The following is a 57,045-nucleotide window of genomic DNA, read 5'->3' on the forward strand; positions in this document are numbered from 1 at the left end:
AATCTCTCGTTGAGCTTCGAAGCGGAGGTGAATTCTAGCGAGTTAATTTGAAGAGTCAAACACTTTTTCAAATTTTCTTTTTTAGAAGCTTTCCCTCAACCAACACTGCCTGAAGCCTTGCGGCGTCTGCCGTGTCAGTGAGGGCGCATTATAGGGATAAAATTCAGGTTGGCAATAGTAAAAACAAGAAAAAAGCACACAAGTGAATCAAGCGCTCAATAAACCATCAAAAAACTGAATTTACCCGATTTATTGACTGATTTCGACCTTGGACAATAAACAAAGAAGGCTATGCCACGGGCATAGCCTTCATAAAAAAGAGTTACTGATGAGCGACGATATCACCCTCTTTAACATCAAGATAGATTGGTGTACCAGGAATAAATTGCCCTGATAATATCGATTTTGCTAATGGATTCTCTATTGTTTGCTGAATAGCACGTTTTAACGGTCTTGCACCATATACTGGATCAAATCCAATGTGGGCAACAAGATCTAACGCGTCATCGCTAACAATTAATCCATAATCTTTATCGGCTAAACGTTGACGTAAACGCTCTAACTGAATAAAGGCAATAGATTTAATCTGCTCTTGAGCTAATGGGTGGAACACCACACTTTCATCAATCCGGTTTAAAAACTCGGGACGAAAATGTTTGCTCACGACCTCCATAACTTGCTCTTTCATAGTCTGATAATCCAAATGAGCAAAATTTTCTTGGATGCGTGATGACCCTAAATTGGAGGTCATGATCACTACCGTATTACGAAAATCAACGGTTCGACCTTGACCATCGGTTAATCGACCATCATCGAGCACTTGTAATAAAATATTGAACACATCAGGATGCGCTTTCTCAACCTCGTCCAACAACAATACGGAATAGGGTTTACGCCGTACCGCTTCAGTCAAGTATCCGCCCTCTTCATAACCTACATAACCAGGAGGCGCACCAACAAGACGAGCTACTGAATGTTTTTCCATAAATTCAGACATGTCGATACGCACCATGGCATCTTCACTATCGAACATGAAATTAGCCAGCGTTTTACAAAGCTCAGTTTTCCCTACACCCGTTGGACCTAAGAATAAAAAAGAACCTATTGGGCGATTAGGATCCGATAATCCAGCTCGACTACGACGAATAGCATCAGCAACCACCTCAACCGCCTCCGACTGCCCGATGACACGTTGATGTAAAAACGTTTCCATCTGCAACAGCTTCTCTTTTTCGGCTTCCAGCATTTTCGCAACAGGAATCCCCGTCTGTTTTGACAATACTTCAGCAATTTCTTCATCGGTAACTTTATTGCGTAACAAGGTCATCTCTTGCATTTCAGCTTGAGTCGCTAAATCTAGCTGTTTTTCTAGTTCAGGAATCCGTCCATATTGCAACTCAGACATGCGGTTTAAATCACCAGCACGTCTTGCCACTTCTAAATCTAAACGCGCTTGTTCTAATGCTGATTTAATGTGTTGCGTTCCCGATAACGCTGCTTTTTCTGTGTTCCAAATTTCTTCTAATTCTGAATACTCGCGCTCTTTTTCTTTTAACTCATCATTAATAATGCCCAGACGTTTTTCGCTCGCATCATCGTGTTCATTACTTAATGCTTGCTGTTCAATCTTCAATTGGATAATTTTTCGTTCCAATTTATCAAGCACTTCCGGTTTTGAATCCATTTGGATACGAATACTCGAAGCGGCTTCATCGATTAAATCGATCGCTTTATCTGGCAATTGACGATCGGAGATATAACGATGCGATAATGTTGCCGCAGCAACAATCGCAGGATCGGTAATCTCAACATGATGATGCAATTCATAGCGCTCTTTTAACCCTCGTAGGATCGCCACCGTATCTTCAACGCTCGGTTCATCCACTAAAACTTTTTGGAAGCGACGCTCCAATGCAGGATCTTTTTCGATATACTGGCGATATTCATCGAGTGTTGTCGCGCCAACGCAATGCAATTCTCCACGCGCCAAGGCCGGTTTGAGCATATTCCCGGCATCCATAGACCCTTCACCTTTACCGGCGCCGACCATGGTATGTAATTCATCAATAAATAAGATGACATTACCTTCTTCTTTGGCCAGCTCGTTCAGCACCGATTTTAAACGCTCTTCAAATTCACCGCGATATTTAGCTCCTGCGACTAAAGCGCCCATATCGAGAGAAAGTACCCGTCGGCCGCGTAGCCCTTCTGGCACTTCATTATTAATAATTCGCTGTGCTAAACCTTCGACAATGGCGGTTTTACCCACACCAGGTTCACCGATGATCACTGGGTTATTTTTCGTACGCCGTTGCAAGACTTGAATGGTACGGCGAATTTCATCGTCACGGCCTATCACGGGGTCTAATTTGCCTTGCTCAGCTCGTTCAGTCAGATCAATCGTGAATTTTTCTAAAGCTTGACGCAGTTCTTCGGCATTAGGATCATTAACTTTTTGCCCACCACGGATGGTTTCAATCGCTGCAGAGAGCTTTTTCTCACTCAATCCAACCTCTTTTAATAATTGACCAAGAGGTCCTTTATCTTCGATTGCCGCTAGCAAAAATATTTCAGAGGAGATGTACGCATCTTGGCGTTTTTGTGCCACTTTATCACAGAGATTAAATAACGTACCCAACGCACCAGATAGCTGAACATCACCACCAATCCCACTCACTTTAGGGAGCCTGTCGAGCATCTCGCCTAGTTTTGAGCGTAGCTGTGCCACGTCAATATTCAACATGGTTAACAACGGACGAATAGGACTGCCATTTTGATCGAGCAGTGCCACCATTAAATGAACTGGCTCGATATACTGATGATCACGACCTAGAGCCAAAGACTGCGCATCAGAAATGGCTATTTGAAATTTACTGGTAAATCTATCAAGACGCATAACCACCTTCCTAATCTCATTCAAGAGAAACTAATCACATAGAGAACATGGTTACGCAAAGAAGATATTTCAAGTCAAAGGGGATAACTTTATGAGCAGAAAATGCGCTATATAAGGCTATAGAACAAAGGACAAACTTAAAGTGGACTAACAAGCGATAGCTTATTAGGTAACAGAAAAGAAGGTTAGCCATACAGAGTCAGATTTTAATCACGAAACCGTGCTATTTTGTCTGACTATTCTATCCAGATGAAGCAAGCCTGTCGGCCAGTTACGCCATCGCGTCGGTACGAATAAAATTGCTGATCATGTTGATAAGTACATAAATCACTTTTAACCACCTGATCAATACCAATTTTTGCTAAACGTAATTGTGCAAGTTGAGCGATATCGGCCAACCATTTGCCGCAATTGGATGTTGCTGAAAAAGCCCTTTGCGCATGACTATCATAATCGCAAAAAACCTGCCTGACTTCATCACCAACCTCAAAGGCTTGAGGACCAATCGCAGGACCAAGCCAGATTAAAACATCATCAGAAAACTTGTCTAAAGCCTGCTCAATAATCCCTCCGGCTAATCCTCGCCAACCCGCATGAACCGCGGCAACTCGAGTACCTTGCATATTGGTAATCAATATTGGTAAACAATCAGCTGTCATGGCTGAACAGACGACACGCGGAGTTGATGTAACAATACCATCAGCATCCAGCACTTTATAACTAGGCTGGCTGACTTCAATCACTCGAGTGGAATGTGTTTGATTAAGCCAGATAGGCGGGGATGGCATCCGACAGTATTGTTGCAACCAGTCGCGATTTTTTGCCACTATCGACGGATCATCCCCAACATGCATGCCAACATTCAAACCATCGTAAGGCGGAAGAGAAAATCCACCATGACGGGTTGAACAAAACGCTTTCACATTGTTAGGCGCTGGCCAGTTAGGAATGATCACCGACATGGTTTAATACTCTTGCGAATAGTTCAGTTTAGCATCTTCACGTAACGCTTCTGTCATAATAACCATATCATCGGGCACTGGAGCATGAAACTCAAGCTCCTCGCCAGTGATCGGGTGTTCAAACTTTAACATTACGGCATGCAGTGCTTGTCTATCAAAAGCTCTAATCATTTCCGTGAGCTCAGGGGTTGCTCCTTTAGGAATACGCGCCCGACCACCATAAGCACTGTCACCTAACAACGGATGTTGCAGATAAGCCATGTGTACTCGAATTTGGTGAGTTCGCCCGGTTTCTAAACGCAAGCGAATCCGGGTATGTTCACGAAAATGTTCTGCGACACGATAATGCGTAACCGCAGGTTTACCCATTTGATTCACCGCCATTAAAGTACGCTTTGTTGAGTGACGACCGATTGGTTTATCAATCATGCCACCCGCGGTCATTTTACCGATCGCAATCGCTTCATATTCACGGGTAATATTGCGTTTTTGCAAATCTCTTACCAAACGTGTTTGTGCTGGGACTGTCTTCGCGACCACCATTAAACCCGTCGTATCTTTATCAAGACGGTGCACAATCCCTGCACGTGGAACTTCTGCAATTGGTGGATAATGAAAGAGTAAAGCATTTAATACGGTACGATCTGGCGTTCCCGCCCCAGGATGAACGACAAAATCTCTGGGTTTATTGATCACCAGAATATCGTCATCTTCATAAACGATATTAAGTGGAATATCTTGCGCTTCCCAGCGTTGTTCATCTTCTAGCTCGGCCAGAACGGTAATGCTCTCTCCTCCCATCACTTTGGTCCGAGGCTTAGTGACCACCGTTCCATTGACTGTAATTTTGCCATCTAACAACCACTCTTTAAGACGAGAGCGGGAAAAATCGACAAATAATTCTGCTACCGCTTGGTCTAAACGCTGACCAAGCTGGCTTTCTTTTACTGTTTGAGTTAATTCAATCTGCTGAGCCATATCGAACTTTTTTAAAAACCGTGAGACTAATAGCCACGAGTGTGGAAAAATATGTTTTCATTGTATCTGTTACTGATCGGAAAGTAACGAAACGATTTACGGAGCAAGCTCGCTCCAAGTTTAGAAGCTTTATTGCAAGGAACCTAACCCTGACATGAAATACCAAACTTTATCAGGCTTACTCGCATTATCTTTATTAGTTGGCTGTTCAAGTAAAGAAGAGATTGTCCCTGACGTTCCACCCGCAGAGTTGTACAGTGATGCTCAAACTTCATTGCAAAGCGGTAATTGGTTAACCGCCATCGATAAGTTAGAAGCACTAGACTCTCGCTACCCCTTCGGAGCGTATTCAGAGCAGGTTCAGTTGGACTTGATCTACGCTTACTATAAAAATGATGATCTCGCTTTAGGGCTTGCGACCATTGAACGTTTTATTCGTCTCAATCCCACTCATGAAAAAATGGATTGGGTTCTGTACATGCGCGGCTTAACTCATATGGCCCAAGATCGAAACTTTATGCACGATCTATTCAACATTGACCGTAGTGATCGCGACCCAGAACCAGTAAAAGCTGCTTTCGCAGATTTTAAACGTCTACTTGAACGTTACCCAAACAGTTTATACGCTAATGATGCACAACAGCGCATGATTGCTTTGAAAAATCGTTTAGCTGAATATGACTTAGCGACGGCTGATTTTTATTTACGCCGTGAGGCTTGGATCGCCGCGATTAATCGAACTCAAGAGCTACAGAAAACCTATCCGGGTACTGAAGCAGCACGCAAATCCTTATCTATTCAGCTAAAAGCTTATCAGCAACTAGGCTTGACTGATGCGGCCGAGCGAACCAAACAGCTAATGCAACTGAACGCTCGTCCTTAAGCTTAAATTCAGCATCATTATTACCCCTCGTTTCTATAACTAAACGACTGAGTTATGGGTAAGCGAAAAATCAATGCCCCCACTTGCATTAATCAATAATGCAAGTGGGGGAAATCGTTGACTCAAGTGGATAAGCAGAAAAGGGGGGAAATCATAATAAAGCGAAGCATTAAGGAAGGTATATGGCATTTTTTTAGGCCGTAACAAAGCGCTAAAATAGGCATAATATTTAGTGATTCCACTCATCAATCTAGCGCTTTCTTTGATAATAACAAGTCTTTTTATCCACTATTCCTACCACTCTTTGCGAAAGGTCACGTTTGCTTTCAAGCGTATCAACACCCAACAAAAAAGAGATCTTGATCACATTATTTTATCCAGAAACCTGTAATCTGAAGTTAACCCATAAGGGATGCAACAGAGGAAAAACACTATGCAAATGAACATCACTGGCAAAAACATTGAAATCACCTCTGCAATCCGTAGCTACATTGAGAGTAAGTTTAAAAAGCTCGAAAAATGGCAAGTCGATATCACCGGTTGCCAAGCAAGCTTTAGTGAACAACCCAATAAGCAGAAAAAATTTGAAGCGACGGTCACTATCCCGAAAGGTCAACTAGTCGCTTCTGCAATTCACGAGGATCTCTATGCCGCGATTAATGAAGTTGAACAAAAATTAGAGCGACAGCTCAATAAATTGCGCCATAAACCCGATGCTCGTCGTACCGAGAAACCTGAAATTGTAGAAGTCGAAGAATAATCTTCCCCTGTTATCCATTTAGCGCCTTAGGGCGCTATTTTTTTGCTTGACGCTGTTTACTGGCTTGCTTATTGTGTCCATTCAATCGCTAAGGTAGCAATAACCGATGTTAACCTCTCATTTTCTGTTTGTTTTTAACTTCTTTTTTCTCCAATAATCTTGGAGGGTTGCTCGTTTAAAGAAAATAAGTCAAAAACGAACAGACAGAAAGCCTCCCATCGGGAGGCTTTTTTATAAGGATTTAGTTATGACCAGCCCAAAACTGTCACTAGAAGAGATTCGCGACCGATTAAATACCATTGACAATCAATTGCTTAGACTACTTTCCGAACGTCGCCAACTGAGTGTCGAGGTCGCCAAGAGTAAAGTACAAACCTCAAAGCCCGTACGCGATCCCGTTCGCGAGCAGCAACTATTGGTCAAGTTAATTCAAGTCGGTAAACAGGATTATCAATTAGACGCCCAATACATTACCAAACTGTTTCATACGATTATTGAAGACTCCGTATTACTGCAGCAAGCTTATTTACAAAACCTAGCCAATCCACAAAACCGCAAGCCATTGGCTAGAGTTGCTTTTCTCGGTGCGAAAGGCTCTTACTCACATCTTGCGACCCGAGAATATTTCAGCCGTAAAAATACTGAGCTTATCGAACTCAATTGCGAACAATTTAGAGACATTACCAAAACCGTTGAATCTGGCCATGCAGATTATGGTGTTTTACCAATTGAAAACACCAGTTCAGGCTCGATTAATGAAGTGTATGACTTACTTCAACATACCACCCTATATATCGTCGGCGAGATCACTCAACCGATAGAACACTGCTTAGTTGCCACACAAGATATCCGCTTAGAAGCGTTGAAAATTCTCTATTCACACCCACAGCCACACCAACAATGCAGTGAGTTTTTAAGTCGCTTGCAAGGGGTCAAACTGGAAACCTGTGCTAGCACTGCCGATGCGATGAAAAAAGTACAACAACTGCAACGTGATGATGTTGCAGCAATCGGCAATGCAGCAAGTGGCAAATTGTATGGCTTACAATCGATTCAAACCAATATCGCTAACCAAACAGAAAACCATACTCGGTTTATTGTTGTGGCCCGTAAACCAATTGAAGTCTCAACTCAAATTCCAGCAAAAACTACCCTGATCATGTCAACGGCACAAGAAGCTGGCTCATTAGTCGCCACCCTATTAGTGCTCCAACGTTATGGTATTAATATGACCAAACTGGAATCCAGACCTATCATGGGTAATCCGTGGGAAGAAATGTTCTATGTCGACTTGCAAGCTCATCTGGATTCAGAAGAGATGCAAAAAGCACTTAGTGAACTAACTAAACTGACCAAACATTTAAAGGTACTTGGCTGTTATCCTATTGAGAATATTAAACCCACTCAGGTTAAGTTAATCCCAGCGTAAAAAACTGCTGATGGTGCAATATCTAACAATGTTGAGTGATTGCTAAGTGGAAAGCACGTCAGTCACCATTAATATAGATAACCATAGTGATTGGGACAAACGAACGTAGCTATACCCAAACGACTTGGAGTTGCAGGTAGGCGGCAAGTAAGTAAATCCCGATGAGCATAAGCAAACTATGTGATTGGGGAGCCAACACCGCTGCTGCTTCAAGTAGGAAAGGGATAACACCGCAACAATTCAACTAGCAACAACATATTGACTAAGAAATAAAGAGAATCTCAGCATGTCATCAAATCAAGCCATTATCCATATCATCGTCGCTTCACTGAATCCTGCCAAAATTAACGCCGTTAAAAGCGCTTTTGAGCAATTATTTCCTAATCATACATTGCAATTACAGGGCGTGACGGTTGATAGCGGCGTTGCTGCTCAACCAATGAGCGATGAAGAGACCAAACAAGGCGCACTTAATCGAGTACACCATGCCGAACAAGCTTATCCAGGAGCCGATTTTTATGTCGGCTTAGAAGCAGGCATTGAGCAGGGAATGACGTTTGCTTGGATGATCGTTAAATCGGCAGAACAATATGGCGAGTCTCGTTCTGCCAGCCTCATGCTCCCCCCCGCCATTAACCAACGTTTACACGCCAACAATGAACTTGGTGAGATTATGGATGAAGTATTTGGTACCGATAACATCAAACAAAAAGGAGGAGCGATCAGTTTACTTACTCAACTTCATTTAACTCGTAGCTCAGTTTACCATCAGGCTCTTATTTTAGCCTTAGTACCATTTTTGCATCCCGAGCTATTTATGCCTTTAGATTTAGATAAAGCACCGAAAAAATAGTCACCACTTACACGACTCAAGCAAACAGGTGCGAATTTAACCTATCGAAATAAAACGCTTTTTCCTTTTCACTTACCGCAATATCATTCATATCACAGCAAATCATACAATAAGCTATTTGAGTAGCAACGATGCCAAAGCTTCACGCTCAGTTAATGAGCGTGATTTCAACTCATTAGAGCCACGAGTAATGGTTGCGACCCCCACTCCCAGTAATTGACTCATTTGTCGTTGAGATAACTCCCCTTTCAGTAACTCACAGAGAATATTGATTCGTGCAACTAATGCCTCTCGTTCATCAGGCGTCATTAACATGGTCAGTAGCATCTCATGTTGATCGAGTGATGCCGCTTGTTGCACCAAGGTTAATAATTCGCTCCAGTCACTGTAATCCGGTTGTGTTGACATGGTTGTACTCGTTAAGTGATACATGCTCCGTATTGTAGAACAGACTGCGAGGGAATCAATACATAGTCTGCAACTCATTGTCGGTTAAAAATGGGCCATTTACTCCCATCACATCGCGATAGTAAGTTTCAAACATCAACACGTTTTGGATATAGCCTCTGGTTTCGCGAAACGGAATCGCCTCAATAAACGCATAAGCATCTAACTGCCCTTGAGTCTGTTCTCGCCAGCGATCGACTCGGCTTGGGCCAGCATTGTAAGCAGCAAAAGCTAAAATACGATTATTGTTGTATCTCGCCAATAAATCATTCAGATAGTGACTGCCAATTTCAATATTTTTACCGACTTGGAAAAGCTCATCTTCATGTTGATAACTTAAGCGATATTTTTGCGCGGTATAGCGAGCCGTTGTCGGCATGACCTGCATAATGCCCCGAGCACCAACAGGAGAACGCGCTTCGATATCCATCGCACTTTCTTGCCTCGCCAACGACATCAAGGTAATCGGATCAATACCATGTTTCTCTCCATAAAAATTGAACCACCATTGATGGGCGAGAGGAAAACGTAACTGAGTATTATCCCATAAATTGGCCGATATCGTCGCGCGGACCGTTAAATAATACCAATGTTGTGTGGCAGCATAGACCGCGAGCATCTCTTTGCTGGGTTGTTCCACTCGCTGCAATAGCCAATTCCATTCGCTCTTCGCTGCGGCGATTTTATCGCGCTCAATCAACTCACCGATGCGAATGAGCTCTGTTTGATAAGGTTTAATCAACTCGCGATTTAAAGAGAGCGTCGAACTTGGGTATTGAATAGATTGTTGTAATGCTTCTGCTTCTGCTTCTGCTGCAGCAACACTATAAAAATTACGTAACCCGAGCAAGCTACGCATTCTTTTCAGTCCCCGTTCCGCTTGTCCTGCTTGTAATTCACTGCGTGCTAACCAATATTGCCAACGCGTTGAAGCTTTATCTTCTGCGGGTAATTGCTCTATCCACTTAACTATTCCCTGCCAATCCATACTGCGCAACGCTAAACGTATTCGAGTTTCAATTAAGTGGGTATTATCACTGCCCATAATCATACTATCGCGCCATTGTTGAAGCTCAGGTGGTTCGACACTCATCATACGTAAAGCGATATATTGCCCAGTCCGAGCACGCAACGAATCCGACCAATCTAGCTGTTTATCAACTAATATCCATAACCGTTGGGCTTGAATCGCATCGGCTCTCGCTGCTTTTTCTAACGCCAGCTCCACCTGACGATACAACAGGGTTTTATCGCGATACTGGGTAATAAAACTCACCACCGTTTCAGGTTTGTCGTACAAGCCGATCATTGCCAACGCTTCTGCATGTGTCGGTTTGCCATTCAGCTTACTGGCTAAATGACGCATTAATGACCGATTTCGCCCTTCAAAAGCCAATAGCATACGTTGTAAAACTAGACTATCCGTCAAGCCACCTTGCTGCTCCCACACCGTGAAGAGCGGATCGCAAGCCGAAGAAACACTTGCGCCACTTTGCCACAGCGCTTTAGCGCCAACGAAGGCTTCGTTGTAACGCCCAGTTTTTAACTTGGCATGATAATAGTGACAGCGATACGTTTCTCCATTGGGTTCATTCGGTGAAAACTTCAACATCTCCGCCCACTTTCCCTGACTCGCTAAAGCATCAAAATAAGGTGCACTGATCCGATTTGAAAAAGGAAATGTTTTATGACTATCGATAAAATTACGCACCACAATCGGAGACTTGTCACCTAAATCAATCAAAAAGCTCCGATAATCGAGATATGGTGTTAATGGATAATCGGCTATCTGTTTGCGCGCTTTTTTGAAACGTGTGACATCTTTATTATCTAACCATTGCTGCGCTTGTTCATACAATTCACGTTGCGCTTCTAAGTCTAAGGTTTTGCTAACCCCTAAGTGACTAAAACTCATTGCACCGATCAAAACGCAGCCGAGCAGCATTGATGAACTGTGCTTATGCCGTTTCAATAAAGCTCGATACCCCATTGCGATGATCCCTTCTATTTCCCTTTCCCAATTCACATTATTACGCAGATTCTTCAGCGAAATGTAAAGGTGTAAGATGTAAACTTGAAGTCAATAGTAATAAAAAACCTTAATCCACTTGTTGCATTTAAATTTCTTACACATTGTGTGGTTCATTTCCCCAGTCAGAAACCGTCAACCAAGCAAAATAACTGGCTGACGAGTAACAAAAGGATTAGCTTTGATATAGAATAATGGCTTTGTTCTGTTTGAAAGATTAGGAATGATCGGCAATGGCTGAATACGTCTATACCATGTCGCGGGTGAGCAAAATTGTGCCTCCTAAGCGTCAAATCCTCAAAGATATTTCGTTAAGCTTTTTCCCTGGTGCTAAAATCGGCGTGCTTGGCCTCAATGGCTCAGGTAAATCGACACTCCTACGCATTATGGCAGGGATTGATCAAGATTTTGATGGCGAAGCTCGTCCGCAACCCGGCTTAAATGTGGGATACCTTCCCCAAGAGCCTGTCTTGGACGAAAATAAGACGGTGCGTGAAGTGGTTGAAGAAGCGGTTGCCGATGTGGCCCATGCACTCAAGCGACTCGATGAAGTCTACGCCGCTTATGCTGAACCGGACGCAGACTTCGACGCCCTAGCCAAAGAGCAAGGCGAGTTAGAAGCGCTGATCCAAGCCAAAGATGGCCATAATTTAGAAGCCGCTCTTGAGCGCGCCGCCGACGCTTTACGTCTGCCTGAATGGGATGCCAAAATCGCCACTCTATCAGGTGGTGAACGCCGCCGAGTCGCGATTTGTCGTTTACTGCTTGAAAAGCCCGATATGCTACTGCTCGATGAGCCCACCAACCACTTAGATGCTGAATCTGTGGCTTGGCTTGAGCACTTTTTAGTTGATTATAGCGGTACTGTGGTGGCGATTACCCACGACCGTTACTTCCTCGATAATGCTGCAGGTTGGATTTTAGAACTGGACCGTGGTGAAGGTATTCCATGGCAAGGTAACTACACGTCTTGGCTAGAACAAAAAGATGAACGTTTGAAACAAGAAAAAGCCGGGGAAAGTGCCCGTCAAAAAACCATCGAAAAAGAGCTAGAATGGGTTCGTCAAAATCCAAAAGGTCGTCAAGCTAAATCTAAAGCGCGGATGGCTCGCTTTGAAGAGATGACCACCGGCCAATACCAAAAACGTAACGAAACCAATGAATTGTTCATCCCACCTGGTGAGCGTCTTGGTGATAAAGTGCTGGAAGTCAACAACCTAACCAAATCGTTTGGTGATCGCGTACTGATTGATAATCTGTCATTCAGCATGCCGAAAGGCGCGATCGTCGGTATTGTCGGTGCTAACGGCGCCGGTAAATCAACCTTATTTAAAATGCTTAGTGGCGCAGAGCAGCCCGATTCAGGAACTATTGAGTTAGGTGAAACGGTTAAATTGGCTTCGGTCGATCAGTTCCGTGACAGCATGGATGACAAGAAAACGGTCTTCCAAGAGATCTCTGAAGGCGCGGATATCATTAAGATCAATAACTTTGAAATTCCAGCACGAGCCTATTGCTCTCGTTTCAACTTTAAAGGTAATGATCAGCAAAAAATCATTGGTGAGCTATCTGGGGGGGAGCGTAACCGCGTCCATCTAGCCAAGCTGCTTAAAGCGGGAGGCAACGTCCTACTGCTCGATGAACCAACCAACGACTTAGATGTTGAAACCCTACGCGCACTCGAAGAAGCCTTATTGGAATTCCCAGGCTGTGCGATGGTGATTTCGCACGACCGTTGGTTCCTTGACCGTATTGCCACTCATATCCTTGATTATCGGGATGAGGGACAAGTCAACTTCTATGAAGGTAACTATACCGAATATATGGAATGGCTAAAGCGCACGCTTGGCGCTCAAGCGGCTGAGCCACACCGTATTAAGTACAAACGGATCAGCAAATAATCCGTTACTCAGATTAAGCTACCTTCGGGTAGCTTTTTTTACTCTTCACAAAACCTTATTTCGTGCGCCAAATTCGAGTTAAGGTACCTGCACTCTGCTATGCTTAATGCGTACTCATTACGCAATTGTAGGACTTATGATCGAACGTCGACAGTTTTCACGCATCCTTTACCAAGCGCCAGCAATGTTGCAGCAAGGCGATATACAGCTCACGACTTGTATCCACGACCTTTCTTTACGTGGTTTGCTACTGTGGGCCGTCGATGAACCCAATTTAGATAGCGAGCAGTTACTAGACGTGGCGTTTACCCTGCCGGAAAGCGAGATCACAATTCGCTTAACTGGACAATTGGTGCGGAAAAATGAGCGCATTCTGCATATCAAGATAGTTCATATTGATTTAGAGAGTATCGCCCATTTAAAACGCCTAGTAGAACTCAATATCGGTGATGACGAGCTTTTACACCGCGATTTAGAACATTTAGTGACTGAGGCTCCATAACGTTTCTCAACGTTGCCAGGCATCGCTGGCGTGTTTAAGCAAGTGCTGACTCTCTTGCATAAACTGCTGAGAATAATCACCAAACCAATCACTCACTTGGCGAAACTGGCTGACAAAACCGGGTTTATCCCCTTGTTTAAGCAAGCCGACCGCTTGTTCTAGACTATCCTGAAAACGGCCAATCATCTCAATATTCTCTTGCGAAGATAAAATAATATCCGCGTATAAATTTGGGTCTTGCCCAAACAAACGCCCGACCATCGCCAATTCGAGACGGTAAATCGGTGAGCTTAATTTAAGCAACTGTTCAATATTGGGATTGACTTTACTTAAATGCAGGCCGTAAACAAATGAAGTGAAATGGCGTAATGCTTGAATTAAGGTCATGCCTTGGTCGTGCTCTTGGGCATCAATGGCACATAAACTCGCTCCCCAAATCGCAAATTGGTCCAGCAGCCATTGATACTGCTCCACTCCTCGGCCATCACAATACACGATGACTTGCTTTGCTAAGCTTGGGACATCAGGTCCGAACATCGGGTGTAAACCAACCACAGGGCCAGAATGAACCTTCAACATGGCCGCCAACGGCTTCGATTTAATTGACGTTAAATCACATAAAATACAATCGGAAGGGAGTTGATTGAGTTTCTCAATCACACCGACAGTCAAATCTATCGGTACCGTTACCACGACTAAGCCTGCATCATGTAAGAGTTCATCGGCGCGATGCCAATCTTGGCTACCCAGCACTTTGACCTGATAACCGGATAACTCAAACATACGAGCGAACAGGCGGCCAAGTTGGCCATGACCACCGATGATCACCACTGAGCGTAATTCAGGCTTTAAACATTTAAAACCTGAGTCTTTCTCACTGGCGTAAGACTCGCGCATGGTTCGGCGTAAAATATCTTCGATTAATTGTGGTGGCACACCTTGTGCTTCAGCTTCAGTACGGCGCGACGCCAGCATACTCGCTTCTCGTTCTGGAACATAAATCGGCAATCCGTAACGGCTTTTGACCTCTCCGACTTGCTCAACTAATGCTAAACGGCGAGCCAGTAAATCAATCATCTGTTTATCCAATGCGTCGATTTGTTCCCGTAATGCATTCAACTCTTCAGCCATCGTTGTTCCTTTATCTACGATTTACAGCGGTCTGCTAAAAAAGGCACCAGCGCCTGGTGAGCATGACGCAATAATTGTTCTGTCGTTTGCCAATCAATACACGCATCCGTGATTGAAACGCCGTATTGCATTTGCGATTTAGGTAGCTCCGCCGATTGATTTCCTTCGTTTAAGTGACTTTCAATCATCACACCGATGATCGAGCGATTTCCTTCGCGAATTTGATGAATCACATCTTCGGCCACCAATGGCTGGCGACGATAATCTTTACGTGAGTTGGCATGACTGCAATCGACCATCAATGCCGCGTCCAATCCAAAACCAGTTAATTGTTGTTCACACTCAGCGACCGAAACGGAATCGTAATTGGTTTGTTTGCCGCCACGTAAAATCACATGGCCATTCATATTACCTTGTGTAGTTAAAAGAGCCACTTGCCCTTCACGATTAATGCCCATAAAACGGTGGCTTGATGACGCGGCTTGCATCGCGTTAATCGCCGTCGATAAGCTACCATCGGTACCATTTTTAAAGCCAATCGGCATAGAAAGACCACTGGCCATCTCACGGTGAGTTTGTGATTCCGTCGTTCGAGCGCCAATCGCTGCCCAGCTGAAAGTATCGGCTAAATATTGCGGACTGATCGGATCAAGCGCCTCTGTCGCAAGTGGCATGCCCATCTCCGCTAAATCTACCAATAATTGACGGCCAACATGTAAACCATGCTCAATATCAAACGATCCATCAAGATGCGGGTCATTAATCAGGCCTTTCCAGCCAACCGTGGTACGTGGTTTCTCAAAGTAAACTCGCATCACAATATACAGTTGATCGCTCAGCTCAGCCGCCAATGCCTGCAGACGTTTAGCATACTCTTTTGCGGCTTGAATATCATGAATAGAACAAGGGCCACAAACCACCAATAAACGGTGATCACGTTTATGGATAATATCCGCGATGGTTTGCCGAGATTGTCGAATCGACAGTCTGGCTTTTTCACTTAATGGCAGTTTAGCTTTTAATGCATCAGGGGTAATCAATACCTGTTCATCAACAATATTAATGTCACTTAAATCACTTTTCTTCATTATCACACCTGTAATCTTTAATTTACACCAAAATGTATTTGGCGACTAAAACTCAACTAAACACAAAATAACAGGCTAAAAAAACATTTCAAGTGTAAATTTAAAAAAACAATTAATGTAAACTAAAAATTACACACCAGGTTCAACATAGCATTGGAAAAGTAATTCATTCAACCAATGTATTTTATTGCCTTCAAGTTACTTAAAATAGCGGCTTTGACTCTTTATGACTAGGCGCAAACATCGATGGAACTGATCCTCTCCCTACTACAGCAAATGTGTGTCTACTTAGTCTTGGCTTATATGCTGAGTAAAACCCCAATCTTTCTGCCATTACTCAACATTTCAGGTCATTTTAGTCATAAAATGACCGTTTATGTGCTGTTTTCATTGTTTTGTATTATGGGCACCTACTTCGGATTGCACATTGATGATGCGATAGCCAACACGCGAGCGATTGGCGCGGTTATGGGCGGGTTATTTGGTGGTCCTTTGGTCGGTTTTGCTGTCGGGTTAACAGGAGGTCTGCACCGTTATTCTCTTGGTGGGTTTACCGATCTTGCCTGTGCTATCTCGACCACCGCCGAAGGAGTCATTGGCGGCGTGTTTCATGCTTATTTACTTAAACGAGGCAAACGCCATTTACTGTTTAGCCCTAGTGTGGTGTTTGGCATTACCTTCGTCGCTGAAATTGTGCAGATGGTTTTGATCTTACTGATTGCTAAGCCGTTTAGTGAGGCTTATCACCTCGTGTCTGCGATTGCGGCGCCGATGATCATCGCCAACTCAGTAGGGGCGGCATTGTTTATGAGTATTTTACAAGATAGGAAAACCATTTTTGATGAGTATTCGGCGACTTTTTCACGCCGAGCGTTAAACATCGCCGAACGTTCGGTTGGCATTTTAGCGGCAGGTTTCACTCCAGAAAATGCCCATAAAATTGCTCGTATTGTTTATGAACAAACCAATGTGGGTGCCGTTTCAATTACCGATTGCGACAAAATCCTCGCTTTTGTCGGCGTTGGCGATGATCACCATCGACCGAATACCGCGATATCTTCACAAAGCACTTTAGACGCCATAAATCGTAATGCGATCATTTATCTTGATGGTAAAGAGCATCCCTATCAATGCTCATTATCGGCAAACTGTAAATTGGGTTCCGCATTGATTATTCCACTACGAGCAGGAGATCGAGTGATCGGGACCATCAAGTTGTACGAGCCGAAACGGAAATTATTTTCAACCATTAATGTCTCAATGGGCCAAGGTATTGCTCAACTACTCTCAAGCCAAATTCTGTATGGTGAATATCAAGCGAAACAAATTCTTCTCTCACGAGCTGAAATCAAATTACTGCAAGCTCAAGTCAACCCACATTTTTTATTCAATGCACTCAATACGATTAGCGCCGTGATCCGACGTGATCCAGCTAAAGCCCGCGATCTTATTCAGCATCTTTCGCAATTTTTCCGCAGTAATCTCAAGCAAAATGTTGAAACGGTCACCTTGCAAGATGAGCTCGCACACGTGAATGCCTATTTAACCATTGAAAAAGCACGTTTTAGCGATCGTTTAGAAGTTGAGATTACGATCGATGAGCCACTATTAACTCGTCAATTACCGAGCTTTACTTTGCAGCCCTTAGTGGAGAATGCGATTAAACATGGAGTATCTAATCTGCTCGAAGGCGGTAAAATACGCATCTATAATCTCGCCGAGCCTGCCGGTCAGCGCATAGTGGTTGAAGATAATGCGGGGAGTTATCAAACGCCACAACACGATCACGATGGTTTAGGAATGCACATTGTCGATAAACGTTTAATCCATCAGTTTGGTCACTCAGCAACGCTTAAAATTGACGTTGAGCCAAACCATTGCACGCGAATGAGTTTTCTCATTCCTGAACAACAACGAGGAGCTTAAGGGATGGTAACGTTATCAGCTTTAGTAATTGATGATGAGTGTTTGGCCCGAGAGGAACTCATTGAATTACTCAATGAAAATGGCAACATGCAGGTAATTGGTGAAGCGAATAATGCAATTGAGGGACTGAAAAAAATCAATCAGTTTAAGCCGGATGTGGTGTTTTTGGATATTCAAATGCCACAAATTACTGGGATTGAACTGCTCGCGATGCTCGATCCTGACACCATGCCCAAGGTGGTGTTTGTGACTGCCTATGACCAATACGCACTGCAAGCCTTTGAAGATAACGCCTTTGATTATTTACTCAAACCGGTCGATCCGACGCGACTTGAAAAAACCATCCAACGTTTACAACGTAGCGTAGCGAAAACGCCGGATTACTCGATTCTCGCCCCCAGTCAGCTTGATCAAGTACCGTGTATTGGCCTCAATCGGATCATGATCATCCCAACGGGAGAGGTCGAATTTGCTTGTAGTGATATCGCTGGAGTGCACGTGCAAACCGCGCAGCAGCGAGCAAGCAGTCAACTGACGTTAAAAGTCCTAGAAGAAAAAACGCCTCTGCTACGTTGTCATCGTCAATATCTGATCAATCTTAAAGCCATCAAAGAGATCAAATTATTAGACAACGGTCTTGCAGAGATCATCACCCGTTCAGGCTACATCGTCCCAGTAAGCCGCCGTTTTTTAAAAGAACTCAAAGAGAAATTGGGGTTTTATTAGCCCCAATTTATTGATGAGAGAATCCTATTGCCACGCTAGAGTTAAGCGGAAGCCTCAACCAAACGGCGCATTGCCAAAGACGCTTGCTGCCATTCTGATGAGGACTGTAGTTGACGATAAGTAAAACTCTGCTTTTTCAATAAGGATAACGCTTGTGGTACTTCACTGATCGGCAGATTATCCAGCACCTCAACCGCCGACTCGCGTCGATTACACATCAAAATCATGTCGCATCCCGCCGCTAAAGACTGCTGTGCACGTTGTGCTGGGTCGCCCATTACTGCCGCCCCTTCCATACTCAAATCATCAGAAAAGACAATCCCTTGAAAACCGAGCTGTTGACGCAGTACTTGTTTTAACCAATAAGCCGAGCCACTGGCCGGTTGTGGATCATAATGAGGATAAATCACATGGGCAGGCATCATCGCATCCAAAAGACCTTGATCGATATGAGCGTTGAAAATGGCCATATCATCAGCAATCGAGTCACGTTCATCAAATGGCGTTTCGAGATGTGAGTCTGCCAGCACCGCTCCATGCCCAGGAAAATGCTTCCCTGTGGTAGCCATACCCGCAGCTTTCATACCGCGCAGGTAAGCTCCGCTATAGGTCAGAACACTCTGTACATCATCACCAAAAGCTCGGTTACCAATTGCCCGACAATCAAAACCTTTATCCAATACTGGGGCGAAACTGAGATCAATATCATGAGCAATCAGTTCAGCAGCCATTAACCAACCACCACGATACGCCAACGCTTCACCATCAGTCGATTGCGCGTAACGCTGCGCAGCAGGAATAGGACTAAAACCGTCACGAAAACGCTGTACTCGTCCCCCTTCTTGATCAACGCCAATCAATATTGGCCGTTTAGCCGCTTGACGAATAGCGTGATTGAGGGCAACTAACTGTTGGCTATCATGGTAATTACGAGCAAACAGTATCACGCCTCCCACGGTAGGATGAGCGAGAATTTCACGATCTTCCGCCGTCAATTCATAACCGGCGACATCAAGCCATAACGGTCCCATGTTGGCTCCTTATTCAATGAGAAAGTTGAGAGTATTATCGACGTCATGCTCGTGTCGTTAGCGTGATACGAGCAATAAAAATGCAAATTAGCATAGCGAGTAAAGTTATTCAGGTAGTTTTTCAATTACAATGTCGTTTATCTTATCAATCACTTGGCAAATCGTATAACGATCGGAGTCGCTTGTGGACAATCCTGAACTGTATATTGGCATCATGTCTGGCACCAGTATGGATGGCGTCGACAGTGCATTAGTCTCCCTCACTGGCAATACCATCAAACTATTAGCACACGATAGTTTACCGATGCCAGAATCTATCAAGCAGCGCTTGTTAAATATTTGCTTAGGTCAGCCCACCAACTTACACGAGATTGGTCAGTTGGATCATCAACTGGGTCACCTATACGCACACGCAGTAGAACAATTACTGGCGCGCAGTGGTTATCGCCCTGAGCAAATCACAGCGATTGGTAATCATGGGCAAACCGTCTTTCATCAACCTACGGGGGAAACACCATTTACCACTCAGTTGGGCGATGCGAACATTCTTGCCACCCGTACTGGGATCACCACTGTAGCCGATTTTCGACGTAAAGATATCGCATTGGGTGGTCAAGGAGCTCCGCTGGTCCCGGCTTTTCACCAAACCATTTTTAATGCCACCGATTCAACTCTCATCGTTCTTAACATTGGTGGCATTGCCAATATCTCAGTACTCACCACTGATAAGCGTGTCATCGGCTACGATACAGGGCCAGGCAATGTGCTGATGGATTATTGGTGCGCGCAGCACACTGGTCGAGCTTATGACGAAAATGGTCAATGGGCTCGACAAGGCAAACTTGATTTACCCCTCTTGCAGCGATTAAAAAAAGATACTTACTTTTCGCAACCTGCGCCCAAAAGTACCGGTAGGGAATGGTTTAATCTCGCTTGGCTTGAAAGCAAATTGGCAGGATTAAGCGTAAACCAGCAAGATGTTCAACGTACGTTATGCGAACTCACCGCACAAACCATTAGTGAACAAGTTAATCAGTATGCTCAAGGAGCCGCACCGCAGTTATTAGTCTGCGGTGGAGGGGCACAAAACGCCTTGTTAATGGAGCGCTTACAAGCCAACTTACCCACTTGGTTGGTTGCTCCCACTCAAGCGAAAGGCGTCGATGGTGATTATATGGAAGCCATGGCTTTTGCTTGGTTAGCCCAGCGAAGGATCCATGGTTTACCAAGCAACTTACCGAAGGTCACCGGCGCTAAACGAAGCACTTCGTTGGGCGTTATTTACTTACCTTAAACAAACGAACATGGCAGAACATCAGCGGTTGTATTCTCGCCAACCGCGCTGCCATTCCATGCGAAACTTATGGGCTTGTTCAGTCCCCTCGCAAACGCCTTCGTAATACTGTCCACTGAGCCCCATCTGATAGGCAAAGTTAGGATTGCAATATTCTTGAACACCGTCTAGATAACCACGTTCATAATCAGCATGCTTGGCACTACCTAATTGAGATAGCGTTTGATAAGAGCGTTGTAAATTTCCAGCAATGCCATCGTTATAACCGATTTGATACCAATCTCCTTTCGCGGCGAGTTGATCATCGCTAGCGGCACAACCGAGCATTGCTAATAACCATAAAGCCATTACCCATCTTTTCATAAGTCACCTATCCACTGTTGTTAACCATTGTAACCTTTTATTAAAAACCACTTACCAAGCTTAAATGCCGCTTAATAAATTATACGACCACTGATAACAAAACGCCGTGCTAGTTACGAATTGTTCATTTAGTCTTCTACCGATTTTACCCCTACACATCCTACACCTAAGCCACTCAACGAAAAGTGAGCTAGGTATAATACAACCTGATAAAGGATACTGACTATGTTGTGGTTTCTCACCTGTGTTGCCGCGCTGATTGGTGGTTATTTTCTCTACGGTTTAGCCGTTGAAAAAATCTTTGGCATCAATGAACAACGCAAAACCCCCGCGCACACCAAAACCGATGGTGTCGATTATGTACCGATGTCGACACCTAAAGTCTACTTAGTCCAGTTGCTTAATATTGCTGGTGTGGGCCCTATTTTTGGTCCAATTATGGGAGCACTTTATGGTCCAGCAGCGATGCTATGGATTGTCTTCGGCTGTATTTTTGCTGGTGCGGTTCACGATTACTTCTCCGGCATGCTATCGATTCGTAACGGTGGCGCATCGGTACCGACGATCACCGGACGTTACTTAGGCAATGGCGCCAAACATTTTATGAACATTTTTGCCATTGTTCTACTACTGCTGGTCGGTGTCGTCTTCGTCTCAGCGCCAGCTGGTATGATAACCAACCTTATCAACTCACAAACCCATTTCACCGTCACCATGACCAGCATGGTGGTGATCATTTTTGCTTACTACATTATCGCCACCATTGTCCCAGTGGATAAAATCATTGGCCGTTTTTACCCGCTGTTTGGCGCGCTGCTGATTTTTATGTCAGTGGGGCTAATGAGCGCTATCGCTTGGTCGAGCGATCATCAAGTGCTTGGTGGCTTTGAGATGCGAGATATGTTCAGTAATCTCAACCCTAATGATATGCCACTTTGGCCTGCATTATTTATTACTATCGCTTGCGGTGCTATCTCAGGTTTTCATGCCACGCAATCGCCGCTCATGGCACGCTGTATGGAAAATGAAAAAAATGGCCGCTTCGTGTTCTTTGGCGCGATGATCGGGGAAGGGATCATTGCTCTGATTTGGTGTACGATTGCCCTGTCTTTCTTCGGTTCACTCGATTCACTTTCAGCGGCGGTAGCAAATGGGGGACCAGGCAATGTCGTTTATAGTGCTTCCTTTGGTTTGCTTGGCGTATTTGGTGGAATACTGGCTTTTCTCGGCGTGGTAATTTTACCGATCACCTCTGGTGATACGGCTTTCCGTTCCAGCCGTTTGATTCTTGCCGAATATTTTAATATGGAGCAAAAAACGCTGCGCAATCGACTCATGATGGCGCTACCACTGTTTATTCTGGGTGGGATTTTAACCCAAGTCGATTTTGCAATTATCTGGCGCTACTTTGGTTTCGCTAACCAATTGACCGCGGTAATGATGTTATGGACCGCATCCGCTTATCTACTGCGTCACAATAAGTTGCATTGGATCACAACCGTCCCAGCCCTGTTTATGACCACGGTTTGTGTGACCTTTATCCTCAGTAATAGTGCGCTGGGCTTTGGCTTAGCCATGACACTCTCGACCATTATTGGAATAAGCACATCATTAATCGCGATGGTCTATGTGATGCGTATTTCCAAAGGCAAAGGCGATATCGATTTGGCTGAACAGCAAGAGATTGAGAAGAACTCGGTCGAAACCGCTTAGCAAAATACACCATCGTTAAGCTGTTCGTATTAAGACCAGCGTAAAAAAGGGGCTAAATACATTAGCCCCTTTTTAGCCTGTGACGGTTAAGCCAACAGGCTCATTAAATCGGTTATCAATTAATCTGCTTAATTTGGAGCTCTTTAGGTACCTCAAAGAACATATTTTCTTCTCGGCCTAACACTTCTTCAACGTCCGTGGCTCCAAAATCTTTAATTTGCTGCAAAATTTGATTAACCAGCGCTTCAGGAGCAGAAGCACCCGCCGTTACCCCGATCATAGTGACATCATTGAACCAATCTGGTGAGATATCTTCAATACAATCAATCAAATAACTAGGCGTACCTAATTTTTCTGCCAGTTCTTTTAACCGAGTTGAGTTGGACGAGTTTTTCGATCCGACAACGACCATCACGTCCACTTGCTCGGCCAAAATACGCACCGCGTCTTGACGATTTTGTGTCGCGTAGCAGATATCATCTTTACGCGGCCCTTGGATCTCAGGGAAAACCTCACGCAGCTTTTCAATCACATCAGCCGTTTCGTCCACGGATAGGGTGGTTTGACTGACATAATGTAAATGAGTTGGATCTTTTACTTGAGTTTTTAAAGCATCGACATCTTCCGGCTTTTCCACCAAATACATCTTGCCTTTTTGACTGGCGTATTGCCCCATGGTGCCTTCCACTTCAGGGTGCCCCGCATGACCAATCAAAACCACTTCCATATGGCGACGACTCGCACGTGCCACTTCCATATGAACTTTAGTGACCAAAGGACAAGTGGCATCAAATACCGTCAAAGCTCGAGCTTTGGCTTCTTGACGAACCGCTTGAGACACGCCATGAGCAGAGAAAATGACGATACTATCGTCAGGGACTTCACTGAGCTCTTCAACAAAAACAGCACCACGCTGTTTTAGTCCTTCAACCACAAAACGGTTATGGACCACTTCATGGCGTACATAGATCGGCGGCTGATACAGCTCTAATGCACGTTCAACAATGCTGATCGCGCGATCAACGCCAGCGCAAAAACCGCGTGGGTTAGCTAACAATATTTTCATGTTATGGCTCATGGATTCAAATCGGGCTAGTGTAAAGTAAATTAATCAACGGAGACAATTTCGACATCGAAAATAACCTCTTGGCCAGCAAGAGGGTGATTAAAATCAACGGTCACTGAGTCGCCAGCGATTGCGGTAATAATACCAGGAATTTCCATCCCATCAGGACCACTAAATGCCATAATAGTCCCAACATCGACGTCACTGTCACCGACAAATTTACCACGATCCATATAATGGATATGATCAGGATTTGGCAATCCAAAAGCATCTTCAGCAGCCAGCTCAATCACTTTCTTTTCTCCCGCTTGCATACCATGCAAGTGACGTTCAAAATTATCACTGAGACTACCATCCCCCATGATCAATTTGGCAGGTTTTCCCATATTATGGGTACTATCCGCTACCGAACCATCCTTGAGTTTAATAGTAAAATGTAACGTCACAGCAGAATTATCAGTAATGATACTCACGTTATTAGGCTTCCTTAAAATGGTCAATCGCCTCTCTGGAGCGACTTATTATGAACAATGACAGAGATGACGGCCTTCATGCTCATCGCTGTACATCTCCACGCTGAGTGATAAACACGTTAGCGTTATTGAAATACTCCCGACACGTTCTAACAAAAAGCGCCGACCGAATCAACGGACGACGCTTAAGGTTATTCAATGACGATAGACTTAAAACCGTTATTTCTTATTGCGAAAGCCATCTAAAATAACCATCGCAGCCCCAATACAGATCGCGCTATCCGCTAAATTAAAGGCTGGCCAGTGGTAAGTTTTCCAATAAAAATCGAGATAATCGACCACAAAACCGTGCACGACGCGGTCAAAAACATTACCAACCGCACCACCAATGATCAATGCATAAGCAATGTTATTCCATTTCTCTGTCGCGGGTAAACGGCGCATCCAATACACCAATAACGCTGTGACAGCAAAAGCAATGGCCGTAAATAGCCAACGCTGCCATCCCGCTTGTTCACTGAGAAAACTGAATGCTGCGCCGTAGTTATGAACATACAATAAATTAAAAAATGGCAGTACTTCTATCCGATTATGCCATCCATAACCCATGTTGTTCATGACGACCGATTTAATCCCGATGTCAGCCAGAAAAATCAGCAGCGCTAGCCAAAGCCAACGCACACCGGATTGTTTTAACGTTAATGCCTGTTGAGTCATAGATAACCTTGGTAATGAAAGAAACCAATACGATTACGCGAACTGACGTTGTTCACCATCGCCATCAATGTTAGACACGCAACGACCACAAATAGTTTCATGGCCAGCAATCGTACCCACATCATCGGTATGGTGCCAACAGCGCTCGCATTTCTCGGCGTCTACTTTACTCACCTCAACCCATAGACCATTAATCTCAGTGGCTTGGGCCAGCGCACTTTTTTCACTCAACGATTTGACTTCAGCTTTAGACGTTAACAAAACAAAACGTAACTCGTTATGCAGTCGCTTAAGCTTAACGGCCAGTGCATCATCGACAAACAAAGTCACCTGTGCTTGTAACGAACCACCAATCACTTTTTCATTTCGAGCATTTTCGAGTAGCTTATTCACCGCACCACGAACGTGTTGGATATCATTCCAAAATGCGTTGTTAAACGTTTCACTTTCGTCTAAACCAACCAGACCTTGGTACCATTCGCTGGTAAAGACAAATTGACCGCGTGCTTGACCGTCAGCTTGCTTGGCTGGCATCGCGTGCCAAATTTCATCGGCGGTGAATGACATAATCGGTGCCATCCAACGTACTAACGCTTCCACGATGTAATACAAGGCCGTTTGGCAGCTACGCTGCGCATGACTACCGCGTTTTGCCGTGTATTGACGATCTTTGATCACATCTAAATAGAATGAACCCATTTCAATTGAACAGAAATGCATTAGACGCTGTACGACCGCATGGGTGTTGTATTCATCATACGCTTTGATGATCTCTTGCTGAGCAGCCAATGCACGACCGACAGCCCAACGATCCAATGCCACCATTTCCTCAACAGGGATCATATCCGTCGCAGGATTAAAGCCATTAAGGTTAGCGAGGAAGAAACGAGCCGTATTACGAATTCGGCGATAAGCATCGGCGCTGCGTTTTAAGATTTCATCAGATACCGCCACTTCACCAGTATAATCGGTTGAAGCGACCCACAAACGTAAGATATCAGCACCTAATTTATTGGTGACATCTTTCGGCGCAACCACGTTACCAATCGATTTAGACATTTTACGTCCTTGACCATCCACCACAAATCCATGGGTTAACACCTCTTTATAAGGTGCTTTACCTTTCATTGCGACCGATGAGATCAATGACGATTGGAACCAACCGCGATGCTGATCCGAACCTTCAAGGTACATGTCAGCTTGTGCTCCGTTAAACTCAGGACGAGTATCAACAACCGCATAATGAGTTACGCCTGAATCGAACCAAACATCCAATGTATCCAGTACTTTTTCATACTGTTCAGCGTCAGCACCCAAGAGCTCAGCAGCATCGACATCCCACCACGCTTGAATGCCTTTTTGCTCAACCAACTGTGCAACTTTCTCAATCAAAGCAGGCGAGTTAGGATGTAATTCTGCCGTCTCTTTATGCACAAATAGAGCAATCGGAACGCCCCAAGTACGCTGACGAGAAATACACCACTCAGGACGGCCTTCAATCATGCCTTCAATACGGCTTTGACCCCAATCTGGCATCCATTTTACGCCTTTGATTTCACTTAAGGCTTGTTCACGCAGCCCCGCTTGGTCCATAGAGATAAACCATTGAGGCGTCGCACGGAAAATGATCGGCGTTTTATGGCGCCAGCAATGTGGATAGCTGTGCTCATAAGCATGGTGATGCAACAACGCACCTTTTTCTTTCAATACTTCAACCACCGCATCGTTGGCTTTAAAGACATGTTGTCCTGCAAACAATTCGGTATCCGAAAGATAAACCCCATTTGAACCGACAGGGTTAGCAACTTCAAGACCGTATTTTTGACCAACGGCAAAGTCTTCTTGACCGTGTCCTGGCGCAGTATGCACCACGCCCGTCCCCGATTCGGTCGTCACATGATCGCCCAAAATGGCGGGAACCGTAAAATCATAGAATGGATGGTTAAACTGAGTGAGCTCAAGCTCGGCACCCGTGGCAAAGCCAAGATTATGGAAGTGCTCAATACCAGCGCGATCGATGACTTGCTTAGCAAGGTCAGAAGCAACAATGATTCGCTCAGGTTGCTCACCTTCAACTTGGATCAAGACATATTCTAAATCATTGCGTAAACAAACCGCACGGTTAGCTGGCAAAGTCCATGGTGTGGTAGTCCAAATCACAATCGAAACCGGCCCATGACCTTGATGCCCCTCTGATAAGCCAAATTTTGCTAGTAAGCTGGCTTCATCAGTAGCACGAAAACGGACATCAATCGACGGCGATACTTTGTTCTTATACTCAACTTCTGCTTCAGCCAACGCCGAGCCACAATCGGTACACCAGTGAACCGGTTTAAAGCCCTTAAGCAGATGGCCATTATCGGCAATTTTACCTAACGCGCGGATAATGTTCGCTTCAGTGGCAAAATCCATTGTCCGGTAAGGTTTATCCCATTCACCAAGAATGCCTAACCGTTTAAAACTCTCTTTTTGTCCTTCAACTTGCCCCGCCGCATAGTCACGACATTTTTCGCGAAACTCTGCCGCCGTCACTTTTTGACCCGGTTTACCGACTTTTTTCTCAACCATTAATTCAATCGGTAAGCCATGACAATCCCACCCAGGGATATAGGGCGCATCAAAACCTGATAACGTTTTGGATTTAATAATAATGTCTTTAAGAATCTTATTGAGTGCGTGACCAATATGAATGTCGCCGTTGGCATAAGGAGGGCCATCGTGCAGGACGAAAGATTTTTTGCCTTGTTTCGCTTGACGGATTGCTCCGTACAGATCTTCTTTGTACCAACGTGCTAGCATTTCTGGCTCACGTTTAGCCAGATCGCCACGCATTGGAAACCCTGTTTCAGGTAAGTTCAGGGTATCTTTATATTCACTCATCGATTCTTAATTCCGTTGTATTGGGCGACGTTAGACATTATACGAATCGGTGGAATCAACCGATTCGCTGTAAAGCTGCTGCAGCCACACCCTTGCTGCCTCAGCATCCAATTCAATTTGTTGTTTCAGTGCATCAAAAGATGCAAATTTTTGCTCATCACGCAACTTGTGCAATAAAGCCACTTCAAGTTGCTTACCATATAGATTGCCTTGAAAGTCAAAAAGATGCACTTCAAGTTGTTGCCGAACACCATTGACTGTCGGACGTTGACCAATATTCGCGACGCCGCCCAAAGGCAATGTCGAAAGACCATAGACCTCAACCACGTAAACACCAGAAACCGGTGATACGCATCGTTTAAGAGGAATATTTGCCGTTGGAAAACCAATCGTTCGCCCCAGTTTACGACCGTGCGAAACACGGCCACTGATACTGTAGGCTCTGCCTAACATCGTATCGGCCGTTGCAAGTTGATCGCTGGCCAATGCTTCTCTGATTAAGGTACTACTGACACGTGACTGCTGAACACAAAAACTTTGTGTACTGACAACCTCGAAACCGTATTGCTCACCGGCTTGACGTAGCATCGCAAAATCACCTTTGCGACCTTGTCCAAAACAGAAATCATCACCAACAACCAGAAACTTAACACCCAATTGCCCGACCAACAAGTCACGGATAAAAGCCTGCGCTTCTAAATTAGCAAAACGGTGGTTAAAATTAACGCACAGTAAGCGATCAATGCCTAATTTCCCTAACTGAACAAACTTATCTCTTAAACGAGTAAGCCTTGCGGGAGCTTTCGATGTTAAAAACAGCTCCATAGGCTGCGGTTCAAAAGTCATCACCACGGAAGGCAAATTCAGCTGTTTGGCTCGCTGAGAAACTTGGCTTAATACTTGTTGATGACCAAGATGCACGCCATCAAAGTTACCGATAGTTAGCACACAACCATGATGATGAGGCTTGATATTATGAATACCGCGGATCAATTCCATTGGGATAAACTTAAAACCTATTATTCTTAATGGTACCGACACCCGATCGCAAAACAGACTGGCGCAAGTGAATCTCAACCATCATTAACGGCAAGAAACACACACCACCAGCACGATTAGAACTGACGATCAGCAGGGCATCTCTAATATGGATGTAAAACCGACGGATTATACCTTAATTGTCATTAATCTGTCGCCGCTTTTAAATCTTTTAAACGTATCCCTAACAATAAGGCCGTTAACAAATAGGCAACCGCTCCGAGTACAATCAACCCACATAAAGTCAATGCTCGTTCAGTTAAACCCCACTTGAGCCAATCGGCCATGGAATCCAACTGCCAATAAATCGCCATGACCATCACAGCACCAGCAATAACTAAACGAGCAATAAATGCTAGCGTTTGGGTCGTCACTTTATACACGCCTTGCTGATGCAATCCACGATAAAGTAGGGCCATATTAATGAATGCCGATAAGGCCGTCGCTGCCGCTAAACCAACATAACCAAAAGGCCAAGCAAAAATCGCATTAAAAATAATATTACTTAGCATAGCTATAATGCCATAACGAACCGGGGTTTTAATGTCTTGTCGTGAGTAATAACCTGGCGCTAAGACTTTAATTAACATAAAGTTTAATAAGCCTGCAGAATAAGCAAACAAAGACAGTGACGCCTGTTGAACATCATGAGCAGAAAACTCACCACGCATAAAAAGCACCATCAACATCGGTTTGGCTAACACCATTAATCCGAGCATCGCCGGAATGCCCAATAAGATGACCATTCTGACTCCCCAATCCATGGTCTGTGCAAAACCGTCTTGATGAGCATCGACATGCTTACGGGATAAAGCGGGTAAAATCACGGTTGCAATAGCAATTCCGAACAAACCAAGCGGAAACTCAAGTAACCGATCGGAATAATAAAGCCAACTGATCGACCCCGTTTGTAAGAAACTGGCAATAAAAGAGTCAAATAGCAGGTTAATTTGGCTAACAGAGACCCCAAAAAGTGCCGGGATCATCAATGTGCGAATTTTAACCACACCGGGATCTTTCCAAGCCCATTTCGGCCTAACTAACATACCTGCTTGGATCAAAAATGGCAGTTGGAATAGAAATTGGACTAAACCGCCCAAAAACACACCTATTGCCAAACCGATTTCTGGTTTAGCGAGATTAGGCGAAATATACCAAGCAGATAAAATCATCATTACATTAAGAAATACCGGCGTAAAAGACGAGACGGCAAATTTTCCTAACGTGTTTAGTACCGCCCCAGAAAGCGCGACAAAGGTAATAAACCATAAATAAGGGAACGTGATTTTAAGTAATAAGCTGGCCAACTCAAACTTTTCGGCAGCCGGACCTCCCGATAACCAATCTAAAAACCAGCCAGCGCCGAATAGCGCTGTTACGACACCGGAAAACAGCACACCGATTAAAGTCACGATCGTCACTAACAAACCAAGAGTACCAGAGACTTTGGCAATCAACTCTCGTGTTTTCTGTTTGTCCCCCGCTGCATGATATTCCGTTAAGACAGGAACAAAAGCTTGCGAGAAAGCGCCCTCAGCAAATAAACGGCGTAAAAAGTTGGGGATACGATTAGCAAAGAAAAACACATCGGCACTCGCTCCCGCTCCCATTAAATTGGCCACGACAATATCCCGCACCAGTCCCAACACTCGGGAAATAAAGGTCATAGTACTGACAACAATACCAGACTTGAGTAAGCGTTTACTCACAGTAACCTCGAAGAAAAAAACTGAATATAAATACAAAGAATGAGTAGAGCGCATAAACCGCCCTTCTCGCCAACTTACCTGAACAATCACGCTCCCAAGTGAGGGTAACCACTGGATGAAGGATAATATCGCGTAATCTTAAATAAGAATGTCAGGATGAGATCAGATAAGTATTAGCATTGCCCAAAAAATACTGTTAGAATCCACGCCATCTTAACCGTGAAAGCCTTGTGATACCAAACTTGTTTGGTTTAGACGGGTTTTTGCACAAATCATTTGACATTTAAGTGCAAATAAGGGATATTTCCGGCCCTTAAATTGTCACCGAACTAAAGTTTTTGGGAGTTAGACCCTTGGCAAATAACAAATCTGCTAAGAAGCGCGCTATCCAATCTGAAAAACGTCGTCAGCACAATGCTAGCCGTCGTTCAATGATGCGCACTTATATGAAGAAAACAGTTGCTGCAATTGCTGCTGGCGACAAAGAAGCTGCAACTGCTGCGTTTGCTGTAGTTACACCAATCCTTGACCGCATGGCGACTAAAGGCCTTATTCATAAGAATAAAGCAGCTCGTCATAAGTCTCGTTTCTCTGCTGCGATTAAAGCTCTATAATAGAACTTGATATCCATCAGTGATAAAAAAACCGGCTAAGGCCGGTTTTTTATTTATCTAACAACTTTGATTTTTCACTCTGTTGATCATAACAAGATTTTTTGTCATGAGGGCATCGTTTTTCATTTCCATTCAATCAAAGTTGGGGAACATCCTGTCAGTGAGCGCAATATAAACCATGTAAAAGCTCAATCATTGCTTTTACTTCATTACTACTCAAGGTATAAAATACCGTTTGCGCCTCTTTGCGCGTCTCAACTAAGCCATCCCGTCTTAGCCAAGCTAGGTGTTGTGACAACGCAGACTGACTCAACTCTAACTTGCTGCATAACTCACCAACGGAAAGTTCTTGATTGTGCAACAAGCAAAGAATTTGTAGCCGCCTCTCATTGGCCATGGCTTTTAATAACACCACTGCCTGAGCGGAGTTTTGTTCCATTTGTTCTAGGTTCATGAGCAAGCCCCTTTAAAAATAACAACTTAAACAAACTGACCTTAACGTGCTATCCGACACAGTAAAAGTGAAGCCATTCAGCGTACGCTCAACAACTTATTATTTTGACGATGAGTTATAACTCTTAAGAGACAAATAACACTGCAGTTCGTTTAAATATATCAGCGCATCCAAGATCAGAACGAACCTGCTATGGATTGACCAATCTGACAGATAGTAATCTATTTGTTAACAATAATATACACCCAAACAAATCGAAAAAGCCCTGCACCACGAATTGAGACAAGCGTTCCATTCAAGCGTGATTATTCAAAAAAATGACTAAAATCAGCATCACAGACACTCTTGACTGCGGGGTGCTGGATCATTCTTTCCGCAAAAATCACGTAGTATTCTTCTTTAATTTCTTCTAAACGACTCAGTAAATGTAAAGAACCTTCCTGTTCCATCTCTGAACGTAATAAAAGCGGAGCCATAAAAATCACATCTGGATGATACAAAGCAAACGCCTTCATTAAAGCCGCATCATCAAATTCTCCCAGAATATTCGGCTGCATACCTTGACGATCAAACCACTGCCTCACTTTACGTCCCATCGCCGTACGCCCTCCGGGAAGCAACAATTTACGCTGAGTGAGTACTGCAGGATATTGGCCATGCTCTACCGCACCACTGGAGAAAAACCCCATGTGGCTTTCACCTAATTTTTTGCTGAATAAACCAGGGCTCTGACTCGAATCAACCGGACAATCGGAAAGGATCATATCCAATTTATGCTGAGATAATTGTTCCAGCAGTAACTCATGGGTCGATTCAAAACAACGCAAATGAATCCGATTGTCTTCCGGCACGGTACTCATCAAAATTTTACTGACTAAACGTTTAGAAAGCGCATCTGCAACCCCGACATCGAAGAGCACATTGGAGCGCTGACTATAATTAACAATATCAAGCATCTCATAGCTGAGCCCAAACATCCGGTCAGCGTATTTAAACACCAACTGCCCTAACTCGGTTGGCTCTATACTGCGACCATTACGCTTAGTTAACTTCCCCGCTAACCTATCCTCTAGCGCTTTTATTTGCCCCGTTACAGTTTGGGGAGTAAGAAAAAGTGCATCAGCCGCTTTAGTAACCGAGCCTTGCTTACAGACCATCCAAAAATAGTAGAGATGATTATAATTAAGATGTGACATGGCGTACTCAATCAATATATGGTCCGTCTGTTATAACAAACTCAGTCCTCACCAGCAAACACTTCGGTTTAACCGAAACATTTACTAAAACATTCTTTGTTTTAACGAATCAAAAAAAAACAAACTGTCATCATTCAGACATAAAAAACATCATTTTCTCGACGAAAACACATCCAGATACAAATTCAAAAACTCAATAATATTATCTAGTTAATAAAGAAATAAGACCTTTAACCCCATCGTTTTAACCAAGCGCTGACTTAACCCCTCCTTTGTAATATTACTGAAATATTTGTCATCTAACATCGCGGACAGATTCAACAACAGACCTCAAACAATCATCAGGTCAATGGAGAACCCCATGATAAACCAAGCGACATCCACAGCGGTGCCAAGCTTAGCAATGACACGTTGGCTACGCTGGATTAACTTGGCACTGATGCTCTATCTATTGTTACTCGCCGTAGCAATGGTAGGCAGTGGATTTAAATGGTCAACGGGAGAGCATGCCAAAGCGCTCTTTGCCTTTGCCGCTCACCCTATCGCCGGTTTAATGATTGGCTTAGTCGCCACAGCCTTAATTCAATCATCCAGTACCGTCACCTCAATTATTGTCGGTTTAGTCGCGGGAGGGTTACCCGTTGAGATTGCTATTCCGATGGTCATGGGAGCCAATATTGGTACAACCGTCACCAACACACTGGTTAGCTTAGGCCATGTTCACTGTAAGCATGAGTTTAAACGAGCATTTGCTAGCGCAACCATTCATGATTTTTTCAATTTGCTCGCCGTACTTATTTTCTTACCTTTAGAGATGATGTTTGGGATTTTCGAAAAAATCTCTTATTGGCTAGTATCTCCTCTTATGTCAACGGGTGATATGAGCGTCAAAGGCCTCGATTTTATTGGTCCAGTGACTAAACCTATCGTTAATGGGCTGCAAGACCAGCTTAGCGTATTCGGTAATGTCTGGGGCGGGGTTAGCATGATTGTACTCGGGATCAGTATTATTTTTGTCGCGATACTGATGATGGGTAAATTAATGAAAAAACTGATGGTCGGCCCTGCTCGCGATATTTTGAAAAGTGCAATAGGTAAAGGCCCTTTACATGGTATCGCTTCAGGTACGGTGGTTACGGTTTTAGTCCAATCATCCACCACAACCACTACCTTGATCGTGCCTTTGGTTGGCTCAGGGGTGTTAAAAGTTCGTGATGTTTATCCTTTCACCCTTGGGGCTAATATTGGAACCTGTATTACCGCTCTTCTAGCCGCAACCGCGGTCTCAGGTGAATTTGCGGTCTTTGCCTTACAAATTGCTCTGGTGCATTTGGTGTTTAATATCACTGCAACACTCTTAATCTTTGGCATTCCATTTTTACGTGAGCTTCCACTGAAAGGGGCAGATTGGATTTCAGATCGTGCGGTAAAGAATAAAGCTTCAGTTGCACTCTATTTATTCATGGTCTTTGTTCTTCTTCCTGGATCAGTTCTCACACTGACAACCTAATCCTTAGCACAATCGGCTACGCCAAAATAACAAAGCCGCCAAAGCATAGTGCTTGGCGGCTTTGACGTTATTGTTCATCGACTCATGTTTTAATCAACGGTTCACCAAAACTCATCACGCTTATCTTTAGTGATTGTCTTTCTCGACGTTGGCTCTTATCTCACACTACACATAGATAAGAACCCACCACTAGACTGAGAAAGGATATTGAATCGGATCATGATGCTGATAATCAGTCACCGAGAAATCATCAAGGGTTACCCATGTTTCTAAATCTTCCAGTGAACGAATCTCTGGATTAATGTGGAACTTGGCTGCCGGTAATGGGTGGCGCTTTAATTGAACATCACGCATTAATTCCAGTTGGTCTTCATAGATGTGCGCGTTAACAATTTTATGGTAAGCCAAGCCCGGTTTTTTACCGGTAATCTGTGCCATAACTGCCAAAAAAACATACACTTGAACCATGTTAAAGTTTAAACCTAACGGCACATCACAAGAACGCTGAGTACTATTAAGGTACAAGGTATCGCCCAATAACGAGAAATGATGGCTATACATACACGGCCGTAAACAGCCCATGTGAAACTCACCCGGATTGTAAAAATTGAGAATTTCCCCTCTATCATCAATACCGTGAGTTAAATCATCAACAATTTTTTTCAGTTGATCAATATGACCACCATCAGGCTTAGCCCATGCACGTCCTTGAACGCCGTAAACTCGCCCCATATCATCTTCACCTTTACGATAAGGATTGGCGAGCCAAGCCGCGTTCATATTCGCATTCGCATCCCATGTTTTGGTACCTAGCTGACGAAAATCTGCGGCACTGTCATAACCACGGATATAACCAAGCAATTCGGCAACCGCTGATTTCCAAAAACTCTTTCGTGTCGTGACTAAGGGAAACTGATTATTTGCGACATCGTAAGTGAGATCGGCATTAATCACGGTCAGACAGCGCTTACCGGTTCGTTCGTTCTCAACCCAGATACCTTGATCAACAATTCTCTGGCAAAGGTCTAAATACTGCTTCACTTTACAACCTTACTTTTTTGCGGGCTATCTTGATACATTTGGCGTTGATACGCCCATACCATTAATATCATTCCGAAGATAATCATCGGCGTAGATAGAATTTGTCCCATGGAGATCACATCACCAAACAAACCGAGTTGCACATCCGGTTCGCGAACAAACTCGACAAGGAAACGGAATGTACCATATCCGATCAAAAATAGCCCAGAAACGGCACCTAGAGGACGCGGCTTTTTGATAAACCAATTTAAAATGAAAAACAGTACGATGCCTTCTAAAACCAGTTCATAAAGTTGTGATGGGTGGCGTGGTAATGGCCCACCATTAGGGAAGACAAATGCCCAAGGAACATCGGTCACTCGTCCCCACAGTTCAGAGTTCATGAAGTTACCTAATCTACCCATGCCTAAACCAAATGGTACTAAAGGGGCGACAAAATCAGCAACACCAAAAAAAGTACGTTGCTGACGACGAGCGTACCAGAACATCGCGGTTATCACACCGAGCAAACCACCGTGAAAAGACATTCCACCGGTCCATACTTTAAAAAGGTACAAGGGATCAGCTAAGAAAAGTTCAAAGTTATAGAAAAGAACATAACCAACTCGTCCTCCAATCACGACCCCTAAAAAGCCAGCAAAAAGCAAATCTGAAACCTGCTCACGCGTCCAACCGCTGCCTGGCTTATCGGCTCGGCGATTAGCTAACCACATCGCAAATAAGAAGCCAAATAAATACATCATTCCGTACCAGCGCACAGAAAGTGGACCGATAGAAAACAACACCGGATCAATATTAGGAAAAGTAAGATAGCCTTGAGACATAAAGTAACGTTCTCTGTCTTAGATAAAAAGTTATTGCAACAACATCGTTATTGCTACGAGCATCAGGAAAAAAGCAAAAAAACGTTTTAACGTGACCGTCGGTAATCGTGACGCTAATTTTGCTCCGATCCGAGTAGTCAAGATTGAGGTGGAGGCAATCGCGAATAATGCAGGAAGATACACATAACCTAAGCTGTACTCAGGTAAGTTTTCGACTCGATAACCATGCAAAATAAAACCTAACATCCCTGAAATGGCAATCACCAAACCACACACCGCCGATGAACCCACTGCTTTGCGCATCTCAACGCCGTGGTGATTGAGGAAAGGCACCGTCAATGATCCGCCGCCAATTCCCGCTAACGTAGAAATAATCCCGATCCCATTCCCTGATAATAACGTCACTATTGCTCCCGGCATCGGCCGTGTTGAACGGGCTTGCATCGAAGAACGCACCATCTGCAGCGCGAGAGCTAAAACGATAACACCAAATACTTTAGGTAGATAATGGCTCGGTATCCACTCGGCAACCACTGAGCCTAAAAAACCACCAGTAAGCACGCCCGGTAGTAACCATTTAACAACAAATAAATCGATATTACCCAGTTTAAGATGATTCAGCGCTGAAGAAATCGAGGTGATGATGATCGTCGCTAAAGAGGTCGCAAGCGCAATATGCATGACGATCTCTGGGCTAATGCCCATTTTCGGTAACAAAAACAATAAGGCAGGAACCACCAACAAGCCGCCACCAATGCCCAATAAACCCGCTAACAATCCGACAACCGAACCTAATAGGATCAGCAAAAGAATATACTCAATACCCACAGTTGTGTCCTATTTCTCTATTTTTTACCAGCCCGCACAAATCCAGCGAAGCCTTTCGTTTCAAAATGATCGAGCATCATATTATAAATGTCATGACCGTACGATTGCATCAAGGCTTTGTCCGCCAATAACTGTAATTCACGTCTTGCCGAATGGCGAACCAAATACTTTACTTTAGCTACATTCGACGCATTCATACTCAACGTGGAGTAGCCTAAACCGATGAGTAATAAAGCACCAAAGGGATCTCCCGCTAGCTCACCACAGACACAGACCGGTAAAGAATACTGCTGACAGGTTTGCGAAATTTGTTTCAATGCCATAATCACTGCAGGATGCATTGAATCATAGACATCCGAAACGTGGGTATTGTTCCTATCAACCGCTAAAAGATACTGTGTTAAATCGTTGGTTCCTACTGAAATAAAATCAACTTTCTTAGCGATCAATGGCAATAGATAGAGCATGGAAGGCACTTCAAGCATAATACCGATTTTAGGTCTGACAATGCTGGCATCGACTTTGATCGATTCTTGATAGGCTTGCTCGATAAATCGCCTCGCGTCATCAAGCTCTTTTACGCCAGAAATCATCGGCAACAAAATACGCAAATTATCATGACCACTACTGGCTCGCAGCATGGCTCGTAATTGAATTAAGAAAATATCGGGGTGATCTAAAGTAAAACGAATACCACGCCAGCCTAAAAAGGGATTATCTTCATCAATGGGTAAATAAGGGAGCGGTTTATCACCACCAATATCTAAGGTCCGCATCACGACTGGCTGATCAGGATAACCTTCAAGCACGGCACGATATTGCTGAATTTGCTCTTCTTCAGAAGGTAAACGCTGTTGGAGTAAAAAAGAAATTTCGGTACGGTAGAGCCCGATGCCATCAATGCCTTGATTAATAGCGATATTCGTATCTGCGCTTAAGCCGGCGTTTAACAGTAACTCTATCTGCACACCATCTTCGGTTAATGCGGGCTCTAAAATTGCCTCATTCACCATTTGTGCCAATTGTCGCTCTTCGTAAGCCAACGCACGATATTCAGCAAGAATAGGCTTACTAGGGGAAATATATAATTTACCACTGTAACCATCAACAATGCCTTTTTTGCCATTCACTTGCTTTAAGTTCAGTGACACACCCATCACTGCAGGAATACCCAACGCGCGAGATAAAATGGCAGCATGTGAATTGGCCGCCCCCTCTAAAGAGACCACGGCCAATAACTTATCTTTTGGTAACCCCGCCAGTATCGATGCGGTAAGCTCTCGTACCACTAAGATAATCGGTTTATCTAACTGCTGCTGTTCATGTTCTGTATTGTAAAGAAAATAGAGTAACCGCTGCCCCAGTTCACGTATGTCTTGTGAACGCTCACGCAAATAAGCATCGGACATACGAGCAAAGCGGTTGGAATAGCTTTCGACAACTTGGCGCACCGCCCAGTCAGCGCGATCACCTTTCAGAACTTGCGCTTTCAGATCATTACGCAACATCGGATCATTGAGTAAGTGGGTAAATAAATCGAAAATCGCCAGCGCTTCTTTATTGATATCGTTATCAAGCTTTTTACGTAACTTACGAAAATCATTCAACGCATTTTCAATTGCCCGCGTTAACCAAGCTTGTTCTCTCTCTTTATCTAAGGTTGAGGCGGGAGAGACGTCTGTTAACTGCGGTTGAGAGTCATCCCACCATAACTCACCAATCGCGACTCCCGTTGAAGCAGCGATGCCACTGACAGACTGTTGTTTCTTAGATAACAGCCAGTGTCCTTGCGTTTGTGAGTGGGCAATGATCACCGCTAACTGAGCCGCCAGCGTCACCAAGAAAGAGACTTCCATCTCGCTAAACAGACGGGGCGATTTTTGCTGTACCACCAAAACTCCCAACACTTGTTTACGATAAATGATGGGCGTACCAAGAAAAGAGTGATAAACCTCCTCTCCCAGTTGTTTAAAATATTTAAAATTAGGATGTTGTGACGCTTTAGCAAGGTTAATCGGCTCAGCGGTGCGTTTGACTAAACCCACTAAGCCTTCATCAAAGCCAATATGAATTTTATCGCCTTTGAATTTTAACCCTTGCGTCGCCATTAACTCGAGGCGAGACATCTCTTCATTTGCTAAGTAGACCGTACAACACTCGGTGCTCATCGCTGTGCACGTCTGTTTGACAAAAATATCCAATGCTTGATAAACATCTTCCACTTTTGATACTTGTTCAACAATATCCCTTAGCTGAGAGAGCATGTTATCCCCTACGGTTTTTTCGTTTACCTTTTATTTTACGTTCCTTAAACGGCATGGCTAAAGAGACAAACTCTTTCATTGCTCGCCGATAAACATCACGCTTAAAAGACACAACTTGCCTAACTGGATACCAATAGCTTACCCAGCGCCAACCATCAAATTCAGGGGTACTACCGCGTTGCATGTTGATTTTTGATTCATCACATTCCAGACGCAGTAAGAACCATTTCTGTTTTTGTCCAATACAGACAGGTTGAGAGTCCCATCGCACTAAGCGTTTTGGTAATTTGTATCTTAACCAATGACGACTAGTGGCAATGACTTTAACATCTTTCTTCGTTAAACCAACCTCTTCGTAAAGCTCCCTAAACATTGCTTGTTCGGGAGATTCACCCTCATCAATTCCCCCTTGAGGAAACTGCCATGAGTGTTGTCCATATCGTTTCGCCCAGAATACCTGACCATGGTTGTTACAAATCACAATACCTACATTGAGTCGGTAACCATCGCCATCGATCACTGGCAAACCTCTCATAAAATCTTAATGATGTTGATTTTTCCACATATCCCCAGCAGGAGCAAACGAACTCGTGTGATTCAGGCGAGATTTATTAACGATCAAGAGAAAACTGCATAACTTTCACTCACTCCTATAGTTATCAACAACAGAATGAGAGACAGAGCACATTTATTCACGTTTTCTGTGAATAACCATGTGAAGAAAACGAAGAGCTAGGAAAGAAATGCTACATTTAATCCTATCATTAAACCGACAACAAAAAATAAAACGAGAAATAAACCTTAAAAAACAAAAAGATGAAAATAATTAAAATATAACACTTAGAATATCGAGGGAAAGATCAAACGTATAACTACGCCGCTCAAAGATCCATCAAATGTGTGGTTATCCACACTTGAATGAATTTATCAGCCTAACATTGGTTTTTCATCGCTCATATCGCTAGTGAAAACCCTGTTTATTCATACATGAATTAGATAAACCCTAACTATCGACGATTATTTAGGTTCGGTTGTGGATAACTTTTAATGATGATCTTTTCATCACTTCATCGTAAAGAGTCTATTACTCCCGGAAAGGAGTTTTTGTTACACTAGGACTTTTACCTCAGTGCCTTTCCTATGCCATTAGAACCTAAAAGTGAACAAGAGCTTCTTTATCGAGCACAACACATTGCAGGACTGAGTTTTGCAGAACTTGCTGAGCATGCGCGGATTCCCGTTCCTGCGGATCTAAAAAAAGATAAAGGTTGGGTGGGTCAACTATTAGAGTGGCATTTAGGCGCAAGTGCTGGCAGTAAACCGCAACAAGACTTTGCCGATTTAGGTATCGAGCTAAAAAGCATTCCGATTGGTTATACTGGTAAGCCTCTTGAAACCACCTTTGTGTGCGTCGCACCGTTAACGGGTGTCCAAGGACTGACATGGGAAAATAGTCATGTCCGACATAAACTGTCTCGCGTGTTATGGATCCCCGTTCAAGGAGAGCGAGAGATCCCGTTAGCGGAACGTCGAGTAGGATCGCCTCTGATTTGGAGCCCTTCAGCTACAGAAGAAGCACAATTAAAAGCCGATTGGGAAGAATTGATGGAGTTTATTGTACTCGGTAGAATTGCTGATATTACCGCAAGACATGGTGAAGTATTACAACTTAGGCCGAAAGCCGCTAATAGCCGAGCGTTAACCGAAGCCTATGGCGCCAATGGTCGCCCTATCCGAACGTTGCCACGTGGCTTTTATCTGCGTACTCAATTTACCGCGCAAATACTCCAACAGCATTATCTGTATTAAGCCATGCTCACCAAACTGTCAACGGGTGATCCCTTCTCTTCTACGTTAAGGTGAAACCCGTTTAAGGTGAAACGGGCAGTGACTTTACCCTGTCCCTTGGATTATAGTGGAATCAATCTATTCAGTTTCTATCTCCCGAAATCCTGAGCGTTTACGACAAACGAGGACTTTTCGTCCCTACGGTTTTACGAAGCGCCGACTAGAGGTAAGGGAGCTTAACGGTAACAAGGAAGTACAATGCAATATACCAAATTACCGCATTCAACATTAGAAATAAGCAAAATTTGCTTAGGTACCATGACGTTTGGTGAACAAAATGATCAAGCACAGGCCTTTCAGCAACTGGATTACGCTCTTGAACGTGGCGTCAACTTTATCGACACGGCTGAGATGTATCCTGTCCCACCCAGCGCAAAAACCCAAGGCCTAACCGAAGAGTACATCGGTCGCTGGTTAGAGAAATCTTCGAAACGCGAAAAAGTCGTTCTCGCCACCAAAGTGGCAGGCCCGCGTAGTGTCAGTTATATTCGCGATAAAATGGCTCTGGATCATCGTAATATTCATCAAGCGATCGACGATAGTTTACGTCGCTTAAAAACCGATTATGTCGATCTCTACCAATTGCACTGGCCGCAACGTCAAACCAATACCTTTGGTCTCCTCAATTACCCTTATCCGGAGACTCAAGAAGAGATCACCTTGATCGAAACCTTAGAAGCCATGAACGATTTGGTTCGGATGGGAAAAGTGCGTTATATCGGCGTTTCAAATGAAACTCCTTGGGGATTAATGACGTATCTTCGTCTGGCGGAGAAACACGATTTACCACGCATGGTCTCGATCCAAAACCCTTACAACTTACTGAATCGTAGTTTTGAAGTCGGGCTTTCAGAGATAAGCCACCACGAAGGCGTTAAGTTACTCGCTTACTCTCCATTGGCGTTTGGTGCCTTGAGTGGTAAATATTTACATGGTGCACGCCCTAGCGGTGCACGCTGCTCTTTATACGAACGTTTTCAGCGTTATTTCACACCGCAAGGGATAGCCGCGACACAAGCGTATGTTGATTTAGCGCATGAGTTTGATTTGGATCCCGCACAGATGGCGCTGGCTTTTGTTAATCAAAGACCATTTGTCGCTGCTAATATCATTGGGGCAACGACGCTTGAGCAATTAAAAGCCAATATTGATAGCGTAGAGGTTGTGCTGAGCGAAGAGCTGCTTGGTAAGATCAATCAGATTGCGATTCAATACTCAAATCCCTGCCCATAAACGCGATACGGCACCGTTAGGTTCTTTTTCAGGAGCCTAACGGCTGAGGTAAATAGCACTAAAAAATCGAGTCAGAGAGCAAGCCATGCTTATTCAAGAGACGATACATGGTCGCTCTGGATATGGCCAACTCTCTTGCTGCATGAGTGATTTGCCCTCGATGAGACTCTAACGCTTGCACTAATGCCTCTCGCTCTGAACGCTCTTTAATACTTTTTAACGTCCTTTTACTTTCACGTTTAGGTAGGTCAAGCTGCGTTTCATCAAGCATGATCGAATCAGACATTAATACCATTCGCTTAATTTGATTCATTAACTCACGTACGTTACCCGGCCAATCATATCGCTCCATACTTTGTAGCGCCTGTTCAGAAAAGCTGCGGGCTTGCGCGTTGTACTCTTTGGAGTACTCCTTTAAAAAATGGCCAGCAAACAGTGCAATATCACTTGCTCGCTCTCGTAAGCTAGGCACATTAATCCGCAGTACATTGATGTAATGATAAAGCTCTTCATTAAAATCACCATCAATCAAGGCTTTTTCAATATCAGTCGTATGGGTGGCTAGAATTCTGACATCCACCGCCTTTGCACCAATTGACGCCGGTAAGGTCCCTTGTTGGAAAAAATGCAATAAGTTGAGCTGTTGTCGTTTCGGTAGGGCCAGGATGTCATTGAGTAATAGTGTCCCCTGATGAGCTTTCGCTAATAAAGGGGGGATTGAATCGGGATGTCCGATACCAAATAACTCGGCTTCAAGTTGATGTTCGGGTATCGCTCGGCAATTAACACTGACAAAAGGTTGATGAGCGCGAGACGAGGTATTATGAATGGCTCTGGCGACCCTTTCTTTACCGACTCCATTTTCTCCGGAGATAAGAATACTGACATCCGTTGGCGCGATACGTTTAATTTGATCGCGTAGCCGTTTAATTGGCAGTGATTCCCCCAATAAGTCCATTTGGTTATTAATACCGTAGTTCGGCCATACTTTTTTTTCTAATTGCAACATACCCAATTGATGGCCAATGGTACTCAGTAATTGAGCATCAGGGATTGGCGCGGTAAAAAAATCGATACAGAAATTGACGATAAACTGGCAAATCGTATCAGAGCTGAGTTGAGACTCACGAATGAATGCCAACCAACGAACCTGCTTATGGCTACTCACCAAATTAGCGATGCCATTTAAGCTAAATTCATCATGGCTAAGATCAACAATACCAATGCATGGCCCAGTATTCGTAAATTGTTGGTCTGCTTTACGCAAATCAGCACATTGCATGCAACGCCATCCGGCCTTTTCTAAAACGGTTAACCACGGTTCGTAGCTGCCCCCAACGACAATCAGCGAACCGGGAACACAATCCATCCGAAATTGAGTGCCCATCAACAGGTTTCCTTATGAGTATTATTGTTATACAGCGCTGAATTGATTGATACCCATACAGCTTGGAGATACAGTCGGCAACCAAAACGGGCTTGGTCCGCCTCTCAATACCACTAACGATGACAAAAAGCCCCGCTTAACCAATCGGATTAGCGCACCAATTGGCCAAAAAGCAAAGATCGTTTTCGCTACCTTAGCGGTACTCTAAAATAGAATCTATCTCACGAGTAAGACTATAGGAAATATCACCCATAAACGAAGGGGTAATGACGGTTTTTTTGATCGCACGGCCTTTATTACACCAATCCATTACTCGTTAATGCCATCGTCAATGCATCTTCCCCAGTATCAAGCATAAAAAAACCGCCTCGTGGGCGGTTTTCAAATCATCATCAACCATTACTGCTGTGGACGCATCGCTGGGAATAAAATAACGTCACGAATCGTATGCGTATTAGTCAATAACATCACTAAACGGTCAATACCAATTCCTTGACCTGCCGTCGGCGGCAAACCATGCTCAAGCGCAGTAATATAATCTGCGTCGTAGAACATCGCTTCATCATCACCAGACTCTTTCGCTTCAACTTGTGATTTAAAGCGTGCATCTTGATCTTCAGCATCATTCAGTTCTGAGAAGCCGTTTGCTACTTCACGACCGCCAATGAAAAACTCAAAGCGATCAGTAAAGAATGGATTATCATCACTACGACGAGCCAATGGTGAGATATCCGCTGGATAGCCAGTAATGAATGTCGGCTGCATCAGTTTCGGCTCTGCGGTTTCACCAAAAATTTCTTCAAGAAGCTGGCCGCAAGTCCAGAAAGGTTCGACATCAACATGAACCGATTTGGCAATCGAGACCATAAGATCACGATTTTGCAGATCATCTTCGGTTAATGCTTGAATTTGCGCATGCTGAGGATTGTAGTGCTTGATGGCTTCAAACATGCTCATGCGAGCGTATTTACCACCAAATTCCACGGTTTCATCACCATAAGGCATCGACGTTGAGCCGAGGACTTCAAGCGCAACCGTACTCAGTAGTTCTTCAGTGAAATCCATCAAATCTTTATAATCTGCATACGCCATATAGAATTCCATCATGGTGAATTCTGGGTTATGACGCGGCGACAAACCTTCGTTACGGAAGTTGCGGTTGATTTCAAAAACGCGATCAAAGCCACCGACAACCAAACGTTTTAAGTAAAGCTCTGGCGCAATACGTAAATACATCGGCATATCAAGCGCGTTATGATGGGTGATAAATGGACGTGCACTGGCACCACCAGGGATGACATGCATCATCGGGGTTTCGACTTCCATAAATTGTTTTGAAGTCATGAAATTACGAATCGCTGACATCACTTTAGAGCGGATGACAAACGCTTGACGAGAATCTTCATTGACTATCAAATCAACGTAACGTTGACGATAACGCATCTCTTGATCGGTTAAACCATGGAACTTTTCAGGTAATGGACGCAGCGCTTTAGTGAGCAGTTCATACTGCTCAATATTCACGTAAAGATCGCCTTTACCAGACTTATGCAAAGCGCCTTTTACACCAATAATGTCACCAATATCAAGCCCTTGATATTTTTCTTTTAGCTCAGCTTGTACCGTTTTATCAGCATAAGCTTGAATACGACCAGACGTCTCTTGAATCACTAAAAAAGGACCACGCTTAGCCATCACTCGACCCGCGATGGAAACAACATGATTGAGTGCTTCCAGTTCTTCTTTGCTCTTCTCACCGAACTCTGCTTGTAGATCACCCGCTAAGCTATCACGACGAAAGTCATTCGGGTGACCGTTCGCCTTACAACTTTTACGGATGTGCTCTAACTTACTACGACGCTCTGCAATTAGTTTGTTTTCTTCTTGCGCGATTTGCTCTTGATTCGTTTCGTTTTGAACAGCATCAGTCATTTTGCATGTACCTTGTTTTGTCGGTAAAAAGCTTACAGACCTGATTTCAGGCTAGCTTCAATAAATTTATCTAAATCACCATCGAGAACCGCTTGTGTATTACGGTTCTCAACTCCAGTACGCAAGTCTTTGATCCGTGAATCATCTAATACGTAAGAGCGAATTTGGCTTCCCCAACCAATGTCCGATTTAGCATCTTCATTGGCTTGTTTTTCAGCATTTTGTTTTTGTAATTCCAACTCAAACAATTTGGCGCGTAGTTGCTTCATCGCTTGGTCTTTGTTTTTATGCTGAGAACGATCGTTTTGGCACTGCACCACGGTATTGGTCGGAACGTGGGTAATACGCACCGCCGATTCTGTGGTGTTAACGTGCTGACCACCAGCCCCCGATGCACGATATACGTCAATACGTAAATCTGCAGGGTTAATATCTACGGCAATATTTTCGTCAATTTCTGGGTAAACAAATGCTGAAGCAAAAGAAGTATGACGACGGCCGCCAGAATCAAACGGGGATTTACGAACTAAACGATGCACTCCCGTTTCGGTTCTTAGCCAGCCATAAGCGTAGTCCCCGATAATACGCACAGTCGCCGATTTAAGTCCAGCAACATCACCCTCGGAAACTTCAATCACTTCGGTTTTAAAGCCTTTATCATCCGCCCAACGCAAATACATCCGCAACAGCATTGACGTCCAGTCTTGAGCTTCTGTACCACCAGAACCAGCTTGCAAATCAATGTAGCAATGCGCAGCATCGTGATCACCAGAAAACATACGCCGAAACTCTAATTGCGCGAGTTTCGCTTCAAGCTCTTCGAGTTCAGGCAAAACTTCATCAAACGTTTCTTGATCCTGAGCTTCAATCGCCAGTTCAAGTAAACCTTCGACATCATCAACCCCCTGTTCAAGCTGGTTAATGGTTTCCACTACCGCTTGTAACGAAGATCGCTCTTTGCCTAACGCTTGTGCGCGCTCAGGTTCATTCCAGACATTGGGTTGTTCAAGTTCAGCATTGACTTCTTCTAGACGCTCTTGCTTAGCGTCATAGTCAAAGATACCCCCTGAGGATCGATGTGCGCTGTGACACGTCCTGGATACGGGTTTTAATCGGATTGATTTCAAACATAGTTATTTTGACTTTATGAATAGAATTTAACCGCAGAATTCTACTGAAAAATGTGACGAAGATACAGGAAAAGTTGTCTAGAAAAAAGGCGGAGTCAACGACTCCGCCGAGGGGAAAGTTTGATTTTAGCGACAACCCGCCATTAACCATCACTCGGATGAATGGCGGTAAAGCGCTTCTGGTACCTAGAGGAGAGACTCCTCATTAATACGCCCAATCAACAGTGCCACTAAGCGACATCATTAGAAGATTGTTCTACCACTGAGCGAGCCATAAAGAACATGCATATTAGCGCCGCTAAAGACGGTAAAACCCAACCCATACCAACATCAAACAGTGGTAACATGTCGAACATTGACATATCAAGCCCGACAACCTGAGCAGCATCAATTAAAGCAAACAAGAACGCAACCAAGGTCACGACTCGAAATGCCACTTTAGGATTCGGCATTTTGTGACGCACAAAGGCGAGAACCACCAGAGCTATCGCGACAGGATAAAGCGCAACCAAGACTGGAATCGATAAAGCAATCAGCTGAGATAAACCAACATTAGCAACCACAGCACAAGCAACGCCATTAATCACTACCCAAGCGCGGTATGGAAGAGGCGTCAAGGAGCAGAAATAGTCAGAACATGCAGAAATAAGACCAATCGCCGTCGTTAAACAGGCTAAAAGCACGATCGTGGATAAGACTAATTGGCCATAAGGACCAAATAAGGCTTGGACATATTGGCTCAATATAAAGCCACCATTGTCCGCCCCACCCGCGATGGCTGAGCTGGTTGCGCCAAGATAAAACAGAGAGATGTACACCGAAGCAAGACCAAAGGCAGCAATAAAGGCTGAACTGATGAGGTATTTCGTCGTCGCTCGCTGCTCGGTGATGCCCTTACTACGCAAGGCATCAACAATTAACATCCCAAACATCAAGGCTGCTAAGGTATCCATGGTGTTGTAACCTTCCAAGAAACCTTTAGTGAAAGGCTGAGTAGCATAAGGCCCGGTGGCCGGCATCCAATCGCCTTGAGGGTCTAGGAATACGCCAATCGCCAACACCACAAGACCGATAAATAAGGCCGGTGTCAACACTTTACCGATCAAATCAATTAAACGCCCTTGCGACCAAGAAAAAAACATCGCCACCAAAAAGAAAAGGATCGAAAAAATAGTCAGGTGAGCTTGGGAGCTATCAGCAAAGAGCGGACTAACGGCCATTTCATAAGCAACGAGCCCGGTTCGTGGCGCAGCAAAAGCCGGACCAATAATAATGAAGATCAATACAGCAATCAGTGTCGCCACTTTGGCGGGGAGATCTTTAGTGAGGTGATTCCAACTGCCTCCAGCGATCGCCACCGCAATGATCGTCACTAAAGGCAGTCCTACCGCCGTCAATAAAAAGCCACTCATGGCGGACATCAAGTTTATCCCAGCTTGTTGACCCGCTAATGGCGGAAAGATAATGTTGCCTGCGCCTAAAAAGAAGGCAAATAGCATAAAGCCTAATGCGGCAATATCTGTTAATTTTAACGTCTGTTTCACAGATAACCCTTATATTACGTATTTAATGAATGTTGTGTGTGCATCTTTAGACAGTACAAGCCATCTAATTTTTAGTGAAGGCGAATAATGAACAACCTATCCGCATTTCGCAATAGCTAAGGGAAAAACACTACATTAATTTATACCGAAGGTTCAATAGCAGTTGAATACACTAACTTTAAAAACATTAACGGAATGATATTTCAATTATCACCCCAAACGTTCCGGTGTTGACCAGCATAAAACACCAAACAAAAAACCAACAGTAGCTTAACTTTCTAAAAACAAATCCATAGCGATATTTAATGAATACTGATTTACCGATAACCAAAGGCTTTCATTTTAAGCAATTTACCATTGAAACAGGACACAGTGGGATGCCCGTCAGTACTGATGGCGTACTATTGGGAGCTTGGGCTTTCAGCCGACCACCCGATCGTTTACTGGATATCGGTTGTGGTACTGGCTTATTAAGCCTGATGTGCGCACAACGCTTTACCAATAGCCAAATTTGCGCTGTCGATATTGACCAACAAGCATTTTTAGCCGCTTCAAATAATATTCGTCGCTCAGTATGGTCGTCACGCATTGAAGTGAGGCATGGTGATATTACCGCCTTACGTTTTATTCAGCCGTTTGATGCCATCATCTGTAACCCACCCTATTTTAATAGCGGGCAACCCGCTCAACAGCAAACGCGAGCGATCGCACGCCACACAGAAACACTGTCTCACCAACAATTACTAGACTGTTTCGCACAACATTTATCCGTGCAAGGTACCGCCAGCTTGATTTTACCTCTGCAAGAAGGGCAAGTTTTTATTGATCAAGCGCAGCAACAAGGTTGGTATTTAACTCGACTCTGTCAAGTTAGGACCACACCACACAAACCGATTCAACGGCTATTATTTGAACTGAGCCGAATTCATCAACCATTACAAGCGAGCGAGCTGATCATTCGTGAATCCAATGACTATAGTGAAGCATTTATTCAGCTTACCCGTGCTTTTTATCTTAAGATGGTGTAATTAAAGATGTGATCTAGACGTGGATCCAACTATAATGTGCGCCCTCTATTTTAGACTATTCAGCCCGAGCCTTGCGGAGTAAATAAACTGTGACTAAAACCTTTGCTGACCTAGAACTGGATGACAATCTCCTTGATGCGATTAAAGAATTAGGCTTCGAACGCCCAACTCAAGTGCAAGAGGAGGCGATTCCCCACGCCCTGGACGGTAGAGATATTCTTGCCTCTGCTCCGACAGGCACCGGAAAAACGGCAGCGTTTGTGATTCCAGCTCTGCAATATTTACAAGATTTTCCACGTAAGAAACCGGGACCAGCGCGCATGCTGATCCTAACCCCAACACGTGAATTAGCGATGCAGATCACTGAGCAAGCTCGTCAGCTCGCCAAACACACTCGGCTGAATATCTTCACCATCACTGGTGGTGTGCAATATCAAGAACACGCCGATATTTTAGCGACCACACAAGATATTGTGGTGGCTACACCGGGGCGTCTGCTTGAATACATTAACGCTGAGCGCTTTGATTGCCGAGCGATTGAGTGGTTGATCCTTGATGAAGCAGACCGCATGCTGGACATGGGCTTTGGTCCTGTGGTCGACCGTTTAGCCGCCGAATGCCGCTGGCGTAAACAAACCTTGCTCTTTTCCGCGACCTTAGAAGGCCGTGGTGTTGAAGGGTTTACCGCGGATCTCCTGAATAATCCAGCAGAAATTACCGCAGAGCCGCCTCGTCGTGAACGAAAAAAAATCGCACAGTGGTATCATCGTGCTGACAGCATGAAGCATAAACTCGAGCTATTGAAAGTGATTCTTACCCAGCAAGCTGAGCGTTCAATCGTGTTTATCAAAACTCGTGAACGTTTAGCAGAACTACGCGGAGAGTTAGAGCGAGCTCAAATCCCTTGCGCTTGGATTCAAGGTGAAATGCCACAAGATCGACGTAATAATGCCATCAGTCGTTTTCGTGAAGGCGATATCAATATCCTACTTGCGACCGATGTTGCTGCGCGAGGCATTGATATTCCCGATGTCAGCCACGTGATTAACTTTGATATGCCACGCAGTGCAGACGTCTATCTCCACCGTATTGGTCGAACTGCTCGAGCCGGTAAAAAAGGCAATGCGATCTCTTTAGTCGAAGCGCATGATCAAATGATGATGGATCGTGTCGCTCGCTATGTAAAAGAAGAGATTAAAGAACGCTTTATTGATGGATTACGCCCAACACATAAAAAATCTGTGTTTAAGAAAAAGAAAAAAGACGAGAGTAAAAAGAAAGTTGCCGCCAAAAGCGTAAAGAAAAAAACCAAGAAAAAGAAATAAGCCCAATAAAAAAAGCCGATGAACAATCCATCGGCTTTTTTTATTACTCATCCGTTAACGATGCCGCTAGTGTTCACGTGTCGCTCGGAAAATAATCTCCGGAGCACGTTCTTGCGCTAAGTTAAGGTTAACCATGGTTGGAGCGATATACGCTAAGTTATCACCGCCATCCAGAGCTAAATTACTTTGGTTTTTACGCTTAAACTCTTCGAGCTTCTTCGCGTCAGCACACTCAACCCAACGCGCGGTTGCCACATTGACGCCTTCGTAAATCGCTTCCACATTGTATTCTGATTTCAAACGTGCCACGACCACGTCAAACTGCAGTACCCCCACCGCACCAACAATCAAATCGTTATTTTGCAGTGGACGGAAAACTTGCACGGCTCCCTCTTCAGAGAGTTGCACTAGCCCTTTCAGTAGCTGTTTTTGTTTAAGAGGATCGCGCAGACGAATGCGACGGAACAGCTCTGGAGCAAAGTTAGGGATCCCAGAAAATTTCAATGATTCACCTTGGGTAAATGTATCGCCAATTTGAATCGTACCGTGGTTATGCAAACCAATGATATCTCCAGCGAAAGCTTCTTCGGCACGTGAGCGGTCACCAGCCATAAAGGTCACCGCATCAGAAATACTGACTTGCTTACCAAGGCGAACATGATTCATCTTCATGCCCTGTTTGTACGTCCCAGAAACAATGCGCATAAAGGCAATACGATCTCGGTGTTTAGGATCCATATTGGCTTGAATTTTAAACACAAAACCGGAGAACTTCTCTTCCGTCGCTTCAACCACGCGCTCATTTGCTTGACGAGCCAAAGGCGCAGGAGCCCACTCGGTTAGCCCATCGAGCATATGATCAACACCAAAGTTACCGAGTGCAGTACCAAAAAATACCGGCGTCAGCGCACCTTGCATAAACAGCTCAAGATCAAACTCGTGAGAGGCACCCAACACCAACTCTAACTCTTCACGTAATTGATTGGCTAAATCAGTCCCAATTTGAGTATCTAACTCCGGGTTATTTAGCCCTTTGATCACTCGTTGCTCTTGGATAGTATGTCCCTGTCCAGAAGAGTATAAAATGGTTTCATCACGATGGATGTGGTATACCCCTTTAAAAGCCTTACCACAACCAATCGGCCATGTGATCGGTGCACAAGCAATGTTTAGCTCATCTTCGACCTCATCGAGCAGCTCCATCGGATCTCGAATTTCGCGGTCCAATTTATTCATAAAGGTAATAATTGGCGTATCGCGCAGACGAGTAACTTCCATCAACTTACGCGTTCTATCCTCAACCCCTTTTGCCGCATCGATCACCATCAGACATGAATCGACCGCGGTTAATGTCCGATAGGTATCCTCCGAGAAATCTTCGTGTCCGGGAGTATCAAGGAGATTGACCAACGCATTTTGATAAGGGAACTGCATTACCGATGTGGTGACAGAAATGCCGCGCTCTTTCTCCATCTCCATCCAGTCAGATTTAGCATGCTGTGCAGAACCACGGCCTTTTACTGTACCTGCGGTTTGAATAGCGCGTCCAAATAATAAGACTTTTTCGGTAATGGTAGTTTTACCCGCATCGGGGTGCGAAATAATAGCAAAGGTTCGGCGCTTTGAGACTTCGCCGATAAAAGGAGTCGTTGACATGCAAGGTATCTTCTTTTTCGGCCGACAGCTAACTCAATGCGAGGTGTCGACCTTATGGTTCAAATTATCGGATATTCTCGCTGATCTTAAGGCTTGGAGCAACTAAAGGCGTATCGCATTATTTAATCAGAAAAGTTAATTTATCTATCATTATGAACTATAAATACTAAACACCTAAAAATAGATTCAACGCTGATGACATTAAAGCCTATCAACTCCCTTGCGTTTCGACAAGCGAACACCGTATTTTGGGTCTCCGTGTTGGTTGGCCTGTGCTTTAGCATGTACCATACTTTGGTCGATTTGCATCATGAACAAAAACGAGTTGAAGAGTATTATCAATTCAAACTCGTGCAAAATTACACCAATGCCAGCCAAGCGGCTTACCATCTTAATCATCTATTGGCAGAGCAAGTGGTCTCTTCTTTAATGACGGATCCTGCCATCATTAACGCAGCAGTGATTGATGATTTTGGTGATGTACTGGCTAAGCAGCAACGACCTATCAGTCATCACTCATTAATGATAAACGGTTTGGTGAGTTACCTTACACCTGAAAGTCCAGTTTTTGTCAGTGAATTACATCAACCCGATTCACAGATTGTGGTCGGCAAACTGACTTTTATGATTGATGGCAATAGCATTGCTCATGCGTTTATCGCCAAAACCACCCGAGTGATTCTGTTTGACTTACTGCGTAATACGTTATTAACGGTTATTTTACTGGCCTTTTTTTACCGCAAACTCTCGCGTCCTATCACCAGCTTAATTGACTGGGTACGTTCATTACCTACGGCTCAATCACCCATCCCCACCAATTTACTACGCCCCAAAGATGAATTAGGCGAGCTTGCCTCTAGCTTTCATTCTTTATGGCAAGACAAAGAAAAAGCGCAAGCCAAACTAAACTATTTAGCCTACTACGACGGCTTAACTGGATTAGCTAACCGAGGACTATTACTGCAAACACTGACTCAAGCGATTGAATACGCACATCAACGCCAGCAAACGGGTGCGCTTTTTTACTTAGATTTAGACCGCTTTAAAACCATTAATGATTCTTTAGGACACACGATTGGTGACACCTTAATTCAATCCATTGCCCACCGTTTACAAGCTTGGGCAAACCATAGTTATACTGCCGCTAGAGTCGGTGGTGATGAATTTGCAATCATTATTCCTAGTTTACCTTATCAACAAATTTCCAGTATCGCTCAGCAGTTACTGGCTTTGTTGGCTAATCCTCACTCGATCGATGGCCACCAGCTGTATTGTACTGCCAGCATTGGCATTGCCACCTTCCCTTCTGAAGGGGTCACCAGTTTGGATGTGTTTCGACAAGCGGATACCGCCCTTTACCGTGCAAAAATCTGTGGGCGAAATAAATATTTATTTTATGAACCCGAAATGCAGGCGCAAGTAGAGACGTTTCTTGATATAGAGAAGGGGCTTCATGAAGCTTTGCAATTCCATCAATTAGAGCTTTATTACCAACCACAAGTGAATGAGCAGCATCAATTGATCGGTGTCGAAGCGTTAATCCGTTGGCATCATCCAGAAAAAGGGTTACTTCCTCCCGGTATTTTTATGCCGGTCGCCGAAGAGACCGGACAGATTTTACCGATTGGCCGCTGGATCATCGAGCAAGCTTGTTATCAACTCTCTCAATGGCAAAAACGTGGCGTGCTTCCTGAACATTTTCGTCGTCTAGCGATCAATATTAGCCCTCTTCAATTTTCACAGGCTTCTTTTGTAGAGCATATCGTCGCAACTTTGCAGCAAAGCGGGATCAGTGGTGATTATATTGAGTTAGAAATCACTGAAGGCTTACTGTTAGAGAATATCGATGAAGCCATTCAAAAAATTGCTCAACTAAAAAGTCAGTCGCTGCATCTGGCGATTGATGATTTTGGCACGGGGTATTCATCGCTACGCTACTTAAAAGATCTTGCGGTTGACGTATTAAAAATCGATCGTTCTTTTGTTACCCAATTACACTTAGATCCTAGCGCACAGGCGATTGTCGATACTATTTTATTGATTGCCAAACGTCTTGATTTGCAAGTGATTGCCGAGGGCGTTGAAGATAAGTTCGAGCTAGAAGCACTAAAAACCATGGGTTGCACACAGTTTCAAGGTTATTTGTTTGATAAGCCGTTGACCTGTCAAGAACTTGAGCAACGATTTACTCACCATTGTTACTCAAAAACGTCTTAGCGATGAATAAAAAGAGCGCGATACCCACAACGCTGAAGTATTAGTGAATGAAGAAATCAAAGGAAGAAATAACTCATGATGATCGCATCTTCTTTGCCATGCTCGGTCGGGTAATAATTAAAACGTCGATCAATCTCGTTAAAACCTGCATCTTGATACAACTGAAAAGCGCGTTGGTTACTCGCTCGCACTTCTAACCAAGCACTTTGTGCTTGCAAGCGCTCACCTTGCTGAATAAAGTCTTCAATCAATTGCTTACCGTAACCTTTACCCTGCTCACTTGGCGCAATCGCTAAGTTAAGTAAGGTAATTTCACCGACAACATGCTGCGCATAATAGTACCCCAATAGCTGATCGTTAAGTAACATAGCTCGATGACATGCGCCACGGCTAGCTAAATCATTAATCATGCTCTGTGACCAAGGGTGAGAATGAGCCTGTTGTTCTATCGACCAAACTTGGCGTAAATGTTCAACAGAAAGGGGAACAAAATGGATACTCATTATTTATTGCGCTCCGTAGGCACAGATTTGTTGCCATAAATCTCGTCGATAATGCGTGTTGCCTTCAACCTCGCTTAACGCTGGCGTGTGTAATGCATTTGCCGTTGTGACGGCACTTGCTTGACAATCGACATACCATATCCATTGCAGATCATTGAGTTCCAATTGACAGAGTTGCTGAGGATAGACATGTCTGGCTTGTGATAAATTGAGATTAAAACTGTTTAATACTCGTTCCAACCAAACCAATTGTGAACCGGAAGGCAAAAGCGAGCTAACCAATAATAATCGGCACTGTTTATCGAGAGACTCTATCGGGGGGGAGTAGCCAGCCAATCGCTGTGGATGAATAAGCTGCCACTCTTGAATACCCATCGCTTGTAAATAATGTTGCTGCTCAAACATAGTGTTCTACTTCACGAAATTTATCTGCATATGCTAACAAATATCGACCATCAAGCCTATAGCGGAAGTATTGAGAGCTATTCTGTTACTTATCTAAATGCTTAAAGGCATCGGTAAATTCAGGGCAATATTCAATGATACCTTGACGATCAATGAAGGCATCCTCCCATAAAGCGACCACTTGAAAAGCAGAGGCAAGCTCAGGCCATGGACAAGAAAAACCATGAGTCTGTGCTTCTTTAAACCCAAACCGTTGATAGTAATTAGGATCACCTAACACCACACAAGCAGGATAACCAAGCTCACCGAGTGAACTTAACCCTTCATTCACCAGCAATGCACCGATGCCTTGCTTGCGATATTCTTTCGCCACGGCTAATGGTGCTAATCCTTGCCAGTTGAGATCCTCACCATTGAGTGTCACTGGACTAAACAGAGCGTAGCCGACAATCTCCCCTTGCTCGTCACAAGCCACTAATGACAGCGTTCGACGTCCATTCTCACGTAGTGATGTCACCAAATTAGCTTCACTATTGGTAGCGAATACCGCGCTTAGTAATCGCTCAACAGCGAGAATATCCGCAGGAGCTTCAGTTCGAATAAGCATTCATTACCTCATTTTGTGTGTTTGGCATCTGCATGCCTTTATGCACAAAATCAGCCAACTGGTGAAGCAAAATTTGCAATACTGGAGGTAATTGTTCAAGATCCACACTGTCCATCAAGTTTTTGACAGCCAATCCTAATTCGGTATCTCCTTCAATCGACAAACGTCTTTGGAAGAACAAGGTATCAGGATCCTCTTTACGACCAGCAATCAAAATAAAATCATTCAAATACCCACTAAAACTGACATCTTCTTGGCAAGGGCGATCGGCCACAATTAACTGCGGATGTTGATAGCTAATAAACCAACGTAATGCGAGATCATGTATTTCTATTTTAAGCCATTTTCCCTCAAGAAACTCAAAATCGCCATCAGCGAGTGCTTCTTGAAACACTAACTTCAGCCCCTCTAACAAGGCTGTTTTTTGTACTCGATGAGGCAATAAATGGACTGGAGATCGCAAAATTGATGGGGCGTTTTGTACGAGTTGACGACGAATCTTGTTTATCACGCGTATTATCCGTTACCTTAAGAGACTGAACGCCCATCATAATGGATGTTAAGGTCACAATACCTGTTATGCATCAAAAAATGGTTATCGATTAAGATGAGCAATGACGCTTTCCAGCCTATCAAATCAAGGTTATAGTTGATGGGTTTCTGATGAGTAATTCTTACCGTGAATAGCACATACTGTATAGCAT

General features: G+C 44.0%; 48 protein-coding genes and 1 other annotated feature. Of the genes, 17 read left to right on the forward strand and 31 right to left on the reverse strand.

The window, feature by feature from the left end; translation table 11 throughout:
- Window positions 1-322 precede the first annotated feature (322 nt).
- From clpB to rluD, 3 genes are all read right to left on the reverse strand, one after another.
- On the reverse strand, window positions 323-2,896 hold the full coding sequence (gene clpB / locus CAG60_RS06725) for an ATP-dependent chaperone ClpB (protein WP_158138824.1): 2,574 nt from the start codon (window positions 2,894-2,896) through the stop codon (window positions 323-325).
- Window positions 2,897-3,132: 236 nt separating this feature from the next.
- Window positions 3,133-3,858 carry a peptidoglycan editing factor PgeF gene (gene pgeF / locus CAG60_RS06730; RefSeq protein ID WP_161425346.1) on the reverse strand — a complete coding sequence of 242 codons (726 nt, stop codon included), beginning with the start codon at window positions 3,856-3,858 and terminating at the stop codon, window positions 3,133-3,135.
- 3 nt (window positions 3,859-3,861) lie between these two features.
- Window positions 3,862-4,836 carry a 23S rRNA pseudouridine(1911/1915/1917) synthase RluD gene (rluD, locus tag CAG60_RS06735; RefSeq protein WP_154170295.1) on the reverse strand — a complete coding sequence of 325 codons (975 nt, stop codon included), beginning with the start codon at window positions 4,834-4,836 and terminating at the stop codon, window positions 3,862-3,864.
- 154 nt (window positions 4,837-4,990) lie between these two features.
- Between rluD and CAG60_RS06740 the strand changes: the two genes are divergently transcribed.
- The 4 genes from CAG60_RS06740 (at window position 4,991) to yjjX (ending at window position 8,761) form a co-directional block, all read left to right on the forward strand.
- Window positions 4,991-5,719 carry an outer membrane protein assembly factor BamD gene (locus tag CAG60_RS06740; RefSeq protein ID WP_154170293.1) on the forward strand — a complete coding sequence of 243 codons (729 nt, stop codon included), beginning with the start codon at window positions 4,991-4,993 and terminating at the stop codon, window positions 5,717-5,719.
- 433 nt (window positions 5,720-6,152) lie between these two features.
- Window positions 6,153-6,479: a ribosome hibernation-promoting factor, HPF/YfiA family gene (hpf, locus tag CAG60_RS06745; RefSeq protein WP_004394106.1), complete on the forward strand. Its 327-nt coding sequence runs from the start codon at window positions 6,153-6,155 to the stop codon at window positions 6,477-6,479.
- Window positions 6,480-6,590: 111 nt separating this feature from the next.
- Window positions 6,591-6,715: a sequence feature (Phe leader region), on the forward strand.
- A gap of 11 nt (window positions 6,716-6,726) precedes the next feature.
- Window positions 6,727-7,908 carry a prephenate dehydratase gene (gene pheA / locus CAG60_RS06750; protein WP_158144743.1) on the forward strand — a complete coding sequence of 394 codons (1,182 nt, stop codon included), beginning with the start codon at window positions 6,727-6,729 and terminating at the stop codon, window positions 7,906-7,908.
- A 286-nt stretch (window positions 7,909-8,194) separates the two neighbouring features.
- The gene (gene yjjX / locus CAG60_RS06755) at window positions 8,195-8,761 is read left to right on the forward strand and encodes an inosine/xanthosine triphosphatase (protein ID WP_161438569.1); all 567 of its coding nucleotides are present in this window, start codon (window positions 8,195-8,197) and stop codon (window positions 8,759-8,761) included.
- A gap of 114 nt (window positions 8,762-8,875) precedes the next feature.
- On the opposite strand, the gene trpR is transcribed toward yjjX, so the two are convergent.
- On the reverse strand, window positions 8,876-9,169 hold the full coding sequence (trpR, locus tag CAG60_RS06760) for a trp operon repressor (RefSeq protein WP_212752405.1): 294 nt from the start codon (window positions 9,167-9,169) through the stop codon (window positions 8,876-8,878).
- A 55-nt stretch (window positions 9,170-9,224) separates the two neighbouring features.
- Window positions 9,225-11,198 (reverse strand): transglycosylase SLT domain-containing protein, encoded by a 1,974-nt coding sequence (locus tag CAG60_RS06765; RefSeq protein WP_161438570.1) that lies wholly within the window; start codon window positions 11,196-11,198, stop codon window positions 9,225-9,227.
- Between the two features lie 272 nt (window positions 11,199-11,470).
- Here CAG60_RS06765 and ettA point away from each other — a divergent pair, with 272 nt between their 5' ends.
- Together ettA and CAG60_RS06775 are read left to right on the forward strand one after the other, a co-directional pair.
- On the forward strand, window positions 11,471-13,138 hold the full coding sequence (gene ettA / locus CAG60_RS06770; protein WP_161438571.1) for an energy-dependent translational throttle protein EttA: 1,668 nt from the start codon (window positions 11,471-11,473) through the stop codon (window positions 13,136-13,138).
- A gap of 136 nt (window positions 13,139-13,274) precedes the next feature.
- A complete protein-coding gene (locus CAG60_RS06775) occupies window positions 13,275-13,640 on the forward strand; it encodes a PilZ domain-containing protein (protein ID WP_161438572.1) in 366 nt (121 codons plus the stop codon).
- 6 nt (window positions 13,641-13,646) lie between these two features.
- Here the strand turns inward: CAG60_RS06775 and tyrA are convergent, their stop codons facing one another.
- Together tyrA and CAG60_RS06785 are read right to left on the reverse strand one after the other, a co-directional pair.
- Complete coding sequence (gene tyrA, locus CAG60_RS06780; RefSeq protein ID WP_161438573.1) at window positions 13,647-14,771, reverse strand: bifunctional chorismate mutase/prephenate dehydrogenase; 1,125 nt, start codon at window positions 14,769-14,771, stop codon at window positions 13,647-13,649.
- A 14-nt stretch (window positions 14,772-14,785) separates the two neighbouring features.
- Window positions 14,786-15,859 (reverse strand): 3-deoxy-7-phosphoheptulonate synthase, encoded by a 1,074-nt coding sequence (locus CAG60_RS06785; RefSeq protein ID WP_004394115.1) that lies wholly within the window; start codon window positions 15,857-15,859, stop codon window positions 14,786-14,788.
- A 246-nt stretch (window positions 15,860-16,105) separates the two neighbouring features.
- On the opposite strand from CAG60_RS06785, the gene CAG60_RS06790 reads away from it, so the two are divergent.
- Both CAG60_RS06790 and btsR read left to right on the forward strand, forming a co-directional pair.
- A complete protein-coding gene (locus CAG60_RS06790) occupies window positions 16,106-17,785 on the forward strand; it encodes a sensor histidine kinase (protein ID WP_161426156.1) in 1,680 nt (559 codons plus the stop codon).
- 3 nt (window positions 17,786-17,788) lie between these two features.
- A complete protein-coding gene (btsR, locus tag CAG60_RS06795; RefSeq protein ID WP_154170280.1) occupies window positions 17,789-18,511 on the forward strand; it encodes a two-component system response regulator BtsR in 723 nt (240 codons plus the stop codon).
- 41 nt (window positions 18,512-18,552) lie between these two features.
- On the opposite strand, the gene nagZ is transcribed toward btsR, so the two are convergent.
- A complete protein-coding gene (gene nagZ / locus CAG60_RS06800; RefSeq protein ID WP_161426155.1) occupies window positions 18,553-19,542 on the reverse strand; it encodes a beta-N-acetylhexosaminidase in 990 nt (329 codons plus the stop codon).
- Between the two features lie 184 nt (window positions 19,543-19,726).
- Here nagZ and CAG60_RS06805 point away from each other — a divergent pair, with 184 nt between their 5' ends.
- Window positions 19,727-20,836 (forward strand): anhydro-N-acetylmuramic acid kinase, encoded by a 1,110-nt coding sequence (locus tag CAG60_RS06805; RefSeq protein WP_161438574.1) that lies wholly within the window; start codon window positions 19,727-19,729, stop codon window positions 20,834-20,836.
- Between the two features lie 21 nt (window positions 20,837-20,857).
- On the opposite strand, the gene CAG60_RS06810 is transcribed toward CAG60_RS06805, so the two are convergent.
- Window positions 20,858-21,199, reverse strand: a complete 342-nt coding sequence (locus tag CAG60_RS06810) for a DUF2799 domain-containing protein (RefSeq protein WP_040903772.1) — start codon at window positions 21,197-21,199, stop codon at window positions 20,858-20,860.
- A 225-nt stretch (window positions 21,200-21,424) separates the two neighbouring features.
- Here CAG60_RS06810 and CAG60_RS06815 point away from each other — a divergent pair, with 225 nt between their 5' ends.
- Window positions 21,425-22,912, forward strand: a complete 1,488-nt coding sequence (locus CAG60_RS06815) for a carbon starvation CstA family protein (protein ID WP_161438575.1) — start codon at window positions 21,425-21,427, stop codon at window positions 22,910-22,912.
- A gap of 115 nt (window positions 22,913-23,027) precedes the next feature.
- Here CAG60_RS06815 and ispH read toward each other — a convergent pair whose 3' ends face one another.
- The 6 genes from ispH to murJ all read right to left on the reverse strand — a co-directional run bounded on the left by ispH (window position 23,028) and on the right by murJ (window position 30,795).
- Window positions 23,028-23,990 (reverse strand): 4-hydroxy-3-methylbut-2-enyl diphosphate reductase, encoded by a 963-nt coding sequence (gene ispH / locus CAG60_RS06820; protein ID WP_161438576.1) that lies wholly within the window; start codon window positions 23,988-23,990, stop codon window positions 23,028-23,030.
- Between the two features lie 29 nt (window positions 23,991-24,019).
- Window positions 24,020-24,451: an FKBP-type peptidyl-prolyl cis-trans isomerase gene (gene fkpB / locus CAG60_RS06825; RefSeq protein WP_040903775.1), complete on the reverse strand. Its 432-nt coding sequence runs from the start codon at window positions 24,449-24,451 to the stop codon at window positions 24,020-24,022.
- Window positions 24,452-24,670: 219 nt separating this feature from the next.
- On the reverse strand, window positions 24,671-25,168 hold the full coding sequence (gene lspA, locus CAG60_RS06830) for a signal peptidase II (RefSeq protein ID WP_158138837.1): 498 nt from the start codon (window positions 25,166-25,168) through the stop codon (window positions 24,671-24,673).
- A 33-nt stretch (window positions 25,169-25,201) separates the two neighbouring features.
- Window positions 25,202-28,048, reverse strand: coding sequence for an isoleucine--tRNA ligase (ileS, locus tag CAG60_RS06835; protein WP_161438577.1), 2,847 nt, complete (start codon window positions 28,046-28,048; stop codon window positions 25,202-25,204).
- 30 nt (window positions 28,049-28,078) lie between these two features.
- Window positions 28,079-29,047, reverse strand: a complete 969-nt coding sequence (ribF, locus tag CAG60_RS06840) for a bifunctional riboflavin kinase/FAD synthetase (protein ID WP_040903781.1) — start codon at window positions 29,045-29,047, stop codon at window positions 28,079-28,081.
- 185 nt (window positions 29,048-29,232) lie between these two features.
- A complete protein-coding gene (murJ, locus tag CAG60_RS06845; protein ID WP_161438578.1) occupies window positions 29,233-30,795 on the reverse strand; it encodes a murein biosynthesis integral membrane protein MurJ in 1,563 nt (520 codons plus the stop codon).
- Window positions 30,796-31,148: 353 nt separating this feature from the next.
- Between murJ and rpsT the strand changes: the two genes are divergently transcribed.
- A complete protein-coding gene (gene rpsT / locus CAG60_RS06850) occupies window positions 31,149-31,409 on the forward strand; it encodes a 30S ribosomal protein S20 (RefSeq protein WP_004394128.1) in 261 nt (86 codons plus the stop codon).
- 157 nt (window positions 31,410-31,566) lie between these two features.
- Here rpsT and CAG60_RS06855 read toward each other — a convergent pair whose 3' ends face one another.
- Window positions 31,567-31,863: an ArsR/SmtB family transcription factor gene (locus tag CAG60_RS06855; protein ID WP_158138840.1), complete on the reverse strand. Its 297-nt coding sequence runs from the start codon at window positions 31,861-31,863 to the stop codon at window positions 31,567-31,569.
- A 305-nt stretch (window positions 31,864-32,168) separates the two neighbouring features.
- On the reverse strand, window positions 32,169-33,059 hold the full coding sequence (nhaR, locus tag CAG60_RS06860; protein WP_154170268.1) for a transcriptional activator NhaR: 891 nt from the start codon (window positions 33,057-33,059) through the stop codon (window positions 32,169-32,171).
- 361 nt (window positions 33,060-33,420) lie between these two features.
- Here nhaR and CAG60_RS06865 point away from each other — a divergent pair, with 361 nt between their 5' ends.
- Complete coding sequence (locus tag CAG60_RS06865) at window positions 33,421-34,569, forward strand: Na/Pi symporter (protein WP_158138841.1); 1,149 nt, start codon at window positions 33,421-33,423, stop codon at window positions 34,567-34,569.
- Window positions 34,570-34,758: 189 nt separating this feature from the next.
- Here the strand turns inward: CAG60_RS06865 and CAG60_RS06870 are convergent, their stop codons facing one another.
- Genes CAG60_RS06870 through rppH form a run of 5 tightly spaced genes read right to left on the reverse strand, consistent with a single transcriptional unit; the run spans window position 34,759 to window position 40,046 of the window.
- Window positions 34,759-35,610 carry a thymidylate synthase gene (locus tag CAG60_RS06870; protein WP_158144733.1) on the reverse strand — a complete coding sequence of 284 codons (852 nt, stop codon included), beginning with the start codon at window positions 35,608-35,610 and terminating at the stop codon, window positions 34,759-34,761.
- Window positions 35,607-36,434, reverse strand: a complete 828-nt coding sequence (lgt, locus tag CAG60_RS06875) for a prolipoprotein diacylglyceryl transferase (RefSeq protein WP_004394132.1) — start codon at window positions 36,432-36,434, stop codon at window positions 35,607-35,609. Before lgt ends, CAG60_RS06870 begins: the two co-directional genes overlap by 4 nt.
- A 30-nt stretch (window positions 36,435-36,464) precedes the next feature.
- A complete protein-coding gene (locus CAG60_RS06880; protein WP_154170262.1) occupies window positions 36,465-37,262 on the reverse strand; it encodes a sulfite exporter TauE/SafE family protein in 798 nt (265 codons plus the stop codon).
- A gap of 17 nt (window positions 37,263-37,279) precedes the next feature.
- Window positions 37,280-39,526, reverse strand: a complete 2,247-nt coding sequence (gene ptsP / locus CAG60_RS06885; protein WP_154170260.1) for a phosphoenolpyruvate--protein phosphotransferase — start codon at window positions 39,524-39,526, stop codon at window positions 37,280-37,282.
- Window position 39,527: 1 nt separating this feature from the next.
- Entirely contained in the window at window positions 39,528-40,046 is a 519-nt protein-coding gene (gene rppH, locus CAG60_RS06890; protein ID WP_040903856.1) for an RNA pyrophosphohydrolase, read from the reverse strand.
- A 620-nt stretch (window positions 40,047-40,666) separates the two neighbouring features.
- Here rppH and mutH point away from each other — a divergent pair.
- On the forward strand, window positions 40,667-41,335 hold the full coding sequence (gene mutH / locus CAG60_RS06895; RefSeq protein WP_161425082.1) for a DNA mismatch repair endonuclease MutH: 669 nt from the start codon (window positions 40,667-40,669) through the stop codon (window positions 41,333-41,335).
- Between the two features lie 237 nt (window positions 41,336-41,572).
- Window positions 41,573-42,607 (forward strand): NADP(H)-dependent aldo-keto reductase, encoded by a 1,035-nt coding sequence (locus CAG60_RS06900; RefSeq protein ID WP_154170256.1) that lies wholly within the window; start codon window positions 41,573-41,575, stop codon window positions 42,605-42,607.
- Window positions 42,608-42,665: 58 nt separating this feature from the next.
- Here the strand turns inward: CAG60_RS06900 and vpsR are convergent, their stop codons facing one another.
- The 4 genes from vpsR to brnQ all read right to left on the reverse strand — a co-directional run bounded on the left by vpsR (window position 42,666) and on the right by brnQ (window position 48,600).
- Window positions 42,666-43,994, reverse strand: a complete 1,329-nt coding sequence (gene vpsR / locus CAG60_RS06905) for a cyclic-di-GMP-binding transcriptional regulator VpsR (protein WP_158144731.1) — start codon at window positions 43,992-43,994, stop codon at window positions 42,666-42,668.
- Between the two features lie 399 nt (window positions 43,995-44,393).
- Complete coding sequence (gene lysS, locus CAG60_RS06910) at window positions 44,394-45,926, reverse strand: lysine--tRNA ligase (RefSeq protein ID WP_004394138.1); 1,533 nt, start codon at window positions 45,924-45,926, stop codon at window positions 44,394-44,396.
- A gap of 32 nt (window positions 45,927-45,958) precedes the next feature.
- Window positions 45,959-47,057, reverse strand: a protein-coding gene (gene prfB, locus CAG60_RS06915; RefSeq protein ID WP_115152517.1) for a peptide chain release factor 2 whose coding sequence is annotated in 2 segments (ribosomal slippage) — window positions 45,959-46,981 and window positions 46,983-47,057 — 1,098 coding nt in all. Because the reading frame shifts where the segments join, the coding sequence is not laid out codon by codon here.
- A gap of 229 nt (window positions 47,058-47,286) precedes the next feature.
- Window positions 47,287-48,600: a branched-chain amino acid transport system II carrier protein gene (brnQ, locus tag CAG60_RS06920; protein ID WP_158138845.1), complete on the reverse strand. Its 1,314-nt coding sequence runs from the start codon at window positions 48,598-48,600 to the stop codon at window positions 47,287-47,289.
- A gap of 305 nt (window positions 48,601-48,905) precedes the next feature.
- On the opposite strand from brnQ, the gene CAG60_RS06925 reads away from it, so the two are divergent.
- Window positions 48,906-49,628, forward strand: coding sequence for a tRNA1(Val) (adenine(37)-N6)-methyltransferase (locus CAG60_RS06925; protein ID WP_161438579.1), 723 nt, complete (start codon window positions 48,906-48,908; stop codon window positions 49,626-49,628).
- An 89-nt stretch (window positions 49,629-49,717) separates the two neighbouring features.
- On the forward strand, window positions 49,718-50,953 hold the full coding sequence (gene srmB, locus CAG60_RS06930; protein WP_004394142.1) for an ATP-dependent RNA helicase SrmB: 1,236 nt from the start codon (window positions 49,718-49,720) through the stop codon (window positions 50,951-50,953).
- Window positions 50,954-51,019: 66 nt separating this feature from the next.
- Here the strand turns inward: srmB and prfC are convergent, their stop codons facing one another.
- Entirely contained in the window at window positions 51,020-52,609 is a 1,590-nt protein-coding gene (gene prfC / locus CAG60_RS06935) for a peptide chain release factor 3 (protein WP_154170250.1), read from the reverse strand.
- Between the two features lie 192 nt (window positions 52,610-52,801).
- Between prfC and CAG60_RS06940 the strand changes: the two genes are divergently transcribed.
- Window positions 52,802-54,826, forward strand: coding sequence for a putative bifunctional diguanylate cyclase/phosphodiesterase (locus CAG60_RS06940; RefSeq protein WP_161438581.1), 2,025 nt, complete (start codon window positions 52,802-52,804; stop codon window positions 54,824-54,826).
- A 56-nt stretch (window positions 54,827-54,882) separates the two neighbouring features.
- On the opposite strand, the gene rimI is transcribed toward CAG60_RS06940, so the two are convergent.
- The 4 genes from rimI to ubiT form a co-directional block, all read right to left on the reverse strand.
- The gene (rimI, locus tag CAG60_RS06945; RefSeq protein ID WP_040903786.1) at window positions 54,883-55,329 is read right to left on the reverse strand and encodes a ribosomal protein S18-alanine N-acetyltransferase; all 447 of its coding nucleotides are present in this window, start codon (window positions 55,327-55,329) and stop codon (window positions 54,883-54,885) included.
- A gap of 3 nt (window positions 55,330-55,332) precedes the next feature.
- Window positions 55,333-55,734 (reverse strand): DNA polymerase III subunit psi, encoded by a 402-nt coding sequence (locus CAG60_RS06950; protein ID WP_040903788.1) that lies wholly within the window; start codon window positions 55,732-55,734, stop codon window positions 55,333-55,335.
- Between the two features lie 85 nt (window positions 55,735-55,819).
- Window positions 55,820-56,341: a GNAT family N-acetyltransferase gene (locus tag CAG60_RS06955; protein WP_161438580.1), complete on the reverse strand. Its 522-nt coding sequence runs from the start codon at window positions 56,339-56,341 to the stop codon at window positions 55,820-55,822.
- Complete coding sequence (gene ubiT / locus CAG60_RS06960) at window positions 56,325-56,852, reverse strand: ubiquinone anaerobic biosynthesis accessory factor UbiT (protein ID WP_040903790.1); 528 nt, start codon at window positions 56,850-56,852, stop codon at window positions 56,325-56,327. The genes CAG60_RS06955 and ubiT overlap by 17 nt, the downstream gene beginning before the upstream one ends.
- Window positions 56,853-57,045 lie beyond the last annotated feature (193 nt).

Origin of the sequence: Vibrio sp. V33_P6A3T137 (assembly GCF_009904835.1) — a bacterium.
Lineage (GTDB): Bacteria > Pseudomonadota > Gammaproteobacteria > Enterobacterales > Vibrionaceae > Vibrio > Vibrio metschnikovii.

Coding starts and splice junctions, on each gene's coding strand:
- clpB (WP_158138824.1), bottom strand. CDS start 2,896: ATGCGTCTTGATAGATTTACCAGTAAATTTCAAATAGCCATTTCTGAT.
- pgeF (WP_161425346.1), bottom strand. CDS start 3,858: ATGTCGGTGATCATTCCTAACTGGCCAGCGCCTAACAATGTGAAAGCG.
- rluD (WP_154170295.1), bottom strand. CDS start 4,836: ATGGCTCAGCAGATTGAATTAACTCAAACAGTAAAAGAAAGCCAGCTT.
- CAG60_RS06740 (WP_154170293.1), top strand. CDS start 4,991: ATGAAATACCAAACTTTATCAGGCTTACTCGCATTATCTTTATTAGTT.
- hpf (WP_004394106.1), top strand. CDS start 6,153: ATGCAAATGAACATCACTGGCAAAAACATTGAAATCACCTCTGCAATC.
- pheA (WP_158144743.1), top strand. CDS start 6,727: ATGACCAGCCCAAAACTGTCACTAGAAGAGATTCGCGACCGATTAAAT.
- yjjX (WP_161438569.1), top strand. CDS start 8,195: ATGTCATCAAATCAAGCCATTATCCATATCATCGTCGCTTCACTGAAT.
- trpR (WP_212752405.1), bottom strand. CDS start 9,169: ATGTCAACACAACCGGATTACAGTGACTGGAGCGAATTATTAACCTTG.
- CAG60_RS06765 (WP_161438570.1), bottom strand. CDS start 11,198: ATGGGGTATCGAGCTTTATTGAAACGGCATAAGCACAGTTCATCAATG.
- ettA (WP_161438571.1), top strand. CDS start 11,471: ATGGCTGAATACGTCTATACCATGTCGCGGGTGAGCAAAATTGTGCCT.
- CAG60_RS06775 (WP_161438572.1), top strand. CDS start 13,275: ATGATCGAACGTCGACAGTTTTCACGCATCCTTTACCAAGCGCCAGCA.
- tyrA (WP_161438573.1), bottom strand. CDS start 14,771: ATGGCTGAAGAGTTGAATGCATTACGGGAACAAATCGACGCATTGGAT.
- CAG60_RS06785 (WP_004394115.1), bottom strand. CDS start 15,859: ATGAAGAAAAGTGATTTAAGTGACATTAATATTGTTGATGAACAGGTA.
- CAG60_RS06790 (WP_161426156.1), top strand. CDS start 16,106: ATGGAACTGATCCTCTCCCTACTACAGCAAATGTGTGTCTACTTAGTC.
- btsR (WP_154170280.1), top strand. CDS start 17,789: ATGGTAACGTTATCAGCTTTAGTAATTGATGATGAGTGTTTGGCCCGA.
- nagZ (WP_161426155.1), bottom strand. CDS start 19,542: ATGGGACCGTTATGGCTTGATGTCGCCGGTTATGAATTGACGGCGGAA.
- CAG60_RS06810 (WP_040903772.1), bottom strand. CDS start 21,199: ATGAAAAGATGGGTAATGGCTTTATGGTTATTAGCAATGCTCGGTTGT.
- CAG60_RS06815 (WP_161438575.1), top strand. CDS start 21,425: ATGTTGTGGTTTCTCACCTGTGTTGCCGCGCTGATTGGTGGTTATTTT.
- ispH (WP_161438576.1), bottom strand. CDS start 23,990: ATGAGCCATAACATGAAAATATTGTTAGCTAACCCACGCGGTTTTTGC.
- lspA (WP_158138837.1), bottom strand. CDS start 25,168: ATGACTCAACAGGCATTAACGTTAAAACAATCCGGTGTGCGTTGGCTT.
- ileS (WP_161438577.1), bottom strand. CDS start 28,048: ATGAGTGAATATAAAGATACCCTGAACTTACCTGAAACAGGGTTTCCA.
- ribF (WP_040903781.1), bottom strand. CDS start 29,047: ATGGAATTGATCCGCGGTATTCATAATATCAAGCCTCATCATCATGGT.
- CAG60_RS06855 (WP_158138840.1), bottom strand. CDS start 31,863: ATGAACCTAGAACAAATGGAACAAAACTCCGCTCAGGCAGTGGTGTTA.
- nhaR (WP_154170268.1), bottom strand. CDS start 33,059: ATGTCACATCTTAATTATAATCATCTCTACTATTTTTGGATGGTCTGT.
- CAG60_RS06865 (WP_158138841.1), top strand. CDS start 33,421: ATGATAAACCAAGCGACATCCACAGCGGTGCCAAGCTTAGCAATGACA.
- lgt (WP_004394132.1), bottom strand. CDS start 36,434: ATGTCTCAAGGCTATCTTACTTTTCCTAATATTGATCCGGTGTTGTTT.
- ptsP (WP_154170260.1), bottom strand. CDS start 39,526: ATGCTCTCTCAGCTAAGGGATATTGTTGAACAAGTATCAAAAGTGGAA.
- mutH (WP_161425082.1), top strand. CDS start 40,667: ATGCCATTAGAACCTAAAAGTGAACAAGAGCTTCTTTATCGAGCACAA.
- CAG60_RS06900 (WP_154170256.1), top strand. CDS start 41,573: ATGCAATATACCAAATTACCGCATTCAACATTAGAAATAAGCAAAATT.
- vpsR (WP_158144731.1), bottom strand. CDS start 43,994: ATGGGCACTCAATTTCGGATGGATTGTGTTCCCGGTTCGCTGATTGTC.
- lysS (WP_004394138.1), bottom strand. CDS start 45,926: ATGACTGATGCTGTTCAAAACGAAACGAATCAAGAGCAAATCGCGCAA.
- CAG60_RS06925 (WP_161438579.1), top strand. CDS start 48,906: ATGAATACTGATTTACCGATAACCAAAGGCTTTCATTTTAAGCAATTT.
- prfC (WP_154170250.1), bottom strand. CDS start 52,609: ATGTCAACGACTCCTTTTATCGGCGAAGTCTCAAAGCGCCGAACCTTT.
- rimI (WP_040903786.1), bottom strand. CDS start 55,329: ATGAGTATCCATTTTGTTCCCCTTTCTGTTGAACATTTACGCCAAGTT.
- CAG60_RS06950 (WP_040903788.1), bottom strand. CDS start 55,734: ATGTTTGAGCAGCAACATTATTTACAAGCGATGGGTATTCAAGAGTGG.
- CAG60_RS06955 (WP_161438580.1), bottom strand. CDS start 56,341: ATGCTTATTCGAACTGAAGCTCCTGCGGATATTCTCGCTGTTGAGCGA.